This window comes from Microbacterium sp. CH1 (assembly GCF_001595495.1).
GTDB lineage: Bacteria > Actinomycetota > Actinomycetes > Actinomycetales > Microbacteriaceae > Microbacterium.
Genome location: NZ_LOSO01000019.1, coordinates 111,245 through 167,541, shown reverse-complemented (window position 1 = coordinate 167,541; position 56,297 = coordinate 111,245). Strand labels below are relative to the sequence as shown.

The 56,297-nt window shown below is 71.2% G+C and carries 52 protein-coding genes and 1 riboswitch (2 of these 53 running past the window's edge); of the genes, 34 read left to right on the top strand and 18 right to left on the bottom strand.

What is annotated here, in order from left to right:
• The 3 genes from AUV07_RS14385 to AUV07_RS14375 all read left to right on the top strand — a co-directional run.
• Positions 1 to 1,742, top strand: partial view of a M13 family metallopeptidase gene (locus AUV07_RS14385; protein ID WP_062637168.1) — the 3' portion only. Its footprint begins 244 nt before the window's first position; only the last 1,742 of its 1,986 coding nucleotides appear in the window; its start codon lies off the left edge, out of view; its stop codon occupies positions 1,740 to 1,742.
• A gap of 110 nt (positions 1,743 to 1,852) precedes the next feature.
• A complete protein-coding gene (locus tag AUV07_RS14380) occupies positions 1,853 to 2,818 on the top strand; it encodes a serine hydrolase (protein ID WP_062637166.1) in 966 nt (321 codons plus the stop codon).
• 369 nt (positions 2,819 to 3,187) lie between these two features.
• A complete protein-coding gene (locus AUV07_RS14375; RefSeq protein ID WP_062637164.1) occupies positions 3,188 to 3,586 on the top strand; it encodes a hypothetical protein in 399 nt (132 codons plus the stop codon).
• A gap of 90 nt (positions 3,587 to 3,676) precedes the next feature.
• On the opposite strand, the gene AUV07_RS14370 is transcribed toward AUV07_RS14375, so the two are convergent.
• Positions 3,677 to 5,116: an MFS transporter gene (locus tag AUV07_RS14370; protein WP_082802979.1), complete on the bottom strand. Its 1,440-nt coding sequence runs from the start codon at positions 5,114 to 5,116 to the stop codon at positions 3,677 to 3,679.
• 56 nt (positions 5,117 to 5,172) lie between these two features.
• Between AUV07_RS14370 and AUV07_RS14365 the strand changes: the two genes are divergently transcribed.
• Entirely contained in the window at positions 5,173 to 5,793 is a 621-nt protein-coding gene (locus tag AUV07_RS14365; protein ID WP_062637162.1) for a hypothetical protein, read from the top strand.
• 48 nt (positions 5,794 to 5,841) lie between these two features.
• A complete protein-coding gene (locus AUV07_RS14360; protein WP_062637160.1) occupies positions 5,842 to 6,531 on the top strand; it encodes a GNAT family N-acetyltransferase in 690 nt (229 codons plus the stop codon).
• Positions 6,532 to 6,543: 12 nt separating this feature from the next.
• On the opposite strand, the gene AUV07_RS14355 is transcribed toward AUV07_RS14360, so the two are convergent.
• Positions 6,544 to 8,013 carry a peptide MFS transporter gene (locus tag AUV07_RS14355; RefSeq protein WP_062637158.1) on the bottom strand — a complete coding sequence of 490 codons (1,470 nt, stop codon included), beginning with the start codon at positions 8,011 to 8,013 and terminating at the stop codon, positions 6,544 to 6,546.
• 116 nt (positions 8,014 to 8,129) lie between these two features.
• Here AUV07_RS14355 and AUV07_RS14350 point away from each other — a divergent pair, with 116 nt between their 5' ends.
• From AUV07_RS14350 to AUV07_RS14340, 3 genes are all read left to right on the top strand, one after another.
• Complete coding sequence (locus AUV07_RS14350; protein ID WP_025104883.1) at positions 8,130 to 9,515, top strand: glycine--tRNA ligase; 1,386 nt, start codon at positions 8,130 to 8,132, stop codon at positions 9,513 to 9,515.
• Between the two features lie 46 nt (positions 9,516 to 9,561).
• On the top strand, positions 9,562 to 10,254 hold the full coding sequence (locus tag AUV07_RS14345) for a hypothetical protein (protein ID WP_062637156.1): 693 nt from the start codon (positions 9,562 to 9,564) through the stop codon (positions 10,252 to 10,254).
• A 278-nt stretch (positions 10,255 to 10,532) separates the two neighbouring features.
• Positions 10,533 to 12,209 (top strand): ABC-F family ATP-binding cassette domain-containing protein, encoded by a 1,677-nt coding sequence (locus tag AUV07_RS14340; protein WP_062637154.1) that lies wholly within the window; start codon positions 10,533 to 10,535, stop codon positions 12,207 to 12,209.
• Positions 12,210 to 12,299: 90 nt separating this feature from the next.
• Here the strand turns inward: AUV07_RS14340 and AUV07_RS14335 are convergent, their stop codons facing one another.
• Genes AUV07_RS14335 through AUV07_RS14325 form a run of 3 tightly spaced genes read right to left on the bottom strand, consistent with a single transcriptional unit; the run spans position 12,300 to position 14,657 of the window.
• Positions 12,300 to 12,725, bottom strand: coding sequence for a DUF1801 domain-containing protein (locus AUV07_RS14335; RefSeq protein WP_062637152.1), 426 nt, complete (start codon positions 12,723 to 12,725; stop codon positions 12,300 to 12,302).
• Positions 12,725 to 13,315 (bottom strand): HhH-GPD-type base excision DNA repair protein, encoded by a 591-nt coding sequence (locus AUV07_RS14330; protein ID WP_062637150.1) that lies wholly within the window; start codon positions 13,313 to 13,315, stop codon positions 12,725 to 12,727. The genes AUV07_RS14335 and AUV07_RS14330 overlap by 1 nt, the downstream gene beginning before the upstream one ends.
• Before the next feature lie 25 nt (positions 13,316 to 13,340).
• Positions 13,341 to 14,657: a glutamyl-tRNA reductase gene (locus tag AUV07_RS14325; RefSeq protein WP_062637148.1), complete on the bottom strand. Its 1,317-nt coding sequence runs from the start codon at positions 14,655 to 14,657 to the stop codon at positions 13,341 to 13,343.
• 72 nt (positions 14,658 to 14,729) lie between these two features.
• On the opposite strand from AUV07_RS14325, the gene hemE reads away from it, so the two are divergent.
• From hemE to AUV07_RS14270, 11 genes are all read left to right on the top strand, one after another.
• Positions 14,730 to 15,752 carry a uroporphyrinogen decarboxylase gene (gene hemE / locus AUV07_RS14320; protein ID WP_062637146.1) on the top strand — a complete coding sequence of 341 codons (1,023 nt, stop codon included), beginning with the start codon at positions 14,730 to 14,732 and terminating at the stop codon, positions 15,750 to 15,752.
• 208 nt (positions 15,753 to 15,960) lie between these two features.
• Positions 15,961 to 17,469: a protoporphyrinogen/coproporphyrinogen oxidase gene (locus AUV07_RS14315; RefSeq protein WP_062637144.1), complete on the top strand. Its 1,509-nt coding sequence runs from the start codon at positions 15,961 to 15,963 to the stop codon at positions 17,467 to 17,469.
• A 169-nt stretch (positions 17,470 to 17,638) separates the two neighbouring features.
• Entirely contained in the window at positions 17,639 to 18,067 is a 429-nt protein-coding gene (locus tag AUV07_RS14310; protein WP_062637142.1) for a hypothetical protein, read from the top strand.
• A 1-nt stretch (position 18,068) separates the two neighbouring features.
• Positions 18,069 to 18,476: a phage holin family protein gene (locus tag AUV07_RS14305; RefSeq protein WP_025104873.1), complete on the top strand. Its 408-nt coding sequence runs from the start codon at positions 18,069 to 18,071 to the stop codon at positions 18,474 to 18,476.
• Positions 18,463 to 18,735 (top strand): hypothetical protein, encoded by a 273-nt coding sequence (locus tag AUV07_RS14300; RefSeq protein WP_062637140.1) that lies wholly within the window; start codon positions 18,463 to 18,465, stop codon positions 18,733 to 18,735. Before AUV07_RS14305 ends, AUV07_RS14300 begins: the two co-directional genes overlap by 14 nt.
• Before the next feature lie 79 nt (positions 18,736 to 18,814).
• Positions 18,815 to 19,492: a hydrogen peroxide-dependent heme synthase gene (gene hemQ, locus AUV07_RS14295; RefSeq protein ID WP_174235391.1), complete on the top strand. Its 678-nt coding sequence runs from the start codon at positions 18,815 to 18,817 to the stop codon at positions 19,490 to 19,492.
• Positions 19,493 to 19,497: 5 nt separating this feature from the next.
• Positions 19,498 to 20,499 carry a hydroxymethylbilane synthase gene (gene hemC, locus AUV07_RS14290; RefSeq protein WP_062637136.1) on the top strand — a complete coding sequence of 334 codons (1,002 nt, stop codon included), beginning with the start codon at positions 19,498 to 19,500 and terminating at the stop codon, positions 20,497 to 20,499.
• Positions 20,496 to 21,293 carry a uroporphyrinogen-III synthase gene (locus AUV07_RS14285; RefSeq protein ID WP_062637134.1) on the top strand — a complete coding sequence of 266 codons (798 nt, stop codon included), beginning with the start codon at positions 20,496 to 20,498 and terminating at the stop codon, positions 21,291 to 21,293. The genes hemC and AUV07_RS14285 overlap by 4 nt, the downstream gene beginning before the upstream one ends.
• Complete coding sequence (hemB, locus tag AUV07_RS14280; protein WP_062637133.1) at positions 21,290 to 22,267, top strand: porphobilinogen synthase; 978 nt, start codon at positions 21,290 to 21,292, stop codon at positions 22,265 to 22,267. Before AUV07_RS14285 ends, hemB begins: the two co-directional genes overlap by 4 nt.
• A 90-nt stretch (positions 22,268 to 22,357) precedes the next feature.
• On the top strand, positions 22,358 to 23,680 hold the full coding sequence (hemL, locus tag AUV07_RS14275) for a glutamate-1-semialdehyde 2,1-aminomutase (RefSeq protein WP_062637131.1): 1,323 nt from the start codon (positions 22,358 to 22,360) through the stop codon (positions 23,678 to 23,680).
• Between the two features lie 301 nt (positions 23,681 to 23,981).
• Entirely contained in the window at positions 23,982 to 24,431 is a 450-nt protein-coding gene (locus tag AUV07_RS14270) for a hypothetical protein (RefSeq protein WP_025104866.1), read from the top strand.
• Positions 24,432 to 24,486: 55 nt separating this feature from the next.
• On the opposite strand, the gene AUV07_RS17840 is transcribed toward AUV07_RS14270, so the two are convergent.
• The gene (locus AUV07_RS17840) at positions 24,487 to 26,442 is read right to left on the bottom strand and encodes an ATP-binding cassette domain-containing protein (RefSeq protein WP_197462154.1); all 1,956 of its coding nucleotides are present in this window, start codon (positions 26,440 to 26,442) and stop codon (positions 24,487 to 24,489) included.
• Positions 26,443 to 26,552: 110 nt separating this feature from the next.
• Here AUV07_RS17840 and AUV07_RS14255 point away from each other — a divergent pair, with 110 nt between their 5' ends.
• Positions 26,553 to 27,614, top strand: coding sequence for an enoyl-CoA hydratase/isomerase family protein (locus AUV07_RS14255; RefSeq protein WP_062637127.1), 1,062 nt, complete (start codon positions 26,553 to 26,555; stop codon positions 27,612 to 27,614).
• An 8-nt stretch (positions 27,615 to 27,622) separates the two neighbouring features.
• On the opposite strand, the gene AUV07_RS14250 is transcribed toward AUV07_RS14255, so the two are convergent.
• Positions 27,623 to 28,018, bottom strand: coding sequence for a GntR family transcriptional regulator (locus tag AUV07_RS14250; protein ID WP_062637122.1), 396 nt, complete (start codon positions 28,016 to 28,018; stop codon positions 27,623 to 27,625).
• Positions 28,015 to 29,034, bottom strand: coding sequence for a hypothetical protein (locus AUV07_RS14245; RefSeq protein ID WP_062637120.1), 1,020 nt, complete (start codon positions 29,032 to 29,034; stop codon positions 28,015 to 28,017). Before AUV07_RS14245 ends, AUV07_RS14250 begins: the two co-directional genes overlap by 4 nt.
• A gap of 203 nt (positions 29,035 to 29,237) precedes the next feature.
• Between AUV07_RS14245 and AUV07_RS14240 the strand changes: the two genes are divergently transcribed.
• Positions 29,238 to 30,965, top strand: coding sequence for an ABC transporter ATP-binding protein (locus tag AUV07_RS14240; RefSeq protein ID WP_062637118.1), 1,728 nt, complete (start codon positions 29,238 to 29,240; stop codon positions 30,963 to 30,965).
• Entirely contained in the window at positions 30,962 to 33,271 is a 2,310-nt protein-coding gene (locus AUV07_RS14235) for an ABC transporter ATP-binding protein (RefSeq protein WP_062637117.1), read from the top strand. Before AUV07_RS14240 ends, AUV07_RS14235 begins: the two co-directional genes overlap by 4 nt.
• Positions 33,272 to 33,321: 50 nt before the next feature.
• On the opposite strand, the gene AUV07_RS14230 is transcribed toward AUV07_RS14235, so the two are convergent.
• Positions 33,322 to 34,812 carry a D-alanyl-D-alanine carboxypeptidase family protein gene (locus AUV07_RS14230; protein ID WP_062637116.1) on the bottom strand — a complete coding sequence of 497 codons (1,491 nt, stop codon included), beginning with the start codon at positions 34,810 to 34,812 and terminating at the stop codon, positions 33,322 to 33,324.
• A 77-nt stretch (positions 34,813 to 34,889) separates the two neighbouring features.
• Positions 34,890 to 35,001: riboswitch (TPP riboswitch) on the top strand.
• Here AUV07_RS14230 and AUV07_RS14225 point away from each other — a divergent pair.
• The 5 genes from AUV07_RS14225 to AUV07_RS14205 all read left to right on the top strand — a co-directional run bounded on the left by AUV07_RS14225 (position 34,992) and on the right by AUV07_RS14205 (position 40,829).
• A complete protein-coding gene (locus tag AUV07_RS14225) occupies positions 34,992 to 35,633 on the top strand; it encodes an ECF transporter S component (protein ID WP_062637114.1) in 642 nt (213 codons plus the stop codon). Its footprint overlaps the riboswitch before it by 10 nt.
• Positions 35,633 to 37,087 (top strand): ABC transporter ATP-binding protein, encoded by a 1,455-nt coding sequence (locus AUV07_RS14220; RefSeq protein ID WP_197462153.1) that lies wholly within the window; start codon positions 35,633 to 35,635, stop codon positions 37,085 to 37,087. Before AUV07_RS14225 ends, AUV07_RS14220 begins: the two co-directional genes overlap by 1 nt.
• Positions 37,084 to 37,875, top strand: coding sequence for an energy-coupling factor transporter transmembrane component T family protein (locus AUV07_RS14215; protein WP_062637112.1), 792 nt, complete (start codon positions 37,084 to 37,086; stop codon positions 37,873 to 37,875). The genes AUV07_RS14220 and AUV07_RS14215 overlap by 4 nt, the downstream gene beginning before the upstream one ends.
• 101 nt (positions 37,876 to 37,976) lie before the next feature.
• Positions 37,977 to 39,347 carry a glutamate decarboxylase gene (locus AUV07_RS14210; RefSeq protein WP_062637110.1) on the top strand — a complete coding sequence of 457 codons (1,371 nt, stop codon included), beginning with the start codon at positions 37,977 to 37,979 and terminating at the stop codon, positions 39,345 to 39,347.
• Positions 39,348 to 39,356: 9 nt separating this feature from the next.
• A complete protein-coding gene (locus AUV07_RS14205; protein ID WP_082802978.1) occupies positions 39,357 to 40,829 on the top strand; it encodes an amino acid permease in 1,473 nt (490 codons plus the stop codon).
• Between the two features lie 7 nt (positions 40,830 to 40,836).
• On the opposite strand, the gene AUV07_RS14200 is transcribed toward AUV07_RS14205, so the two are convergent.
• Positions 40,837 to 41,562 carry an aminoglycoside 3'-phosphotransferase gene (locus AUV07_RS14200; RefSeq protein ID WP_062637108.1) on the bottom strand — a complete coding sequence of 242 codons (726 nt, stop codon included), beginning with the start codon at positions 41,560 to 41,562 and terminating at the stop codon, positions 40,837 to 40,839.
• A 133-nt stretch (positions 41,563 to 41,695) separates the two neighbouring features.
• Between AUV07_RS14200 and AUV07_RS14195 the strand changes: the two genes are divergently transcribed.
• On the top strand, positions 41,696 to 42,454 hold the full coding sequence (locus tag AUV07_RS14195; protein WP_062637106.1) for an SDR family NAD(P)-dependent oxidoreductase: 759 nt from the start codon (positions 41,696 to 41,698) through the stop codon (positions 42,452 to 42,454).
• A 79-nt stretch (positions 42,455 to 42,533) separates the two neighbouring features.
• Positions 42,534 to 43,367, top strand: coding sequence for an SDR family oxidoreductase (locus AUV07_RS14190; RefSeq protein ID WP_025104853.1), 834 nt, complete (start codon positions 42,534 to 42,536; stop codon positions 43,365 to 43,367).
• Between the two features lie 79 nt (positions 43,368 to 43,446).
• Here AUV07_RS14190 and AUV07_RS14185 read toward each other — a convergent pair whose 3' ends face one another.
• From AUV07_RS14185 to AUV07_RS14175, 3 genes are read right to left on the bottom strand one after another with little or no spacing between them, the layout of a single operon-like run.
• Positions 43,447 to 44,196: a sulfite exporter TauE/SafE family protein gene (locus AUV07_RS14185; protein WP_062637104.1), complete on the bottom strand. Its 750-nt coding sequence runs from the start codon at positions 44,194 to 44,196 to the stop codon at positions 43,447 to 43,449.
• Positions 44,193 to 44,894, bottom strand: a complete 702-nt coding sequence (locus AUV07_RS14180) for an ankyrin repeat domain-containing protein (RefSeq protein ID WP_062637102.1) — start codon at positions 44,892 to 44,894, stop codon at positions 44,193 to 44,195. Before AUV07_RS14180 ends, AUV07_RS14185 begins: the two co-directional genes overlap by 4 nt.
• Positions 44,895 to 44,931: 37 nt before the next feature.
• Positions 44,932 to 45,570, bottom strand: coding sequence for a bifunctional 4-hydroxy-2-oxoglutarate aldolase/2-dehydro-3-deoxy-phosphogluconate aldolase (locus AUV07_RS14175; protein ID WP_062637100.1), 639 nt, complete (start codon positions 45,568 to 45,570; stop codon positions 44,932 to 44,934).
• Between the two features lie 131 nt (positions 45,571 to 45,701).
• On the opposite strand from AUV07_RS14175, the gene rlmN reads away from it, so the two are divergent.
• Both rlmN and AUV07_RS14165 read left to right on the top strand, forming a co-directional pair.
• On the top strand, positions 45,702 to 46,991 hold the full coding sequence (rlmN, locus tag AUV07_RS14170) for a 23S rRNA (adenine(2503)-C(2))-methyltransferase RlmN (protein ID WP_231868281.1): 1,290 nt from the start codon (positions 45,702 to 45,704) through the stop codon (positions 46,989 to 46,991).
• 122 nt (positions 46,992 to 47,113) lie between these two features.
• Positions 47,114 to 48,604, top strand: coding sequence for a DUF4407 domain-containing protein (locus tag AUV07_RS14165; protein WP_062637098.1), 1,491 nt, complete (start codon positions 47,114 to 47,116; stop codon positions 48,602 to 48,604).
• On the opposite strand, the gene AUV07_RS14160 is transcribed toward AUV07_RS14165, so the two are convergent.
• Positions 48,592 to 48,906 carry a hypothetical protein gene (locus tag AUV07_RS14160; RefSeq protein ID WP_062637096.1) on the bottom strand — a complete coding sequence of 105 codons (315 nt, stop codon included), beginning with the start codon at positions 48,904 to 48,906 and terminating at the stop codon, positions 48,592 to 48,594. The genes AUV07_RS14165 and AUV07_RS14160 overlap by 13 nt on opposite strands.
• Positions 48,907 to 48,925: 19 nt before the next feature.
• Here AUV07_RS14160 and yczR point away from each other — a divergent pair, with 19 nt between their 5' ends.
• Genes yczR through AUV07_RS14145 form a run of 3 tightly spaced genes read left to right on the top strand, consistent with a single transcriptional unit; the run spans position 48,926 to position 51,992 of the window.
• Positions 48,926 to 50,419, top strand: a complete 1,494-nt coding sequence (gene yczR / locus AUV07_RS14155) for an aminotransferase-like domain-containing protein (protein ID WP_062637094.1) — start codon at positions 48,926 to 48,928, stop codon at positions 50,417 to 50,419.
• Between the two features lie 9 nt (positions 50,420 to 50,428).
• Positions 50,429 to 50,926 carry a hypothetical protein gene (locus AUV07_RS14150; RefSeq protein ID WP_062637092.1) on the top strand — a complete coding sequence of 166 codons (498 nt, stop codon included), beginning with the start codon at positions 50,429 to 50,431 and terminating at the stop codon, positions 50,924 to 50,926.
• A gap of 52 nt (positions 50,927 to 50,978) precedes the next feature.
• Positions 50,979 to 51,992: an aldo/keto reductase family protein gene (locus AUV07_RS14145; protein ID WP_062637090.1), complete on the top strand. Its 1,014-nt coding sequence runs from the start codon at positions 50,979 to 50,981 to the stop codon at positions 51,990 to 51,992.
• Positions 51,993 to 52,058: 66 nt separating this feature from the next.
• Here AUV07_RS14145 and AUV07_RS14140 read toward each other — a convergent pair whose 3' ends face one another.
• The 4 genes in view from AUV07_RS14140 to AUV07_RS14125 are tightly spaced (at most 60 nt apart) and all read right to left on the bottom strand, a layout consistent with a single transcriptional unit that may run on beyond the window.
• Positions 52,059 to 52,979 (bottom strand): carbohydrate ABC transporter permease, encoded by a 921-nt coding sequence (locus tag AUV07_RS14140; RefSeq protein WP_197462152.1) that lies wholly within the window; start codon positions 52,977 to 52,979, stop codon positions 52,059 to 52,061.
• Complete coding sequence (locus AUV07_RS14135) at positions 52,976 to 53,923, bottom strand: carbohydrate ABC transporter permease (RefSeq protein WP_062637089.1); 948 nt, start codon at positions 53,921 to 53,923, stop codon at positions 52,976 to 52,978. Before AUV07_RS14135 ends, AUV07_RS14140 begins: the two co-directional genes overlap by 4 nt.
• Positions 53,924 to 53,926: 3 nt before the next feature.
• Positions 53,927 to 55,240 carry an ABC transporter substrate-binding protein gene (locus AUV07_RS14130; RefSeq protein WP_062637087.1) on the bottom strand — a complete coding sequence of 438 codons (1,314 nt, stop codon included), beginning with the start codon at positions 55,238 to 55,240 and terminating at the stop codon, positions 53,927 to 53,929.
• A gap of 60 nt (positions 55,241 to 55,300) precedes the next feature.
• On the bottom strand, positions 55,301 to 56,297 hold the 3' portion of the coding sequence (locus tag AUV07_RS14125; RefSeq protein ID WP_062637085.1) for an aminotransferase class V-fold PLP-dependent enzyme. Its footprint extends 239 nt past the window's final position; 997 of the gene's 1,236 nt are visible here — the last part of the coding sequence; the start codon falls outside the window, past its right edge; the stop codon is at positions 55,301 to 55,303.

Here is a 56,297-nt window from a genome sequence, read left to right as displayed (position 1 = left end):
TCGCGAGCTTCATGGATACCGAGCGCATCGCCGCGGCCGGCGTGACCCCGCTGGCCCAGACCTTCGCCGAGATCGACGCGATCGACGGCGTCCCCGCGTTCCTGCGCACCGTGGGCGCGTACGACCGGGAGGGCCGCGCGGCGGTGATCGGTCTGTACGTCGACGGCGACCCCGGAAACCCGGAGCGCTACCTCCCGGTCCTGGTGCAGGCGGGACTCTCGCTTCCGGACGAGAGCTACTTCCGTCTCGACACGTTCGCCGAGACGCGGGCGGCGTACCGCGAGCACCTGGAACGCCTGCTCGACCTGGCCGGGGTCCCCGACGCGGCGGCGCAGGCCGAGCGGTCCATCGCGCTGGAGACCGAGCTCGCCGGGCACCACTGGGACAACGTGCGCAGCCGCGACGCCGTCGCCACCTACAACCTCAAGACCTGGGACGAGCTCCAGACCCTCGCCGGCGTCGACCTCACCCCGTGGCGCGAGGCCGTGACGCCGACCAATCCGCGGGCGTTCGACGAGGTCGTCGTCGCGCAGCCGAGCTTCTTCGAAGGACTCGGCGGTCTCCTCACGGCTGAGCGCCTGGACGACTGGAAGGCCTGGCTGCGTGCGAAGGTCGTGCACGCGGCGGCGCCCTACCTCACCGACGAGCTCGTGCAGGAGAACTTCTCGTTCTACGGCACCCAGCTCACCGGCGTGCCCACGATCCGCGAGCGCTGGAAGCGGGGCGTCTCGGTCACCGAGGGCGCGCTGGGTGAGGCGATCGGCAAGGTCTACGTCGAGCGGCACTACCCGCCGACGGCGAAGGCGGCGATGGACGAGCTCGTCGCCAACCTCGTCGAGGCCTACCGGCAGAGCATCGAGACGCTGGAGTGGATGACCGCCGAGACCCGGGAGCGGGCGCTCGCGAAGCTCGACGCCTTCACCCCGAAGATCGGGCACCCCGAGGTGTGGCGCGACTACTCGGCGCTCGAGATCGATCGCACCGACCTTCTCGGCAACGTCCGCCGCGCGGCGATCTTCGAGCATGACCGCAACATCGACAAGGTCGGCACGCCGATCGACCGCACCGAGTGGCACATGCCGCCGCAGATGGTGAACGCGTACTACAACCCCTCGATGAACGAGATCGTGTTCCCCGCGGCGATCCTCCAGTACCCGTTCTTCGACGCGGGGCGCGACGCCGCAGCGAACTACGGCGGGATCGGCGCGGTCATCGGGCACGAGATCGGGCACGGCTTCGACGATCAGGGCAGCCGATACGACGGTGAGGGCCGCCTGCAGGACTGGTGGACCGACGCCGACCGCGCCGCCTTCGAGGAGCGCACCAAGGAGCTGATCGCGCAGTACGACGCCCTCGTGCCGGAGGGTCTCGACGCCGAGCACCATGTGAACGGCGCCCTCACGATCGGTGAGAACATCGGCGATCTGGGCGGCCTCGGCATCGCGCTGAAGGCGTACGAGCTCTCGCTGCGCGCCGATCCGTCGGTGCCGGAGCCCGTCGAAGGGCCGGTCATCGACGGCTACACCGGGGTGCAGCGGCTGCTCCTGTCGTGGGCGCAGGTCTGGCAGCAGAAGAGCCGGGAGGCCGAGACCCTGCGTCTGCTGACGATCGATCCGCATTCGCCGAACGAGTTCCGGTGCAACCAGATCGTCCGGAACATCGACGCGTTCTACGAGGCATTCGGGGTCACCGAGAACGACGCCCTGTGGCTGCCGGAGTCGTCACGGGTGACCATCTGGTGACGAACCTCCGCACTCTGTGAGGCACGCTCCGGCGGTGGGGTTACGATAGCCCTGCCGCCGGGGCGCCCTTCCCGGATGTGCAGTATCCCTCCCCTCCTGAAGGACCACGCGTGGGTGCGACCGACCCTGGTGACGCGTTCCGGAACCCCTCGGCTCCCGGAGCGTCCGGGAGCGCGCCCGAGTCGTCCAGTGGTCGCCGTTCGCAGCGGCCGGGAGCCCGTCGGCTGCCCCGCCGCGTGGCCGTCGGCCGGCGGTCGTTCACGTCGACGCTGAAGGCTCTCGAAGGGCTCGCGAACTCCGGGGCGCAGGTGTCGGTGCACGTGGTCGACCTCGACTCCCACGTGCATGTCCTGGCGGGGGACGACCACGTCACGATGCCCGTCGCGGGGCTCGGCGTGGTCCCGCTGCTGATCGAGGTCGCGGCGGCGTTCGAGTCGGGCGCCCTCGACCCGCTGGAGATCGTCGAGCGCTCGAGCGTCGAGGCCGTCGAGAGCTCCGGCCTGTGGCGGCACCTGCGGGCCCCGGCACTGCCCTTGGAAGACCTCGCCGTGCTGGCCGCGACCGCGGGCGACCCGATCGCCGTGAACATCCTGCTGCAGAAGGTGGGACACGACCGGGTGCGCGAGCGCATCGAAGGACTGGGCTTGCGGCGCACCGCCCTGCTCGACCGGTTCCGTGATCGCCGCGGTCCCGACGACGCCCCGCAGGTCGCGGTGGGGTCGGCGCGCGAGCTCGCGGGTCTGTTCTCCGCCCTCGTCAACTCCCAGGTCGTGGACGCCGCCGTCAGCGCGCAGGTGTCGGAGTGGCTCAGCCTCAACCAGGACCTCAGCCTCGTGGCCGCCTCGACCGGACTCGACCCCTTCGCCCACGAGCACGACGCCCACGGCCTGCTCTTCGTGAACAAGACCGGCCGGGACCGGGGCGTGCGCGCCGAAGCCGGGGTCCTCGCGGGGCCACGGGCCGGTGTCGCCTACTCCCTGATCGTGTGCTTCGACGACCTGTCGATCAGCCACCGTCTCCGCGCGCACGACGCCTTCCGCGTGCTCGGCGTCGAGCTCATGGAGTACACGCACTGACCCGCGCGTGAACACAGGCATCCGCGCGGCATCAGGCTTCCACGGTGGCAATGAGCCTGACCTCCCGCGGTCGCCTGCCCTCGCGTGTTCCCCTGTTTCCACGCGCCCGGGATCCCGCACGCGAACTCAGGCATCGGCGTGGCATCAGGCTTCCTGCATGGAACGTGCCTGACCTCCCGCGGTCGCCTGACCTCGCGTGTTCTCCTGTTCCCACGTCCCCGGAATTCCGCGCGCGAACGCAGGCACCCGCGTGGCATCAGGCGTCGGGGGCGCACCCGGCCTGATGTCGCGCGAGCGCCTGCTGCCGCGCGAGCGCCTGATGTCGCGCGCTCGCCTGATGTCGCGCGACGCACGGGCTAGCATCGGGGCATGCCTCATGCCTGGACCCCGCACCGCCGCGACGACGGCGAGCTACTCGGCTGGATATATCCGGAGGGCGAGGACTGGATCGCCGTCGATGTCCTCGGGCGCAGAGTCTCCGGCCCGGGCGAGTGGCTCGACGCGGAGGCTGCGCTGGAGGACCACGGCATCGCCTGGCTGGCCGATCCGTGGATGCTCGAGGGAGAGGGTGACCGCCCGCTGCGGGTGCGCATCCTCGAAGTGACGCCGGACGAAGAGGGCGCACCGGGGCGCATCGTCGTGAAGGTCGACGACTTCGGGGACATGACCCGACCCGCGACCGCACAGTTCACCCTGCCGTGGCCGCTTCCTGCCCGGCTGCGGCCACCGCGTGCCGACGACCCGGATCCGCGCACGATCTCCCGCTGACCCTCCGCCGTAGGTCGCAGATCCGCCGTAGGTCGCACGTTCTCCGGGAATCTCTGCGACCTCGATGCGAATCAACGACCGCCGAACGGGTCAGCGCAGCGAAGGGTGCGGCTCCTCGGCGCGCCGTCGCGGAATGAACAGGGACAGGACCACGGCCACGATGCCGGCGGCGATCGCGAGCCAGAAGCACACCTCGAACGCGGCCCGCGTCGGCACGGCCACCCCGCCGATGTCCACGCTCATCGCCGCGAGCACCCCGCCCATCACGGCCGAAGCGGTCGAGGTGCCGACGGAGCGGAACAGCGCGTTCAGCCCGTTCGAGGCGCCGGTCTCGTTCGCCGGCACGGAGCGCATGATGATCATGGGCATCGCGGCGAAGGTGAACCCGATGCCGACGCCGATGAAGATGTTGGCGACGAAGATGTGCCACACCTCGGTCGACCACAGCAGCACGAAGACGTAGGCGAGCACGATCGCGATGGCCCCGACGGTGAAGAGCGGGCGCGGCCCCACGGTGCGCTCCAGCCACCCGGACAGCGGCGAGATCACCATCATGACCAGACCCGCCGGCATGATCACGAGCGACGCGGCCACCATGTCGAGCCCGAAGCCGGCGCCGCCCACCGCCGGCATCTCCAGCATCTGCGGGAACGTGACGTTCGAGGCGAACAGGGCGAAGCCCATGCCGATGGCGGCGATGTTCGTGAAGAGCACGGCGGGCCGGGCCGCGACCCGCAGGTCGAGCAGCGGATCGTCCGTGCGCAGCTGGTACCAGCCCCACAGCAGCAGCACCGCCACGCCGCCGATCACGCAGACGAGGGTGAGCGGCGCCGTCCAGCCCCACTCGGCGCCGCGCGACACGAACAGGAGCAGACCGGTGAGGCCGATGGCGAGTCCGATGGCGCCGAGCACGTCGAGGCGCCCGGGGGAGCGGAGCACGTCCTCCGGCACGACGGCGAGCACCAGCAGCAGCCCGAGCACTCCGAGGGTGGCGGCGAGCCAGAACAGCATGTGCCAGTCGGCGTTCTCGGCGAGCAGCGCGGCCACCGGCATGCCGATCGCTCCGCCGACCCCCATGGTCGCGCTCATCAGGGCGACCGCGGTGCCGAGACGCTCGGGCGGCAGCACGTCGCGCATGATCGCGATGCCGAGGGGGACGACGCCGGTCACGGCCCCCTGGAGCGCGCGGCCGATGATGACCCCGACGATCGAGCCGGACACCGCGGCGATGACCGAACCCACGATGAGGATCGCGAGGAGCGCGATGACGACCCGGCGCTTGCCGTACATGTCGCCGAGGCGGCCGGAGATCGGCGTCGCGACGGCGGCCACGAGCAGCGTGATCGTGACCACCCAGGTGGTGTCCTCGCGGGAGGCGTTCAGCAGCTGGGGCAGCTCGGCCTGCAGCGGCACGACGAGAGTGAACATGAACGAGGAGCACAGGCCCGCGAACGCCAGCACCGCGATGATCGCCCACCGCGGAGGGGTACGGGAGAGGCGTTTCCTGGCTCTGTCGTCGTTCGCACCCACCGGCTCAGGCTATCGGCGTTCCCGGAGGGGAGGGGCCGATGTGGTTGCATGGCCGGATGACCGACGACACCGCGCCCGCGCTGCACCCCGCCGACTCCGCGTACCACCGCCGGCTCCCGATCGGCGAGGTGCTCGACGCCTCGGCGCTCGCGGAGGGTCTGCCGTGGGCGTTCGAGAGCGTCACGATGCGGTCGCTCGAGCCGATGCTCGTGCCGGAGAAGCCCCGCGCCGGCGAGCACGATCCCGCCGCGTGCGGCCACTGCGGTCCGAGCGTGCACACCATCTGGCACGACGACCTCTGGCAGGTGCGTGCCGGGTGGGACGTCGGCGGGCTGCCCTTCATCGGCGGGGTCGCGCCGCGCGAGCACTGGCTCCTGGAGAACGCGCCGCAGGACGTGCTCGCCGCCCTCGGGCCGCTGATGCAGCGCGTGTCCGAGGCGGTCAAGAGCATCCCCGGCGTCGCCCGCTGTCACTTCGGGCGCTGGAACGACGGCTCCGCGCACATGCACATGTGGGCGCTGGCCCGACCGGCCGGGATGATGCAGGGCCGCGGCGCGGTGCTCGCGCTCTGGGACGGGATCCTGCCGCCGCTGCCGGCGGACATGGCCGAGGACCACCTCCGCATCGTCGCGGAGGCGCTCGCCGCGGGCGGGGGCGATGCCTTCCCGTACCGGTGAGCCGGAGTCGGTTTCCGCGAACGGGCGGAGGAGGGGCAGACTGGGATCGTGCGAACCATCCGCGATCTCGACACCGTTGAACTCATCCTCGACGCCCAGAGCCTGCTCGACTCCATCCGGGGCCCGCAGCGCGTGGTGGACGCCGGGACCCTCCGTGCCCTGCAGCAGTCGGGCAACTACGTCGTCGGCTTCTTCGACGGCGAGGGCGACGAGGAGCGCATGGTCGGCGCCTCGATCGCCTTCTTCGGCGAACCGGCCCGCCGCGCCATGCACTCGCACATCACGGCTCTGCTGCCCGAGTACCGGGGGCGCGGATGGGGCCGTGAGCTCAAGGAGCACCAGCGGCAGTGGGCGTTCTCCCGCGACGTCGGCCGCATCACCTGGACCTTCGACCCGCTGGTCGCCCGGAACGCGCACTTCTTCCTCACCGTCCTCGGGGCGCGCGCCACGGGCTACTCGGTGAACCGGTACGGCATCTTCGGCGGCGGCGACGCGGGCGACGAGAGCGACCGCCTCGACGTCGAGTGGGCGCTCGCGGACATCGCCAAGCCCCCGGCGGAGGACGCCGTCGTGGAGACGCTGGAGATCCCGGACGACATCGAGGGCATGCGGGAGTCCGACCCCGCGGCCGCGCACGAGTGGCGACTGCGCCTGCGCGCGCAGATGGAGGGCCTGCTCGGCAGCGGCCTCCACATCGCGGGCTTCGAGACCGGCCGGGGCTACCTCTTCGCCGCGTGATCGCCGGGGCCGTCACCGCACGCCCCGCATGAGCCGCAGCACCGGCTTCACGCTCAGCAGCAGGCCGATGCCGACGACGATCGCGATGCCGCCGAGGATCGAGAAGAACGGCACCTCGTTCTCGGGGTCGTAGAACCGCACCAGCTCTCCCGAGATCGCGGTTCCGAGCGCGATGGAGAGGAAGAACAGCGCGACCATCTGAGTCCGGAAGACGGACGGCGCCAGCTTGGTCGCCGCTGACAGACCCACCGGCGAGATCAGCAGCTCCGCGACGGTGAACACGAAGAGGATGCCGACGATCGCGAGCAGCGGCGTCGAGTTCGCCCCGCCGCCGGAGAACGGCAGGAACAGCAGGAATGCGGAGCCCATGGTGATCGCGGCCAGCCCGAACTTCACGGGGGTGGACGGCTGGCGCGTCCCCAGCTTCGTCCAGATCGCCGCGAAGACCCCGGACAGGATGATGATGAACACCGGGTTGATCGACTGCACCCACGACACCGGCATCTCCCACCCGAACAGGTCGCGGTCGAGCCGCTTGTCGGAGTAGATCGTCAGCACGGTGAACTGCTGCTGGTACAGCGACCAGAACGCGACGCTGGTGATGAAGAGCGGGACGAAGGCCCAGACGCGGGACCGTTCGGTGCTGTCGATCCGGCGGCTGCTGAGGATCACCGAGAAGTAGACGACCGTGGCGACGACGGTGACCCCGATCACCAGCGCCGCCAGGTTGTCGGCGCGGATGACGCCGGTGAGCACCAGCACGGCGATGAGCACGATCGCGGCACCCGCGAGGATTCCGACCAGAGCGTAGCGGGCGCGAGGAAGCGGGTTCGGCACCTCGCGGGCTGTGGCGGGCAGTGCCTTGCGGCCGAACGCGTACTGGATGAGGCCGAGGGTCATGCCGAGCGCCGCGAGCCCGAAGCCCCAGTGGAAGCCGAGCGTCGACTGCAGCAGGCCGGTCAGGAGCGGGCCGAGGAACGCTCCCAGGTTGATGCCCAGGTAGAAGAGCGAGAAGCCGGCGTCGCGCCGGGGATCATCGGCGCGGTAGAGGCTGCCCACCACCGAGGTGGCGTTCGCCTTGAGGCCGCCCGACCCGAGCGCCACGAGGACGAGGCCGACGCCGACGCCGACCGCACCGGGCACGAGGGCGAGCGCGAGGTGTCCCGCGACGATCACCATGGCGCTGACGAAGAGGACCCGTTCCGCGCCGAACAGGCGATCGGCGATCCAGGCCCCGAGGATGGTGGACAGATAGACCGAGCCGCCGTACGCGCCGACGATCCCGCCCGCGACCGCCTCCGGGATGCCGAGGCCGCCCTGGGTCGCCGAGAAGTACAGGTAGATGAGCAGGATGCCCTGCATGCCGTAGAAGCTGAAGCGCTCCCACATCTCCACGCCGAAGATGTGCACGAGCGACCACGGCTGTCCGAAGAAGCGGGTGTCCTCGTCGCGGGAGGCGGGCGGCTGCGCGGTGGTGCTCATGCGTGGGACGGTACTCCTCCCGCGGGTCCCGCGGCCAGGGGTTGCGCTCCGGCCCCGGATAGAATGGGGGTGCCCGTGCTCACGGGCATTCTCCGCATCCGACCATTGGAGCCACCGTGGCCGAACAGTCCCGCCTCGACAAGGTCATCGCCCTCGCCCGCCACCGCGGTTTCGTGTTCCAGGCGGGTGAGATCTACGGCGGTTCCCGGTCGGCCTGGGACTACGGACCCCTCGGCACCGAGCTGAAGGAGAACATCCGGCGGCAGTGGTGGCAGACCTTCGTGCGCGGCCGCGGCGACATGGTCGGTCTCGACTCCAGCATCATCCTGCCGAAGCGCGTGTGGGAGGCCTCGGGCCACGTCGCGACCTTCACCGACCCGCTCGTCGAGTGCCTGCAGTGCCACAAGCGCTTCCGCGCCGACAACCTCATCGAGGACTTCGAGGCGCGCAAGGGCCGCAAGGCCGAGAACGGTCTCGCCGACATCCCCTGCCCGAACTGCGGCACCAAGGGCCAGTACACCGAGCCGAAGGCCTTCTCCGGTCTGGTGAAGACCTACCTCGGCGTCGTTGACGACGAGTCCGGCCTCTACTACCTGCGCCCCGAGACCGCGCAGGGCATCTTCGTGAACTTCTCGAACGTGCTCACCGCGAGCCGCAAGAAGCCGCCGTTCGGCATCGGCCAGGTCGGCAAGGCGTTCCGCAACGAGATCACCCCCGGCAACTTCATCTTCCGCACCCGCGAGTTCGAGCAGATGGAGATCGAGTTCTTCACGCCGCCCGCCGAGGCGCCGCAGTGGTTCGACCACTGGGTCGAGGCGTGCTGGAACTGGTTCATCGACCTCGGCATCGACCCGGAGAACATGCGGCAGTTCGACGTGCCGGAGGAGGACCGCGCGCACTACTCGGCCGGCACCATCGACGTCGAGTACCGCTTCGGCTTCGCAGGCAAGGAGTGGGGCGAGCTCATGGGCGTCGCCAACCGCACCGACTACGACCTCTCCAGCCACAGCGAGGCCTCCGGCCAGAGCCTGACGTACTTCGACCAGGCCACGGGCGAGCGCTACACGCCGTACGTGATCGAGCCGTCGTTCGGTCTCACCCGCGCGATGATGGCCTTCCTCGTCGACGCGTACGTCGAGGAGCAGGTGCCCAACGCCAAGGGCGGCACCGACACCCGCACCGTGCTCAAGCTCGACCCGCGCCTGGCCCCGGTCAAGGCGGCCGTGCTCCCGCTGTCGCGCAACGAGAACCTGTCGCCGCTCGCCCGCGAGGTGGCCGACACACTCCGCGGCTCGTGGGCCGTCGACTTCGACGACGCCGGTGCGATCGGTCGTCGCTACCGCCGCCAGGACGAGATCGGCACGCCGTTCTGCGTCACGGTCGACTTCGACTCGCTCGACGACCGTGCCGTGACCGTGCGCGACCGCGACACGATGGCGCAGGAGCGCGTCCCGATCGACGAGCTGCACGCCTACCTGGCGGAGCGCCTCCGCGGCGCCTGACGTGACGGCACCGGGGGGAGCCGGCGCACGGGGAGAAGCCTCGCCCGTGCGTCCGGTCGCGGCCATCGTGCTCGGCGCGCTCGCCGTGTCGTGGATGATCCTCACGGTGCTCGACCTGCGGGAGAACGACGGCGCCGGGCCCATCATCGCGATGTTCGGCCTCCCAGCACTCGCCGCCGCGGTCATCATCCAGATCGTGATGACGCGGCTGGGGGACCGGAAACGCGTGCCGAAGGCCGTGTTCTGGTGGGTGCTCGCGGTGCTCCCGCTGGGGACCCTGGCGGGCTTCGTCGTCGCGATCCTCCGCGACCCGGACTACTTCGTCGCCGACGAAGGCCCCTGGATGCTCCTCTGGGTGCCGGTCTTCATCGTCGTGGGGCTGCTACTCGGCGCCCTCGTGTGGTTCTTCTTCGTGTTCCCGCTCGTATCGCTCGTGACGGTGATCCGCCTGATCGCGCGCGGGGAGGCGAAACCCGGCGCCCTCATCATGCCGATCGTGCTGCTGAGCCTCGGCGTGCTGAGCATCGTGGGCGGACTCTCGATCGACACGGACAGCAGCGGCCGCGCGTCGTGGGGATCGATCATCGCCGCGTTCCTCGGCCTCCCCGGGAACTACGAGGTGATCTGGGAGCCCGGCCTCTGGATCGTCCGCGGCATCGTCCTCGCGATCGTCCTCCTCTTCGCCGTCCCCGCCGCCCACTCCCGCCTCTCCTCCCTCTCCTCCCGCCCTCGCCGTTGACGCCGAGACCCCGGGTTCTCGCCGAGACCCCGGGGCGCGTGCGGGGGTACGTCGGGGTCTCGCCGGGAAGGCGGGGTCTGGCGGACGCGGAGTGACCCTGCTATGGTCGCTCCTCGTGGGTACTCTGATTCGCTAGAGCGGGACGCCGCGTCGAGAGCTCTTCTCCGCGGTGGGTCCTGAGCGACCGCGCCCGACTCCGGGTGCGGTCGAGGTTCCTGTTCCCCGCGTCATCGACGCAGATCCCGGCGGTGCGCGTGCGCCGCTGGAGAGGATCCCTCATGTTCCCTGTACTCTCGACCCCTTCCGACTCCTCGGCCCGCGCTCATCGCGAGTGCGCGCTGCAGGCTGCCTCCGTCCGGTTCGCCGACCGACTCGTCCTGGACCGGATCGACCTCGTCGTCGGCCCCGCCGACCGCCTCGCCGTCATCGGCGACAACGGCGCGGGGAAATCGACTCTGCTCGATCTGCTCGCCGGTGTTCTCGCGCCGACGTCCGGGGAGGTGCGGCTCGACCTTCCCGGCGGGATCGCGCATGCCCGGCAGAACCCGGTGTTCGCGGACGGAGCGACGGTGACTGACGCCATCGACGAGCTCCTCGGCGACCTCCGCGCGCTGGAGCACGACCTCGCCCGTGCCTACGACCTCCTCGCCGCGACACCTTCGGAGCGCGAGTCGGCGATGGCCGCCGTGGCCCTGTTGCAGGACCGTTTCGAGTCCCGCGGCGGGTACGAGGTCGACCGTCGCATCGACACCGCCCTGGAGCAGCTCGGGGTGGGCGGGCTGGACCGCGGGCGATCGGTGGCCGCGCTGTCGGGCGGAGAGCGGGCGCGGCTCGCTCTCGCGGTCGCCCTTTCTTCCGGAGCCGAGCTGCTGCTCCTCGACGAGCCCACGAACGACCTCGACGACCGGGCGCTGACCTGGCTCGAGGACCGTCTCGCGGCGCATCGGGGAGCGCTGGTAGTCGTGACGCACGACCGCGACTTCCTGGACCGTTTCGCGACGGCTGTCGTGCAGGTGGAGGACGGTCGGATCCGTCGCTACGGCGATGGTTACGTGGGGTTCCTGCGGGCGCGCGAGGCCGAACGCCGGGCGGCTGTCGCGCGCCACGAGGAGTGGAAGGCCGAGGTCGCCCGCACCGAGGCCCTGCTCGCCGCCAACGCGTTCCGGCTGCAGGCGATCCCGCGCAAGCTCGAGCTCGACGGCTTCGGTCATGGCGCGTTCCGGGCGCGGAGCCGCGACCACGGTGCCGTCGGGCGCATCCGCATGGCGAAGGAGAGGCTGTCGCGGCTCCGGGACAACCCGTGCCCGGCGCCGCCCGGGCCCCTGCGGTTCGTGGTCGCGGCAGAGGATCGCGCACCGCTCGACGACCCGCTCCTGACGCTCGAGGCCGTGTCCCTCCGCGAACCCGGACGACGGCTCGCCGTGTCGCCGTGGACGATCGAGGCCGGTTCGCGGTGGCTCGTGACCGGGCCGAACGGAGCCGGGAAGACGACACTCCTCCGTCTCCTCGCCGGCGAGCTCCTCCCCGCGTCCGGGACGCTCGTCCGCGGGGACGGGCTGCGGATCGCGTTCCTCCGGCAGGAGGTCGACACGCGCCAGCGGGGTTCCGCTGTCGAAGTCTTCGCGGCTCGGACCGGGACGCCGCCGGCGGATGCGCATGACGCTCTCCTGGCTCATGGACTCTTCCGCGGGTCGGAGGTGGACCGCGACGTGCGGGCTCTCTCCGTCGGGCAGCGTCGGCGGCTGGATCTCGCGGTCGCCTTGTCGTCGCCGTTCGATCTGCTGCTGCTCGATGAGCCGACGAACCACCTGGATCCCGAGCTCGTGGAACAGCTCGAGCCCGCTCTCGCGGACCACCCCGCCGCCGTCGTCACGGTGACGCACGATCGGCGGTGGCGTCGTCACGCGGCGGACGCACAGCGCGTGCAGGTTGACGAGGGGGTGGCCACCACCTGAGGCCCCGCCTTCCCGCCGAGACCCCGGGCTCCGCACGTCCGCACGCCGGGGTTTCGGCGGGAACCCGGGGTCTCGGCGATGGGACGAGAGCTACGACGTGACCGTCAACTGCATGCGCGCGTCGCCGCCGGACTCGACCCAGGCGCGCGAACCCTCGAGGATCCCGCGGAGCACATCGAGGTCGACCTCGTCGAGGTCCTTGAGGTAGAGGCAGCCCACCCCCGTCGTGTGCGGGCCGAGCGCGCCGAGAGCCTCCGCGTGGGCGTCCACCCCATCGAGGAGGTAGATCGTGGTCGCGGCCTTCCGGGGGGCGAAGCTCAGAATGCCGCTGTCGCCCTCCGTCCCGGTGGGATAGCGGTAGTGGCAGGAGCCGAACCCGATGATCGACCCCCAGGTCTGCGGCTCTCGCCCGGTGATGTCCTGCAGGAGAGCGGTCAGCGTCTCCGCATCACGGCGACGCACGGCCGGGGAGGAGCGGGCGATCAGCCCCGCGACGTCGTCCCCGGTCGGCTGCACTACTTCGCCGCCTTCGCCGCGGCCTTCATCGCCTTCTTGTACTCGCGCACCTTCGTCAGCGACTCCGGCGACACGATGTCGGCGACGCTGCGGTACGACCCGTCCTCGCCGTAGGGCGCCGAAGCCTCCCGCCAGCCCTCGCCGGTGAACCCGTACTGCTTGCCGAGGAGGGCGAGGAAGATCTTCGCTTTCTGCTCGCCGAAGCCGGGAAGGGCCTTGAGTCGTCTGAGCACCTCGGCACCGCTCGGCTGGGTCCCTGAGTCTGCCGACGGGCGCGTCCACAGGGCGGCGGCGTCCCCGTCCCAGTCGTCGACGAGCGCCTGGCACAGGGTCTGCACCCGCGTCGCCATGGAGCCGGGGAACCGGTGCACCGCGGGGGTCTGCCGGAAGGCCTCGAGGAACTCCTCCGGTGCCATGCCCGCGATCGCCGCAGCATCCGCCGCCCCCGTCCGCTGCTCGATCTTGAGCGGTCCGGTGAACGCGGTCTCCATGGGGATCTGCTGGTCCAGCAGCATGCCGATCAGCAGAGCCGTCGGGTTCTCGGTCAGCAGGGCGTCGGCGGCGGTGTCTCCGGTGATGTGAAGGGCCATGAGTCCAGTCTCCCACCCCGCCGGATCAGGCTGTGGCGGCGTCCTCGACCGCGTCCGCGGCAGGGGTGATCCCGTACAGCGTCGCGAGCGCGGCGGCGAACTCGTCCGCGCGGCCGGCGGCGGCGAGCTCATGAGCCCGCACGGTCGGCGTGTGCAGCAGCACGCCCGAGAGGTGCCGCAGCGCCTGCTCGACCTTGCCATCCTCGTCACCACGGGCGCGGGCGCGGTCGATCTCGCGCTCCAGCAGCTCGAAGATGTGCGAGCGGAAGGCCACGACCGACGGGGTCACGCTCTGGCGGGCGCCGACCACGTGGAAGGTCTCCGCGGCTTCGCGGACGACGCTCCGGGCGGCGTCCGTCGCCTGCAGCTCCTCCAGCGGGGCGTGCAGGCGGATGGTCTCCAGGTCGAGCAGCGCGACGCCCTCCAGCGCCGCCACGGCCGGGTCGACGTTCCGCGGCATGCCGAGGTCGACCACCAGCCGGCTCGGGACACCGGTGGTGCCGCTGGTCGCGACGACGGGGCAGCCCGCGGCGGCGAGGCCGACCGGCAACTGCAGGTGCTCCGGGCCGAGCACGGGCTCGGTCGCGGTGGTGCAGGTGATCAGCAACGTGGAGTGCGCCGCCGTGCGCGCGTACTCCTCGGCCGGCACCGGGCGGATGTCGTGCTTCGCCGCGAAGATCTCGGCGCGGCCGGAGGGAGAGTAGACGGAGATGTCGACGGCGCCGCGCTCGCGCAGGGTCGCGAGGGTGACGGCCGCGTAGGCGCCCGTGCCGACCAGCAGCACGCGCTCGGCGGACCAGTCGGCGATGCGGCTGTCGGCGAGTTCCAGTGCGAGGCGCACGAGCGAGCGCCCGGCGCGGCCGAGGGCGGTGACGTTCTTGACCTTGCGCTGCGCCTGGCTCGCGCGCTGGAACAGCCGCTCGAGCTCGGGGGAGGTGGTGCCGTCCTTCCGGGCGGACTTGAGGGCGCGGCGCACCTGGCCGGCGATCTCGCCCTCACCGGAGACGACGGACTCGAGGCCGGAGGCGACGGAGAACAGGTGCTCGGCGACGCGGCGACCGGAGTGAACGGCGTAGGCGCCGTCGAGGTCGGCAGCCGGGATTCCGGTCGCGGACTCGACGGCCTCGATGACGGCTTCCACGCCGATGGCGCCGGCCGCGGTCACGGGCTCGTCCATCTCCACGTACGCCTCGAAGCGGTTGCACGTCGCCAGGACCACGGCACCCTGCACGCACGGCGCCATGCCCACGATGGTGGGAGCGACGTCGTCGGGGGTGCGGCTCAGGCGTTCGAGCAGTTCGAAGGAGGCGGTCTTGTGACTCGCCGTCACACACAGCAGCACCCTTCGATTGTACCCGAGCATCCGAAGCCGGGACTCGGCTGCTCCCTATGCGCCGGATGGGAGGATGGACGCATGGCACTCTCCGACGCCCCGCTGCTGCGCGCCCTCACCGGCGACCGCCCCGCCACCGCTCCGGTCTGGTTCATGCGCCAGGCCGGCCGCTCGCTGCCCGAGTACCGGGAGTTGCGGGTCGGCACGAGGATGCTCGACGCCTGCCTCACCCCCGACCTCGCCGCCGAGATCACCCTCCAGCCGGTGCGACGGCACGGCGTCGACGCGGCGGTGTTCTTCAGCGACATCGTCATCCCGCTGCGTCTCGCCGGCGTGGAGGTCGAGATCGAGCCCGGCCGCGGCCCCGTGTTCGCGAACCCGGTGCGGACGGTCGCGGACGTCGACCGCATCACGGCCATCGACCCGGAGAGCCTGGACGGCAGTGCCATCGCGGAGGCCGTCGGCATCGTCGTCGCGGAGCTCGGCGACACTCCGGTCATCGGCTTCGCGGGGGCGCCCTTCACCCTCGCCGCGTACCTCGTCGAGGGCGGTCCGTCCAAGGAGCACCTGCGCGCCCGCGGCATGATGCACGCGGAACCCGAGGCCTGGCACCGTCTCGCGGGCTGGCTGGCGCAGATCTCGCGGCGGTTCCTGGAGACGCAGCGCGATGCCGGCGCCGCGGTCGTGCAGCTCTTCGACAGTTGGGCGGGCTCCCTCAGCCCCGCCGACTACCGCGCCTTCGTGGCGCCGCACTCCCGCACGGCTCTGGACGGCATCGGCATCCCGACGATCCACTTCGGCGTCGGCACCGGGCCCTTCCTCGGCGACATGCGGCTCGACGGCATCGCGGACGGCGTGGGGGTCGACTGGCGGCTGCCCCTCGACGAGGCCGCCGCGATCCTCGGCCCCGACGTGTCGGTGCAGGGCAACATCGACCCCGCGTTCCTCGGCGCGCCGTGGCCGGTGCTCGAGGCGCATGTCCGCGACGTGCTCGAGCGCGGTCGCGCGGCCCGCGGGCACATCCTCAACCTCGGCCACGGCGTGCCCCCGGAGACCGACCCCGACCAGCTCACGCGCATCGTGGAGCTCGTGCACGCCGGCTGACCTCCGTTCGAATCGCCTGCTTTGCTGCATCTGCGGCCCAGATGCAGCCATTCACGCGATTCGAAGCGCGCGCGCCAGCCACAGGTCCGACAGACCGAAGCCCCCCCCCGGCCTGACCTCCGTTCGAATCGCGCACCTGGCTGCATCTGCGGCGATTATCCGGCCAATCGGGCGATTCGAAGCACAGGGGCGGTGAAAGGATGGACGCATGAGCCCTGAGCGCCCCGCACCCGCCGAACCGGCCGACCTGGCCGCCCGTGCCGCACAGAAGCACGTCGTCGTGGTGGGAGGCGGCGTCGGCGGACTGGTGGCCGCCCGTGAGTGCGCGAAGGTCGGCATGCGGGTGACGCTGCTCGAGGGGTCCGAGGCCCTGGGCGGCGTGATCCGCAGGGTCGCCCTGGACGGGGTCGTCGTCGACGCCGGGGCGGAGAGCTACGCGACGAAGGGTGGGCATGTCCGCGCCCTCGTGGACGACCTCGGCCTCTCCGACCGCGTCGTGACGCCGCAGGCGGGAGGGGCGTGGCTCGCCGGAATCCCCGGCGGCGGCGCGGCACCACTCCCGGCCGGCGGCATCCTCGGCATCCCCGGCAATCCGTTCCAGGACGACGTCCGCCGCATCATCGGCTGGTCGGGCGCCTGGCGGGCCTATCTCGACCGGGTGCGACCGCCGCTCACGATCGGGCACCAGCTGAGCCTCGGCCGCCTCGTCGCCTCGCGCATGGGGGAGAAGGTGCGCGACCGCCTCGTCGCCCCCGTCACCACGGGCGTCTACTCGGCATCCCCGGACGACGTGGACATCGATGTCGCCGCCCCCGGGCTCAACGCCGCCCTCACCCGCGTCGGATCGCTGTCCGGAGCGGTGCTGGCCCTCCGCGGAGAGGGTGCGTCGCGCGGCACGAAGACCCCCGGTGCTGCCGTCGAGGGGCTCGTCGGCGGCATGAGCGTGCTCGTCGACGCCCTCGCGGCCGACCTCGACGAACTCGGTGCGACCGTCCGTACTCGCGTCCGGGCCCGTCGCCTCACCACCGACGGCACCACTTGGCGCGTCGTGGTCGAGGAGCCCGTCGCGGACCAGCCGATTGAGGGGGAGGAGACGACCCAGGAGGCGGAGCTCGTCGCCGATGCCGTGATCGTCGCGACCTCCGAGCACGGCGCGCGGGAGCTGCTCGCGGGCGCCGTACCCGCCCTCGCGGCCGCCGACGCCGCGCCCGCCCCCGAGATCGAGATCATCAGTCTGCTGCTCGACGCGCCCGCGCTGCGCACCCCGCCCCGCGGCACCGGCGTGCTCACCGTTCCGCACAGCCACACGGCGAAGGCGCTCACACACTCCACGGCGAAGTGGTCGTGGGTGCGGGAGGCCGCGGGCGACCGTGAAGTGGTCCGCGTCTCCTTCGGTGCACAGGGGGAACCGGCGGCCACCGCGGCGCTGGATGACGAGGCCGCGATCGACCTCGCCCGTCGGGAGGCCTCGGCGCTCCTGGGCATCCCGCTGTCGCCCGACCAGGTCGTGGCGGGTCATCGTGGGCGCTTCGTGCAGGCGCAGCCCGCGTCGATCATCGGCTCGGGGGAGCGGCGTGCCGCAGCCCGTCAGGCCGTGCAGGCCGTGCCGGGATTGGCCGCTGTGGGCGCCTGGCTCGCGGGCACGGGGCTCGCGCAGGTCGTGCCGGACGCTGCGGAGGAGGCGGACCGCCTGCGCCGCGCTCTCCTCTGGGACTGAGCGTCCGACGAGCACGCGCGAGTGCGCTCGACGCCTCCGTGTCAACCCTCTGATCGATTGATGCCGAAATCGGCATACGGCGTTACGCTGGGTACCTGATCGCGGTGGAGACGCGGGCGATCGGCGTCCCCCGGGACGGACCACAGCCGGAACAACGTGAGGAGACCCCATGAAGGGGAAGATCGGACTCGTCGTCGGACTCGGCGTCGGCTATGTGCTCGGCACCCGCGCAGGACGCGAGCGCTACGAGCAGATCAAGACGCAGTGGCTGAAGGTCTGGAACACCGACCCGGTGCAGGAGCGCGTCGACAAGGTCAAGGGCTTCGTCGGCGACAAGGCCGCCGCGGTCCCTGGTGCCGTCTGGACCGGTGCCGTGAAGATCGTCAAGTCCGTCACCGGCGACGGCACGCCCGGGCAGAAGCTCGATGCCGTCATCGCCTCCGGCAAGGACGCTGCGGAGGAGATCTCGGACGCCGCGGAGGACGCGGTCGACGAGGTCAAGGAGCGCGCCGCCGAGGCCCAGAAGCCCGCCGCGGCGAAGCCGGCCGCGACGAAGCCGGCCGCGACGAAGCCCGCCCCGCGGAAGTCCGACGACTGACATGCCCCGCGGATATCGGGATCGCGCCGACGACAGTCTGCTGACGCTGCTCGGCGACCTGCCGGAGCTCGTCACCAATCTCGTCAAGGCCGAGATCGACGCGGCCAAGGCGTGGGTGTCGCGCACCGCGAAGGACGCGGGGGTCGGCTCCGTCTGGTTCCTCGTCGCGCTGTTCTTCCTGTTCTGGGCCGTGCCCGTCATCCTCGTCTTCGCGATCGCGGGACTGTCGTCGTGGTGGCCGGTGTGGCTGTCCGCGCTGGCGGTGTTCGGCATCCTCATCATCGCCGTGCTGCTGTTCGCACTGCTCGGCATCCTGAAGTTCCGCAAGGTGCTCCGTCGCCAGAACCCGGCACAGGCCGTGGCCGAAGACATCCGAATCGTGAAGGAGGCCGGCGATGAGCACCCCTGAGTCGCTGCCGCGCACCGCGGTCCCCGCGGGAATCGTCGACCCCGTCGCCTCCGCGCGCGCCGAGCTGAAGGCGGCCCTCGCCGCCATCGAGATCAAGGGGAACATCCCGCGGCGCGTCGAGAAGGCGTCGGCGCGCGCCGCCGTCAAGGCGCGTGCTTTCGCGGACCGCAATCCGGCTGCCGCGATCGCCGCGACAGTCGGGATCGCTGCCGCCGTCGGCGGGGCCGTGTGGGCCATCGCCCGCGCCATCGCGCGCTGAGCCGCCTCCGCACCGCCCTCGGGCGGGGGCAGTATTCCCCTGATTAGCGGCGCCTCCGCAAAGGGGGCAGACTGGGATCATGTCCGACCTGCGCGAAGAGAACCCGTCCGGTTACACCCTCTGGGCCGTCTGGCGACGCAACCCCGACGCCCCCGTCACCGAGAACGATGCGACCGAGCTCGAGTCGATCGTCTCGCACGTCGAGGACTCCGGCGTCACCGTCCGCGGCTTCTACGATGTCTCCGGCCTCAAGGCCGACGCCGACCTCATGGTGTGGCTGCACGGCGCCACCGCCGAGGAGCTGCAGAAGGCCCTCCGCCGCCTGCGCCGCACCGAGATGCTGCGCTCGCTCCTCCCGGTGTGGAACGTCATGGGCGTCCACCGTGACGCGGAGTTCAACCGCGCGCACGTCCCCGGCTTCCTCCGCGGCATCGAGCCCAAGGACTGGCTCTGCCTCTACCCGTTCGTCCGCACGCCGGAGTGGTACCTCGCGCCGGAGAGCGAGCGTCGCGCGATGCTCGCCGATCACGGACGCAAGGGTGCGGCGTTCACCGGAGTCATCGCGAACACGGTGGCCTCCTTCGCCCTCGGCGACTACGAGTGGCTGCTGCCGCTGGAAGCCGACGAGCTGACCGACCTCGTCGACATGATGCGGGACCTCCGCTACACCGACGCCCGCATGTTCGTGAAGGAGGAGGTGCCCTTCTACACGGGGCGCCGCCTGCGCTTCGACGAGATCGCGGACGTGTTGCAGTAAGCGCCATGAGCACCCCCATCCGTCTCGGCACCCGTCGCAGCGCGCTCGCGCAGGCGCAGTCCGGTCACGTCGCCGCCGCGCTCGAGAAGGTCACCGGTCGCCGCGTCGAACTCGTCCCGATCACGAGCGAGGGCGACACCAATCGCGCCTCGCTGTCGGAGATCGGCGGCCTCGGCATCTTCGCCACCCGTCTCCGCGAAGCCCTCCTCGCCGGCGAGTGCGACTTCCTCGTGCACTCCCTCAAGGACCTCCCCACCGCGGTGCCGGAGTCGCTCGTCATCGCCGCGACGCCCCGACGGGAGGACGCCCGCGACGTGGTGCTCACCCGACACGGCATCCCGCTGCACGAGCTCCCGGCGGGGAGCGCCGTGGGTACCGGGTCGCCGCGACGTATCGCCCAGGTCCACCGCCGTGCGCCTCGCGCCCACGTCGTGGACATCCGCGGCAACGTCGACTCCCGCCTCGCGCGCGTCACCTCCGGAGAGCTGGACGCCGTGATCCTCGCCGCCGCCGGCCTCTCGCGACTCGGCACGGATTCCCCGTTGCAGCGCGAGGAGCTCGGCCTCGCGGAATGGCCGACCGCTCCCGGCCAGGGATCCCTGGCGGTCGAGACACGGGCGGACGCGCCGGAGGAACTGCGCACGGCGCTGTCGGCGCTGGATCATCGGGAGACACGGCTCGCGATCACCGTCGAGCGCGCCATCCTGGAGGGCCTCGACGCCGGTTGTCAAGCCCCCATGGCGGCGCACGCCGTCGTCCAGGGCTCCGAGATCCGCGTCAGGACGGTGGTCTACGCCCCGGACGGCGGTCGTCGGATCGGGCTGGACGTCACGGAAGCCCTGAACGGGGAGTATATTCATCGGAACGGCAGTGGCAATGGTGCGGATGCTGCCGATGGTGCAGACCCGATGCACGCAGCGCGTGAGTTCGGGCTCGCTGTTGCCCGTCGGCTGCTCGATCAAGGGGCGGCCGACCTCGTCCCTCAAGAGCAATCCGAATTGTCATGACCACTTCTGAAAGCAAGCAGGACCGACCGCTGGACGGCTGGCGCATCCTCGTGCCCCGTGGCGGCCCCTGGGGTGACAGCGTCGCCGCGAGCCTCCGCGCTCTCGGCGCCGTCCCCGTCGTCGCCCCGCTCATCAACTTCGCTCCGACCACGGATCAGGCGACCCTCGACCGTGCGCTGGAGCAGCTCGCGGCCGGCGAGTTCGACTGGCTGACCGTCACGAGCGCGACCACGGTGGACGTGCTGTTCGCGCACCGTGCCGTCGTGCCGAAGACCACGAAGATCGCGGCCGTGGGGGAGACGACGGCCGCGGCGCTGCAGGCCGTGGGCTACGAGGTGGCCCTGGTCCCCGAACAGGACAACTCCGCGCAGGGGATGGCGCAGCAGCTCATCGCTCTGGAGCACGAGCCGCGCCGCATCCTGGCGCTGCGCAGCGAGATCGCCAAGCCCGTCCTGAGCATCCTGCTGTCCGAGGCGGGACACGACGTGCACGGCGTCGTCGCCTATCGCACGGTCGGTGTGCCGGTGACGGAGCGCATCCGCCGCGACGTCGAGAACGGCCGGATCAACGCGATCCTCATCACCAGCGGTTCGGTGGCCGAGCAGGTGCGGAAGCAGTTCCCCGAGATCCCGGACGAGACGCTGCTCGCGGCGATCGGCCCGCGGACGGCCAAGGACGCCGAGCGCGCCGGCCTGCCCGTCTCGGTGGTCGCCGACCGGCAGACCATCGATGCGCTGATCGAGGCCGTGTCGCAGTTCACCCTTCCGCACGCGGCAGACGAGTTCGCGCCGTGAGCTTCCCCGACATCCGCCTGCGCCGACTGCGTCAGTCGCGCGCCGTCCGCGACCTCGTGCGCGAGACCTCTCTCGAGCCGCGTCAGCTCGTGCTCCCGCTCTTCGTCCGCGAAGGCATCAGCGAGCCGGTCGCCATCGGATCGATGCCCGGCGTCGCTCAGCACTCGATCGACTCGCTGCGTTCCGCGGCCGTGGAGGCTGCGGAGGCCGGGGTCGGCGGGGTCATGCTGTTCGGCGTTCCCGCGGTGCGCGACGCCCGGGGCTCCGGCGCGGACGACCCGCAGGGCATCCTGAACGTCGCCACCGAGGCGCTGGCGGCCGAGGTCGGCGACGCGCTCGTCGTGCAGACCGACCTCTGCCTCGACGAGTTCACCGATCACGGGCACTGCGGCGTCCTCGCCGCCGACGGCTCGGTGGACAACGACGCGACCCTGGAGCGATACGCCTCGATGGCCCTCGCCCAGGCGCGGGCGGGATCGCAGCTGCTGGGGCTGTCCGGGATGATGGACGGCCAGGTCGCCGTGATCCGTCAGGCGCTCGACGCCGAGGGCTTCACTGACACCCTGATCCTGGCGTATGCCGCGAAGTACGCGAGTGCGTTCTACGGCCCGTTCCGCGAAGCGGTGGACTCGCAGCTTCAGGGCGACCGCCGCACGTATCAGCTCGACCCCGGCAACCGTCGCGAGGGCGTGCGGGAGGCGCTGGTCGACGAGGACGAGGGCGCGGACATCGTCATGGTGAAGCCGGCGATGGCCTTCCTCGACGTGCTCCGCGAGGTCCGCGACGCCGTGACCGTCCCGGTCTGGGCATACCAGGTGTCGGGCGAGTACGCGATGATCGAGGCCGCCGCCGCGAACGGCTGGATCGATCGGCGCGCCGCGGTCCTCGAGTCGCTGCTGTCGATCCGCCGGGCGGGCGCTGACGCGGTGCTGACGTACTGGGCCACCGAAGCGGCCCGCTGGCTGCGCGGCTGAGCCTTCGTCGGCCGCGGCCTCGGAAGGGCAGGCGGCGGGTTAGCCTGGAAGGGATGCCGGGAGAGCGCCGTGCATCACGGAGGAGCCTCGATGACCGACCGCAATGACGACCTTTTCTCTGCCGCCCGTGCGGTGATCCCCGGCGGGGTGAACTCTCCGGTGCGGGCCTACGGGTCGGTCGGCGGGACGCCGCGCTTCCTCGCCTCGGCGCGCGGCGCCACCGTGACCGACGCCGCGGGTCGCGAGTACGTCGACCTCGTCGCGTCCTGGGGTCCCGCACTGCTCGGACACGCGCAGCCCGAGGTCGTCGCCGCCGTGCAGGAGGCCGCCACCCGGGGGCTCTCCTTCGGCGCGCCGACCGAGGGGGAGGTCGAGCTCGCCGCGCTCATCGCGGACCGCGTCCGCTTCGGCGAGATCCGTCCCGTGGAGCGCGTCCGTCTCGTCTCGACGGGCACCGAGGCCACCATGACCGCGATCCGCCTCGCCCGCGGCGCGACCGGCCGTGATCTGCTCGTGAAGTTCGCCGGCCACTATCACGGCCACTCCGACGGCCTGCTCGCCGAGGCGGGCTCCGGGGTCGCCACGCTCGCGCTGCCCGGTTCGGCCGGTGTGCCCGCGCCGATCGCCGCGCAGACCCTCGTGATCCGCTACAACGACCCCGAGGCGCTCGCCGCCGTCTTCGCCGAGCACGGTCCCCGCATCGCGGCCGTCATCGTGGAGGCCTCGGCCGCGAACATGGGCGTCGTGCCCCCGCTCCCGGGCTTCAACCGCCTCATCGCGGAGACCGCCCACGCGCACGGTGCTCTGATGATCCTCGACGAGGTCCTCACCGGCTTCCGGGTGCACCCCGCGGGCTTCTGGGGCCTTCAGGCGGAGGCCGGAGAGGACTACCTGCCCGACATCCTCACCTTCGGCAAGGTCGTCGGCGGCGGTATGCCGCTCGCGGCTCTCGGCGGTCGCGCCGAGGTCATGGACCTCCTGGCGCCCCTCGGTCCCGTCTACCAGGCGGGGACGCTCTCCGGGAACCCGCTGTCGGTGGCCGCGGGCCTGGCCACGCTCCGCCTCGCGACGCCGGAGGTCTACGCGACCGTCGACGCCGCAGCCGCTCGGGTCTCGTCGGCTCTCGACCGCGCGCTCGCCGAGGCCGGCGTGACCCACGCCCTCGCCTCCGCCGGCAACCTCTTCAGCGCTTCGTTCCGCGCCTCGGCCCCGCGTGACTACGCCGAGGCGCAGGCGCAGGAGTCGTTCCGGTACGCGGCGTTCTTCCACGCGATGCGCGAGCACGGCGTCGCGCTGCCGCCGAGCGTCTTCGAGGCCTGGTTCCTCACCGCCGCGCACGGCGAGGACGAGCTCCAGCGCATCGAGGCCGCCCTGCCGCACGCCGCCCAGGCCGCCCAGACCGCGCGCCCCTGACCGCTCCTCCCGCTGGTCGGTCGCGTGGCTCGTTCGCGTGAGAACAGGCAGCCGCGCGGGGATAGGAACCCTTGGACCCCGTTGCCTGATCTCCCGCGAACGCCTGCAGGCGCGAAGGCCGTCGGCATTAGGCCTTCGCGCGGAGTCAGGCTAACGCCCGCGGCAGCGCCTGTTCGTGCGTGGGAGCCTGTCCTCGCGAAGGAGTCGTGAGGGCAGGACTGAGGGATTCCGACAAGGGATCGTTGCGTTCCTGTGAGCAACTTCCAGCCAACGGGGAGGACGGCGCTGGCAGACTGGGGGCATGGTGACGTTGTTGCTGGACCAGACGCAACTCGAGGTCGTGCTCTCGCCCATCGAACGTGCCGCCACCTTCCACCGCGAGAACGTCCGCATCGTGCGCGACACGATCACCAAGGTCCAGCTGACAGACGACGCCTGGACCTGGCTCCGCGGCGTCCCGAATCCGGGTACCCACATCCCGGGTGTGCTGGCGGCCGGGAGCTGGAAGGCCGCGGGGAGCCTCGACTTCGTGCTGATCCGCCGTCGACGTCCGAGCGTGGTCGTCGATCTCGAGGGCGATCCGCAGTACAACCGCTTGATCCTGACCACACGGCACGGCCTGGCGCTGACGCAGGCGCTGCGCCTCCCGGTGTCCGAGGAGCCCACGACGGTCGAGGAGATCGTCGCCACGGCTCCGACCCCGGTGTCGAAGGGCAGTCGGCGCCCGGTCATCCGACCACGTCCGGCCTGATCCCCGATGCAGAACGCCCTCCCGGTGGACCGGGAGGGCGTTCTGCATCGGGAGCTCAGCCGCGGTGCTCGTCGTGGTGCTCGTCCCCACGGTCGTCCGCGGGGGCGTGCTGTTCCGCCGGGGTCTCCGTGTCGTCTGCGGACTCGTCGCTCCCGAACTCGTCCTGCGGAGCCCCGTCGCCGGACGACGTCTCCTCCGCCGGAGCGAGCGGGTAGTCGCGCGGTTCGTCCTCGTAGTAGGCGCGTGCGGCGGCGGCCAGCATCGAGCTCACAGCGGCCGACCGCGGGTCGTCGTCGTCGGACGCAGGAGAGGCGTCCTCGCCCTGCGCTGCGGCCTCGGCGGCGTCCTCGGACGGCGCGGTCTCATCGTCCGCCGACGAGGCGTCCAAGCCGGTGAAGAACTCCACGCCCGCGGGCTCCTCGTCACCGGAGGCGCTGTCGGATGCGTCGGTGCTCGTGCTGTCGGCCGGTGCGTCGGCAGCGGAGCCGACGGCCTCGGCGGGGGTCTCGTCGGTCGTCGACGGCGACTCGGTCTCGGACTCGGACTCGGACTCGGACTCGGTCTCGGACTCGGACTCGCCGGGAGCATCCGTCGCCGCCGGCTGCGCGGGCGACTCGGTCTCCGCGTCTGCGGACGCGGCGGCGAACAGGGCGGCGAAGGACCGCCGCGGAGACTCGGCGACGGGCGCGGGCGCACCGAAGAGGATGTCGTCGAACGACGGCGAGCCCTCGGCCTCCGCGTCGGTCTCCGCATCCGCGGGCTGCGCGTCTGAGGTCGCGTCGACCACGGGCAGGGTCCGGGTCGCGTCGTCATCGGCGGCGACGACGGGAAGGGCCCGGGTCGCATCCTCGTCCGCGGCGGCCTCCGCCTCGTCGGTCGGAGCGGTGTCGTCGTCCATCGACTCGGCGGAGACAGGGCCGGTTGTCTGAGGCGTCAGGTCGTCGGCGAGCGCGGCGGTGCCGCCGGCTGCGAGAGCCGCAGCCGCGGTGCCGGCGGCTTCATCCGTCGACGGGCCGTCCGTCGGAGACTCCTCTGCCGGAGCCTCGGCGGCGGTCGCGGACTCGGGATCCTCCTCGGCGGGAGCCTCCGTCTGATCGAGCGCCGGGGCGGTGTCGAAGCGGCCGCCCCGCATGAGGTCGATGAAGACGTCCTCCAGCGTCGGGCCGCGCTGCACGAGCGTGCTGAGAGCGATACCGGCGTCCGCAGCGACGGCGCCGACGCGGCTGGCGTCGGTCCCGCGCACGGTCAGCCCGGAGCGGAGCACCTCGATGTCGAACCCGGCGGCGACCAGCGCGGTCGTGAGACCGGGGCGATCGACGGAGTCGACGACCACGGATCCGCCGGCCGGATCGGCCAGCGTCTCGATGCCGCTCGACAGCACGAGGCGTCCCTTGGAGAGCACGAGCACGTGGTCGGCGACCTGCTCGATCTCGCTGAGCACGTGGGAGGAGACCAGCACCGTGCGCCCTTCGTCGGCGAGGCGACGCATCAGCAGCCGCATCCAGCGGATGCCCTCCGGGTCGAGGCCGTTCGCCGGCTCGTCGAAGACGAGGGCGCCGGGGTCGCCGAGGAGCGCGTGGGCGACGCTGAGGCGCTGGCGCATGCCGAGCGAGAACCCGCCGATGCGCGTGTCCGCCTCACCCTCCAGGCCGACGAGGGAGATCACCTCATCGACGCGGGCGAGGCGGATGCCGTTGGCCTTCGCGGCGATGGTGAGCTGACGGCTCGCCGTGCGGCGCGGCCGATAGGCCGTCTCCTCCAGCACGGCGCCGATGGTGCGCAGCGGCTGCCGCAGCTCGGCGTAGGCGGCCCCGCCGATCGTGGCGGTGCCGGACGTGGCGCGCACCTGGCCGAGCAGGATGCGCAGGGTCGTCGTCTTGCCGGCACCGTTGGGGCCGAGGAAGGCGGTGACGGCGCCGGGCTCGACACGGGCGGAGAAATCCGAGACGGCCGTCACCTCGTTGAAGCGCTTCGTCACATTCGTGAACTCGAGCACCTGTCCTTCGGGCATCCGGGACCTCTCGTTGCGATGAACAGTTCCTCCTATCCTGCCGGAAAACCGCCCCGGAACCCGCATTTCGTGCGGAATCCGGCCGCACGCGACGGGGTAGCCTGGCACCCGTGACCGATACCCCCGCCGCGCCCCGTGTCCTCATCCGCACCGAAGGAGCGCTCGGGCGGCTCACGCTCAACCGCCCTGAGGCAATCAATGCGCTCGACGAGGACATGATCGCCACCATCACGGAGGCCCTGGTGGCCTGGCGTGACGACTCCGACGTGCAGATCGTCCTCATCGATGGCGCCGGGGAGCGCGGTATGTGCGCGGGCGGCGACGTGCGTCGCCTGCACGGCCAGATCACTTCCGGCCATCCGGAGCAGTCTGCGGAGTTCTTCCGAGGCGAGTACGCGATGAACGCCATGATCGCGGAGTACCCGAAGCCCGTGGTCGCGCTCGCCGACGGGATCACGATGGGCGGCGGTATCGGTCTGGCGGGGCATGCCGCGATCCGTGTGGTCACCGAACGCTCGAAGCTCGCCATGCCGGAGACCCGGATCGGCTTCACGCCCGACGTCGGCGGCACCTGGCTGCTGGGGCGGGCGCCCGGACGGCTCGGCGAGTACCTCGGCCTCACCGGGGCCACGATGAACGGTGCCGACGCCGTGTACGCGGGCTTCGCGGATCACTTCGTCCCCTCCGACCGCCTGGATGCGCTGCGCGAGGCTCTGGCCTACCGCGCCGACCCGACGAGTCCCAGCGAGATCGTCCTGCTCTTCGACGAGACGCCGGAGCCGTCCTCGCTTCCCGCCGCGCGGGAGTGGATCGACGAGGCGTTCGCCGCCCCGACCGTGCCCGAGATCCTGGAGCGGCTCCGCGCGCTCGGCACCGAGGAAGCGGCGGCCGTCGCCGACCTGCTCGACGATCTGGCTCCGACGGGCCTCGTCGTGACGCTCGACGCGGTGCGGGAGGCCCGGGAGATGATCGGGCTCCGCGCCGCGCTGGAGGGCGAGTACCGCCGGGTGCTCTGGTTCGTGAACGAACACCCCGACCTGGTGGAGGGCATCCGCGCGCAGCTCGTCGACAAGGATCGCAACCCGCGGTGGCAGCCGGCCTCCCTCGCCGAACTCGGCCCCGACGCCGGGGCGCCCGCCCGCGACTACGTGCCGCAGCCCGCGCTGTTCTGACGCGCGCCTCAGTTCTCTTCGGGGACGACGGCGGCGCGGCGACGGGACTCCCAGGTCGTCCGGAGCACATCGGTGACGTCGCCGGGTTCGAGACCGGCGTCCTGTGCGGCGTCGACCAGCTCGCGGATCCTCCGGATGACCGCCCCGGGGAGCACGGCGGCGGAGTCGGCGACGCGCGTGCCTGCCGCGGTGCGCGACACGACCAGACCGTCGGCTTCGAGCATCTTGTAGGCGCGCGCCGCCGTGCCTGGTGCGACCCCGAGGTCGCCGGCCGTCTGCCGGACCGACGGCAGGCGTTCGCCGGCACCGAGCTGCCCGGAGACGATGAGCCCGCGGAACTGCCGATAGATGTCCCGGGCCGGGAGCGCATCGTCGGGGCCGGACAGCGGGGAGCGCGGCGTCATCGCGCCCCCTCCGGCTGCCGCATCGCCGCCGTCGCGGGGTCTGCCGACCGGCGGGAGCCGCCCCGCAGAGCCAGCGCCGAGAGGACCAGAAGGGCCACGGCGACGACCTCCAGCACAGGGGCCGCGGCGCCGGCCGCGCGGGCGATGTCGGCGTAGCGCCAGACGATCTCGAACGTGCCCTCGCCCTCGATCGTGAGAGGGCCGATCCGTCCCGCGCTCCCGATGAACCGCCAGGCGGCGGCCAGCGCGAGCAGGAGGCCTCCGGTCGCGACCTGGGCGAGTCCCGCGGCGATCCGGCGGCGCTCGTGGTGCTCCGCGGGAACGGTCTCCGGCCGGAGGAACGGACGCGTGGCATTCGCCCACAGCGCCCATAACACCGCCCCGGCGAGGAGCGCGCAGCAGAGCAGCACCGCGACGCCGTACGCCCACCCGTAGAACCACAGCCGCACCGGGTCGACGTCGGTGTTCGGCGCGGGGATCTCCAGGAACACGAAGGGCCCGCCGTCGATGTTCGACGACGCACAGCCGGCGGCGATCGTCGTGAGGACGAGTCCGAGGAGCGCGAGGCCTGCCGCGGCGGTCCCCCCGCGAGGACTGAAGGAGAGCCAGGTCCGCCGGGTCCCGGTGGTCACCGGCTCTGTCGCATGGCGTGCACCTCCGACGCTGACCGCGAGTGCCAGGGCGGCGGCGACGGCGGCGGTGGCGAACACGGGGGCGGCGTAGCGCCACCAGGACACCTCACCGTTCAGCGATAGCACGTACCGCGCGAGCACCTCCACCGTCACCCCCGTCCCGAGGACCACCAGGGCGCCGACGGCGAGGAGGCGCCGCTCGGGGGAGTAGCGCGCGCTCACGGCGGCGGCCTCGTCGCGCGTCAGTCGGGTCGCCGTCGCCGCACGCGTGCGCCACCAGGGCGTGAGGGCGAGCAGCGCAGCGATGACGAGGCCGACGACGAGGAAGACGGCCGGCGAGGAGAGGACGGCGCCGATGATGTCCGGCGGGGTGGGGTTCGACATGGCGGACTCCGTTCTTTGTGCCATATGTCTATCACAACTTGTGTCAGCCAAGTGATACATACGGTGGTTCGCTGTGAGCGAAGGTCCTCCCGGAGGGGGATCCGAATGTCGCCGCTTCGTGGCACCCTGTCGTATGGCCGGTCATCGGTCGGCATCCGTCTGCCGGGAGACCCGCCACCTCCTCCTTCCGAGAAAGTCCGCCTGTGCTGGGAAAACTCCTCCTCCGATATCTGTCACGCTACAAGTGGCTCCTCGTCGCCGTGCTGGTCTTCCAGTTCGCCAGCGCGGCCGCCACGCTCTACCTGCCGCGCCTCAATGCCGACATCATCGACAACGGCGTCGCACAGGGCGACACCGCGTACATCTGGCGCACCGGCCTGTTCATGTTGGCCGTGTCGTTCGGCCAGATCGTGGCCTCGGTCATCGCGACCTTCTTCGCCGCCCGCGCCGCGATGGGCGCCGGCCGTGACATCCGCGCCGACGTGTTCGGCAAGGTCAGCGGCTTCTCCGAGCGCGAGGTCTCGCAGTTCGGCGCCGGATCCCTCATCACCCGCAACACGAACGACGTGCAGCAGGTGCAGATGCTGGCGATGATGGGCGCGACCATGCTCGTCACCGCGCCGCTGCTCGCGATCGGCGGCATCATCTTCGCCGTGCAGACCAACGCGGGGCTGAGCTGGCTGATCGCCGTCTCCGTCCCGGTGCTGCTCCTTCTCGCGGCACTCGTCATCGGCCGGATGGTGCCGCTCTTCCGCAGCTACCAGGGCAAGCTCGACAACGTGAACCGCATCATGCGCGAGCAGCTCACGGGCGTGCGGGTCGTGCGGGCCTTCGTCCGGGAGCGCATCGAGGAGGAGCGCTTCCGCGGCGCGAACACCGACATCATGGTCGTCGGCCGCAAGGTCGGCTCGCTGTTCGTGCTGCTGTTCCCGCTGTTCATGCTCATCCTCAACGTGACCGTGGTCGCCGTCATCTGGTTCGGCGGCATCGAGGTCAACAACGGCACCGTGCAGGTGGGCACTCTGTTCGCCTTCATGCAGTACATCGGCCAGATCATGGGCGGCGTCATCATGGCGAGCTTCATGGCGATGATGATCCCGCGCGCCGCGGTCTCCGCCGAGCGCATCGGCGAGGTGCTGAACACGGAGTCCACCATGACCCGCCCGGTGGACGGCGTCACCGCTTTCCCGACCCCGGGTGCCGTTGCGTTCGATGACGTGGAGTTCACGTACCCCGGCGCCGACGCCCCCGTCCTCGCCGGCATCAGCTTCGCCGCGGAGCCGGGGGAGACCGTCGCGATCGTCGGCTCCACCGGGTCGGGCAAGACCACGCTCGTCTCGCTCATCCCGCGCCTGTTCGACGTGTCCGGCGGGTCCGTGCACGTCGGCGGCGTAGACGTCCGCGAGGCCGACGTCGAGGCGCTGTGGGACAGCATCGGTCTGGTGCCGCAGCGTCCCTTCCTCTTCACCGGCACCGTCGCGTCCAACCTGCGCTACGGCCGCGAGGACGCCACCGACGAGGAACTCTGGCACGCGCTGGAGATCGCCCAGGGTCGCGACTTCGTGGAGGAGATGCCGGACGGTCTCGACTCCCGCATCGCCCAGGGCGGCACGAACGTGTCCGGCGGTCAGCGCCAGCGCCTGGCGATCGCGCGGGCCATCGTGCACCGGCCGCAGGTGCTCGTGTTCGACGACTCCTTCTCCGCGCTCGACCTCACCACGGATGCCCGGCTGCGGCAGGCGCTGTGGCGCGAGCTTCCGCACGTGACGAAGATCGTGGTCGCGCAGCGCGTCTCCACGATCACCGACGCGGACCGCATCGTGGTCCTCGAGGGCGGCACCATGGTCGGCGTCGGAACCCATGAGGAGCTGCTGGAGACCAGCGAGACCTATCGCGAGATCGTCGAGTCGCAGCTGGGGGTGGACGCATGAGCGAGCAGGACCCTTCGACAGACTCAGGGACCCAGGGGACGGACCCTTCGACACGCTCAGGGACCCAGGGTCGGCGCCGTCGCGGACGGGGTAAGGCGCCGGCGCCCACGGTCGAGCGGGAGCTCACCGCCGAGGAGCAGTACGAGGCGGAGCTCGCCGAGCAGGCGCGGCAGAACTCCGGCGACTGGGACAGCGTCGCGCCGGGCAAGGCCGACAACTTCGGCCCGAGTTTCGCGCGGATGATCGGGCTGCTCAAGCCCTCCGCAGTGTGGTTCGTCTTCGTGTCGATCCTCGGTGCGATCGGGGTCGTGCTGACCGTCGCCGCCCCGAAGGTGCTCGCCGAGGCGACGAACATCGTCTATCGCGGCTTCATCTCGATCCAGCTCGGTCAGCCCACCGGCGACTTCCCCGGGTTCCCGGCCGGGACCCCGCAGGACGTCGTCGTCGACGCGCTGCGGGACGCCGGGCAGAACGACTTCGCCAACCAGGTGGGCGCGCTCGGCGACTTCCGGGTCGGCGACGGCATCGACTTCGACGCGCTGCGCTGGGTGATCGCCGCTGTTCTCGCGATCTACGTCGTGGCCGCGTTCCTCAGCTGGCTGCAGGGATACGTCATCAACGTCATCATGGTGCGCACCATGTGGCGGCTGCGCGAGGCCGTCGAGGCGAAGATCAACCGGCTCCCGCTGGCGTACTTCGACAAGGTGCAGCGCGGCGAGCTGATCTCGCGGGTGACGAACGACATCGACAACATCACCCAGACCATGCAGCAGTCGCTGTCGGGAGCACTGACCGCCGTGCTGACGGTGATCGGCGTGCTCGTGATGATGTTCTCGATCTCGTGGCAGCTCGCCCTCGTCGCCCTCGTGGCGCTTCCGCTCATGGGCGTGATCTTCGGCGTCATCGGACCGCGGTCGCAGAAGGCCTTCGGCACGCAGTGGCGCAAGGTCGGCCGGCTCAACGCCCGGGTCGAGGAGGCCTTCTCCGGCCACGCGCTGGTCAAGGTGTTCGGCCGCGAGCAGGACGCGCTGGACAAGTTCAAGGCCGAGAACGAGGAGCTCTTCCAGGCGAGCTTCAAGGCGCAGTTCCTCTCGGGCATCATCATGCCCGCGATGACCTTCGTCGGCAGCCTCACCTACGTCGGCATCGCGGTGCTCGGCGGGCTCATGGTCGCGAGCGGGCAGCTGCGGCTCGGCGACGTGCAGGCGTTCATCCAGTACTCGCAGCAGTTCACGCAGCCGCTGTCCGAGCTGGGCGGCATGGCGGCGGTCGTGCAGTCCGGCACCGCCTCGGCGGAGCGGGTGTTCGACCTGCTCGACGCCGATGAGCAGGAGGCCGACGACCCTGACGCTCCTGCTCTCCGCGAAGGGGAGGGGGTGATCGAGTTCGAGAACGTGTCCTTCTCCTACTCGCCGGAGCGTCCGCTCATCACCGATCTGTCGTTCCGGGTCGAGCCGGGGCAGACCGTCGCGATCGTCGGGCCCACGGGTGCCGGCAAGACGACGCTCGTGAACCTCATCATGCGGTTCTACGAACTCAGCGGCGGACGGATCACGCTGGACGGTCAGGACATCTCGACCATCACGCGCGACGACCTCCGGTCCCGCACCGGCATGGTGCTCCAGGACCCCTGGCTGTTCGCCGGGAGCATCCGCGAGAACATCCGCTACGGACGCTCGACCGCGACGGACGAGGAGGTGCTGGCCGCCGCGCGGGCGACCTACGTCGACCGCTTCGTGCACGCGCTTCCGGACGGGTACGACACCGTGCTCGACGAGGACGCGTCGAACGTCTCGGCCGGTGAGCGGCAGCTCATCACGATCGCCCGGGCGTTCGTGGCGCAGCCGTCGATCCTCATCCTGGACGAGGCCACCTCGGCGGTCGACACCCGCACCGAGCTGCTGCTGCAGAACGCCATGGCCGCTCTCCGGCAGGGACGCACCTCGTTCGTCATCGCGCACCGGCTGTCGACCATCCGCGACGCGGACCTCATCCTCGTGATGGAGCACGGCGACATCGTCGAGAAGGGCACGCACGACGAGCTCATCGCCGCGCAGGGCGCGTACTGGCGGCTGTACCAGTCGCAGTTCGAGCAGGCGGCGACCGACCTCGATGCGGAAGCGGCCCTGACCGGGTCGTCTCCGGTCGTGGTGACGGGAGAGGCCGACGCCGAGGCCCGCGCGGAGGAGCAGGCCGCCGATGCCGTGGCGGGTGCCGCCGTCGGCGCCCAGCTTCCCGGGGCGGAGGCGGCCGCCGCGCAGGCGCTCCTCGACGACGGGGCGGACGGCGCGACGCCTCGTCCCTGATCGTCATCGCCCTGACGCCCCGCTCCGGACTCGGAGCGGGGCGTCAGTCGTCAGGAGCGGTCCGCGTCGATGCCGAACAGCTCGAGGGGATGGGTGAGGCGCCACCACGGGCTCGGGCCGTCCACGTCTTCGGCGAGGACGAGTGCGGTCTCGGTGGTGTCGACGGGGCCGGCCGTGGTGAGGGTGCCGACGTCGCCGTCCGCCTCGCGCTGCTCGCCGAGATCGAACACAGCCGTCGCGGTCGCGCTCGCCCCGTTCCACAGCACCACATCCGCGTCCGCACCGGTCACGACGTCGACCTCCTCGCCCCAGGCGGTGCGGACACGTCCGACCACCGTCCCCGCCGGAACGGCCGGGCCCTGCGCCTGCAGCGCCGCCTCGGTCTGCGCGAACAGCGCGCGCGTGAGGGCGAGGCGCGCCTCGTCGTCCTCCTGGTTCAGTGCCGCGGCGTAGAGACGGACCGTCGAATCCCCCACGGAGACGTCCTTGGCCGTCAGCAGGTTCCAGCCGACGAGCGTGCCGGTCTTGATGCCGACGACCCCGGGGTCCGCGAGCATGCCGTTCGTGTTCTCCACCGTTCCCGCCCCCGGCAGCTCGACCGACCGGGTGCCCACGATCTCCGCGAACACGGGGTTCTGCATCGCCAGCTCGCCGAGAGCCACGAGCGCCTCCGGGGTGGCGACGTTGCGCGCGTCGAATCCGGACGGCGTGACCACGGTGATGCCGGAGAGCCCGCGCTCGCCGAGCCAGACCTCGGCGGCGGCCGCGAACTCGCGGTTGGATCCCCAGATCTCGGAGGCGAGTCGATCGATGTAGTTGTTGGCCGAGCCGAGCAGCGTGCCCTGCAGGAGCTGATACTCGGTGAGCACTCCGCCCACGGGCACATCCAGTGCGGACTGGTTGGAGATCCGGTAGTCCCAGTAGCGGATGCTGTCGGCGTAGGTGAAGGAGAACTCGGGGCCCTGCTCTCCGGGCGCGAGCGGCAGGCGGTCGAGCACCATGAGCGCGCTGACGACCTTGGTGATGCTCGCGATGCTGACCGGGGCGGTCGTGGACGCGGCCGTCGTCATCCCCGCGATGCCCACGGCGCCGTCGCCCACCTCCGGCCACGCGAGGGCAGCGGTGGGGGCGGCCACCGGGGTGACCTCCACGGCCTGGACGGTGGGGGCGACCTCGTGCAACGGCCAGAGCAGCGTGCTTCCGGCGTAGGAGGCGACGAGCCCGGCGAGCACCCCGAGCGGGACGAGCAGCCCGGGGCCGGCGATCGCCGGGCGCAGCGTCGCGTCGCGCAGCAGACCGGGGGCGGCCTCGGCGTCCGGAATGGCGTCGAACTCCGGCGTCGAGGAGCCGGCCTCGACCACGCCCGTGTCGACCCAGGTCAGCGCGGTCGCCGGTGTCGAGGCGTCGGCCCACGCGACGGTCTCCGTCGTGCTCGCGGGCACCGGGTCGACGGTCTGCGAGGACGCGGGGGCGGAGTCTTCGGGCCGCGCGTCGACGCCGACGCCGCCGGACGCCTCTTCAGGGGGATCGGAAGCGGTCACTCGCTTACGGTACCGAATGCCGCCAGGAATCCGCCGTGCACGGCTCGGGACGCGCGGGCGGAAGACGCTAGGATCGACAGCACAACCACGGGAGTCCGGCGAGCCGGGCTGAGAGGGAGCGAATCGCGCTTCGACCGTCGAACCTGATCTGGGTCATGCCAGCGCAGGGAGGAGTTCACATGAGTACGTCCACGTCCGCATCCTCGTCCACGAAGACGACCGGCGCTCCGGCACGCAGCTATCTGCGGTGGCGCATCGTCGACATCGTCGTCGCCAGCGTGCTCGGCGTCGCCGCCGGCCTGATCTTCCTGGCCTGGAACGTCGGGTACCTCGGCCCCAAGGCCCTGCTCGAGCCGCTGCTCCCCGGGCTCCAGGGGCTCCTGGACGGACCGTGGCTGTTCGCCGGAGTGCTCGGCGGCCTCATCATCCGCAAGGCCGGTGCGGCGATCTACGTCGAACTGCTGGCCGCCGTCGTCTCGGCGCTCATCGGCAACCAGTGGGGTGGCTTCCTCACGCTCGAAGCGGGCCTCGTGCAGGGTCTCGGCGCCGAGCTCGTCTTCCTGCTGTTCTTCTACCGTCGCTGGTCGCTGCCCGTCGCGATCCTCGCTGGTGCCGGCGCTGCGCTCGCGGGAGGCATCAACAACCTCATCCTCTGGTACGCCGGCTCCGGTCCCGCGTTCACCGTGATCTACCTCGTGAGCACCGTGCTCTCCGGCGCCGTCATCGCCGGTGCCCTGTCGTGGGTGCTCGCCCGCGGCATCGCCGCGACGGGAGCGCTGGACCGCTTCGGGTCCGGGCGCGAGGCGCGCGTGCGCGTCTGATGGCGGCGCAGGTCGCTCCCGCGGTCGTCGAGGCGCGCGGCTGGGGCTGGCGGCATGCAAGCCGCCGGGCGTGGGCGCTGCGCGACGTCTCGTTCCGCATCGAGCCCGGCGAGCGGGTTCTCGTGCTCGGCGCCTCCGGGGCGGGCAAGTCGACCCTGCTGCACGGCCTCGCGGGCGTGCTCGGCGGCGAGGAGGAGGGCGAGAGCGCGGGGGAGCTCCTCGTCGACGACGCTCCGGCGGTGGCGACTCGCGGGCGCGCCGGTCTCGTCCTCCAGGACCCCGATTCCCAGGTGATCCTCGCCCGCGCAGGCGACGACGTCGCGTTCGGGTGCGAGAACCTCGGCGTGCCGCGTGCGGAGATCTGGCCGCGTGTCGAGGCGGCGCTCGCTGCCGTCGGCCTCGACGTGCCGCTCGATCATCCCACCAAGGCGCTGTCGGGCGGCCAGAAGCAACGTCTCGCCCTCGCCGGCATGCTCGCGATGCGCCCCGGCCTCGTCCTCCTCGACGAGCCGACGGCGAACCTCGATCCGGACGGGGTGCGCGAGGTCAGGGAGGCGGTGGAGCGGATGCTCGCCGCGCACCCCGCCACCCTCGTGGTCGTGGAGCATCGACTCGAGGTGTGGTTGCCGCTCCTCACCCGGGTCATCGTGCTCGGTGCCGGCGGGGTGGTCGCGGACGGCCCTCCCGCCGCGGTGCTCGGTGCGCAGGGAGAGCGCCTGGCGGCGGACGGCGTCTGGGTGCCCGGGCGTCCTCCCGTCGAGCCCCCGGCACCGCGGGCGGTGCCCGGCGAGGTGCTGCTATCGGCCCGAGCACTCGCCGTGGCGCGGGTGAAGGGGCGTCCGGTGGCCCGAGGCATCGACCTCGACGTGCGGGCGGGCGAGGCCCTCGCGATCACCGGGCCGAACGGCGCGGGCAAGTCCACGCTGGGTCTGACCCTCGCGGGCCTGCTCCCGCCCGCGGAGGGGGCCGTGACCGCGGCGCCGATGCTCGCGCAGGGTGCCGATCCCGCGCCGATCCGCTGGGCGTCCCGCGACCTCCTGACCCGGATCGGCATGGTCTTCCAGGAGCCGGAGCACCAGCTCCTCGCCACCACCGTGCGGGACGAGCTCGCCATCGGCCCGCGCGCGCTGGGCGTCCCTGAGGACGAGGTCGAGGCGCGCGTCGACGAACTGCTCGCCCGCCTGCGCCTGTCCGCGCTGGGAGCCGCGAACCCGTACACGCTCTCGGGTGGGGAGAAGCGCCGTCTCACCGTCGCGGCCGCGATCGCCACGCGACCCCGGGTGCTGATCCTCGACGAGCCGACGTTCGGACAGGACGCCCGCACCTGGGCCGAGCTCGTCGCGATGCTCGCCACCCTGCGGGATGAGGGCTCCGCGATCGTCACCGTCACGCACGACCTCGACGTGGCGCGCGCCCTGCACGCCACCCGCTTCCCCCTGGGGGCGCCGGCATGACGGATCCCGCCGACACCCGCGCCCGCGCCGGCGTCGTGGCCCGGATCAACCCGGTCGCGAAGCTCGGCGTGAGCGCGCTCATCGCCGTGCCGTTGATCCTCACGCTGGATCCGGTGTCGGCGGCGGTCGCCCTGGTGCTCGAAGCGGTGCTGTTCCTGTTCGCCGGCATCGGGTGGCGGGAGTTCTGGGTGCGCACCTGGCCGGTCTGGCTCGCGGCGCCGCTGACGGGGCTCACCATCGCCCTGTACGGCGAGACGAGCGGCACGGTCTACGTCGACTGGTTCGTGCTGCGCATCAGCGAGGGGTCGCTCGCGCTCGCCGTCGCCACGATGCTCCGGGTGCTCGCGATCGCCCTGCCCTCGGTGGTGCTCTTCATCACGGTCGATCCGACCGATCTCGCCGACGGCCTCGGGCAGATCCTGCGCCTGCCCGCCCGATTCGTGCTCGGCGCGCTCGCCGGACTGCGCATGGTGGGGCTGTTCCTCGATGACTGGCGGGCTCTGGAACTGGCGCGTCGAGCCCGCGGCGTGGCCGACCGCGGCCGCATCCGACGCTTCCTCGGCATGGCCTTCGCCCTGCTCGTCCTGTCCATCCGCCGCGGCGCGAAGCTCGCGACCGCGATGGAGGCGCGGGGCTTCGGCGCCCCCGGTCGTCGCACCTGGGCGCGCGAGTCCCGCTTCGGCGCCCCCGAGTGGGCCCTCCTCGCCGTCGGGGCCGCGATCTCCGGGATCGCGATCGCCGCGGCGGTCGCCACGGGCGCCTGGAACTTCATCCTCGGGCCGTCCTGACCCTCACCCTTTTCGGACGAGGACCCCTGGAGGTGGCTCGGCGGCCGGTCTAGCGTCCGCAGGAGACAGTGCCAATCGACACCGACCGAAAGGGACGTCCCATGAGCATCTCCTCCGCCGACGACCAGCCGCTCTTCACGCGGCCGGGTGAGGCCACCGTCGCACCGCGACACGTCATCCCGGATTCCGAGTCGCTTCCCGCGACGGCGAAGCAGATCGTCGAGGACGAGACCATCCTCGACGGCAACGCGCGCCTCAACCTCGCCACCTTCGTCAGCACCTGGATGGACGACGAGGCGAAGCAGGTCTACATGGCCTCCTTCGACAAGAACATGATCGACAAGGACGAGTATCCGCAGACCGCCGCCATCGAGGACAACTGCTGGCACATGCTCGCGAACCTGTGGAAGGCGCCGGACGCCGCTCGCAGCATCGGCACGTCGACCATCGGCTCCTCCGAGGCGTGCATGCTCGGCGGTCTGGCGTTCAAGCGTCGCTGGCAGCAGGCGCGCCGTGCCGCCGGCAAGGACGCCTCCACGCCGAACCTCGTGATGTCGAGCGCGGTGCAGGTGTGCTGGGAGAAGTTCTGCAACTACTTCGACGTGGAACCGCGCTACGTGCCCATCAGTGAGGAACACAAGACGCTCGACGGCCACGACCTCGAGAAGTACGTGGACGAGAACACGATCGGGGTGGTCGCCATCATGGGCGTCACCTACACCGGCATGTACGAGCCGGTGGCCGAGATCGCCGCGGCGCTCGACGCGATCCAGGAGAAGACGGGTCTCGACATCCCGATCCACGTGGACGGCGCCTCGGGCGCGATGATCGCCCCGTTCCTCCAGCCCGACCTGGTCTGGGACTTCCGGCTGGAGCGCGTGCATTCCATCAGCACCTCGGGTCACAAGTACGGTCTCGTCTACCCGGGTCTCGGATGGGTGGTCTGGCGCGACGCGCAATGGCTGCCGGAGGACCTGGTGTTCAAGGTGAGCTATCTCGGCGGGGAGATGCCGACCTTCGCCCTGAACTTCTCCCGCCCTGGCGCTCAGGTGCTGCTGCAGTACTACCTGTTCCTCCGCCTCGGGTTCGAGGGCTACCGGGCCGTGCAGCAGGCCTCGCAGGACGTGGCGAAGTTCCTCTCCGCGGGCATCGCGAAGCTCGATGCGTTCGAGCTGTGGAACGACGGCAGCGACATCCCCGTCTTCGCCTGGCGCCTGAAGGACGGGCACACCGACAAGTGGACGCTGTACCACCTCCAGGACCGCCTCCGGATGCGCGGCTGGCTCGTGCCCGCCTATCCCATGCCCGCGGACCTCGAAGACCTCACGGTGCAGCGGATCGTCGTGCGCAACGGGCTCAGCATGGACCTGGCCGCCGAACTGCTCGACGCCATCACCGCCGAGGTGGCCCACCTCGACGCGCTCACGGCTCCCATGCCGTCCGACCACCCCGACTCGGCGTTCCACCACTAGGGGGCCGACATGTCCGCCTCGCAGTCCGGTGCCGCCGGCGCCGCCTCCACGCCGCGTGTCTCCCGTCCCGCCGTCGCCGTCCTCGGCGTCGGGCAGCTCGCCCTCCTCACCCTCGTGGTCGTGGCGAGCCTGCGCTCGCTGCCGGCGATGGCGATCTACGGCCTGGGCAGCGTCACGCTCTACATCATCCCGGCGATCCTCTTCCTCATCCCCACGGCTCTCGTCGCGGCCGAACTCGCGACGGGGTGGAAGGGCGGCGTGTACGTCTGGGTGCGCGAGGCCCTCGGCAACCGCTGGGGGTTCACCGCGGTGTGGCTGCAGTGGATCCAGAACGTGGTCTGGTTCCCGACGCAGCTCGCGTTCGTGGCCGGCGCCCTCGCCTTCGTCTTCCTCGACCCCTCGCTGTCCAGCTCCGGGTTCTTCACCGCGGTCGTCATCATCGTCTTCTACTGGGGCTCCACCCTGGTCACCCTCCGCGGCGGCGACCTCTTCGCGAAGCTCGGCTCGTGGGGCGGCATCATCGGCACGCTGTTCCCGGCGGTGCTGCTCATCGTGTTCGGTGCGGTGTGGGTGTTCAGCGGAGAGAAGAGCCAGGTGCCGCTGGATGCCTCGGCGATGATCCCGCCGTTCACGGGGCTGGCCTCCATCGTGCTGATCGTGTCGAACGTGCTCGCCTACGCCGGTATGGAGGTGAATGCGGTCCACGTGAACCAGATGAAGGATCCCGGCAAGGGCTACCCGCGCTCCGTGTTCCTCGCCGCCGGCCTCATCCTGCTCGTCTTCATCCTGCCCACCATCGCGATCGCGGTCGCGGTGCCGGAGAAGGAACTCGGGCTGACGAACGGCATCATGCTCGCGTTCGGGGAGTACTTCGACCACTGGGACATGGGGTGGGCGACGGCCGTCGTGTCCGCGCTCATCGCCGCCGGGGCCCTCGCCTCGGTCGTAACCTGGGTCGCCGGTCCGTCCAAGGGTGTGCTGGCGGCGGCGGAGACAGGGCTGCTCCCGCCGCTGCTGCAGAAGCGCAACAAGGCCGGGGTCCAGTCGGGCATCCTGATGCTCCAGGGCACGATCGTCACGATCCTCGCGGCGATCTTCATCATCGTGCCGAACGTCAGTGCAGCCTTCGTCGCCCTCATCGACATGGCCGCCGCGCTCTACCTCATCATGTACATGCTCATGTTCGCCTCGGCGATGGTGCTGCGGCGGAAGGCGCCCGACGTTCGCCGGGCCTATCGCGTGAAGGCCCTGCCGTTCGTCGCCGGGGTCGGTTTCGCCGCCTGCCTCGCCGCGTTCGTGCTCGCCTTCATCCCGCCTCAGGGGTTCACCGCCTTCCCGGCCGCCGCGTACCCGTGGATCGTCGGTCTGGTGATCGTCGTGCTCGGCGCGCCGCCGCTGCTGTTCTACGCGCTGCGCAAACCGTCGTGGGACCGGCGCCCGGCCGACGGGAGCCTCCTCAGCGACGCGCATCCCGAGGCGTGAGCGCGGCTCAGGTCTCGTTCCAGAGCCGTCGGTAGTACTCCAGTCTCGGGGGATCGGGGTCGACACCGTAGGCCGCGATGAGCGTGTCCTCCCACCCGGGACCGAAGTTCCACAGCGTGCTCATGGCGGCCACGGCGATGTCGGCCCACCGGTCGGCGACGCCGAGCGCGGCGAGGTCGACGTGGGCCACCGGACGGCCGTCGTCGTCGAGCAGGGTGTTGGGGAGGCACGCGTCGCCGTGGCAGACCACGAGCCGGTCGATCGACGGGGGCTCGTGCAGGTCCGTCGGCACCGTCGTGCCGCGGGCGGCGGCGTTCGCGATGCGCTCCGCCGGGCTCCACGTCCACGGGCACTCCGCGACGGGGAGGGCGTCGTGCAGCAGGCGCAGGCCGAGCCCGACCGCGCGCACGGCGACCTCCGGAGAGGCGGCCCACCGCGGATCCACGGCACTGCTGCCGGGGAGGGCCGCCGTCACGAGCCATTCGTGCGCCTCGTCCTGGCCCTGGGAGAGCACCTCGGGCACCGTGGTCCAGGTGCGGGCCCAGCGCATCCGCTCGGCCTCGTCGCGCATGTTCGCCTCGGGATCGTGGGGACCCCATTTGATGTAGCGGCCGTCGTCGGTGCGGAAGGTCAGGCCGCCGATCGCGTTGCGCCACGCGGGGGTCAGCGCGGCCCCGGCGGCGAGTTCGCGGACCCGGGCGGGGACCTCGACGGAGGCGGCGGGGATGCTCACCTCTCCATCCTGCCGGAACCTCGGTGTCGTAGGCTCGGGTCGACGCGGCGGGCCTGCGGTGACACCAAGAACCGCATAGGCTGGGACTGCGTTCCATGCATGTCGCACGACGACGTTCGAAGGAGAACATCAGATGCAGATCAGCGGACAGGGTGCCCTCGTCACCGGCGGCGCCTCCGGACTCGGGCTGGCCACCGCCCGTCGGCTCACGGCCGCAGGCGCGCACGTCACGATCATCGACCTCGCCTCGTCGAAGGGGGAGGAGATCGCCGCAGAGCTCGGCGGTCTCTTCGTGCCCGCCGATGTGACGAGCGTCGACGAGGTCAAGGCCGCCGTCGCCGCGGCACAGGCCGCCGCGCCGCTGCGGGTGGTCGTGAACTGCGCCGGCATCGCCCCGCCCGCCAAGGTGCTCGACCGGGACGGCACGCCCGCCGTCCTCGCCGACTTCGAGCGCATCGTGCGCATCAACCTCGTCGGCACGTTCAACGTGATCTCCCAGGCCGCCGCCGTCATCGCCGCGAACGAGCTGCACGACGAGGAACGGGGGGTCATCGTCAACACCGCGAGCGTCGCCGCGTTCGACGGACAGATCGGGCAGCCGGCGTACTCGGCGTCCAAGGGCGGCGTGCACGCCATGACCCTCCCGATCGCCCGCGAACTCGCCCGTCACGCCATCCGCGTGTGCACGATCGCCCCCGGCATCATGGAGACCCCGATGCTCATGGGCCTGCCGCAGGAGGCGCAGGACTCGCTCGGACAGCAGGTGCCGTTCCCCGCTCGCCTCGGACGCCCCGACGAGTACGCCGCCCTCGTGCAGCAGATCGTCGAGAACGGCTACCTCAACGGCGAGACCATCCGCCTCGACGGCGCCATCCGCATGGCCCCGCGGTGACCCCTCCCCGGTTCGAATCGCCTGAATGACCCGATTCGACCCGGAAATCCAGCCAATCAAGCGATTCGAAACGAGAACCATGAGCACACTCGCCGGAAAGACCATCCTCATGTCGGGCGGCAGCCGCGGGATCGGCCTCGCGATCGCCCTGCGCGCGGCCGCGGACGGCGCGAACATCGCGATGCTCGCCAAGACCGACTCCCCGCACCCGAAGCTCGAGGGCACCGTGCACAGCGCGGCCGAGCAGATCCGCGCCGCCGGCGGCCAGGCGCTGCCGATCGTGGGTGACGTGCGGGACGACGACCACATCACCGAAGCCGTCATGAAGACGCAGGGCGAGTTCGGCGGGATCGACATCGTCCTCAACAACGCCAGCGTCATCGACCTCTCCCGGTCGCTCGACCTCTCCGCGAAGAAGTACGACCTCATGCAGGACGTGAACGTCCGCGGCACCTTCATGCTCTCCCGGGCCGCGGTGCCCATCCTCAAGGACGCCGAGAACCCGCACATCCTCTCGCTCTCGCCGCCCCTGAACCCCACCCCGAAGTGGCTCGGTGCGCACACCGGGTACACGCTGGCGAAGTACGGGATGACGATGGTCACGCTCGGACTCGCGGCGGAGTTCGCGGCCGACGGCATCGCCGCCAACACGCTGTGGCCGCGCACGACGATCGCGACGGCCGCGGTGCAGAACCTCCTCGGCGGCGACAAGGTGATGGCCGCGAGTCGGACCGCCGACATCTACGCCGACGCCGCCTACGCCGTGCTCACCCAGCCGGCGCGCACCTACACGGGACAGTCGCTGATCGTGGAGGACGTGCTCGAGGCGAACGGCGTCACCGACTTCTCCGGTTACGCCGCGGTGCCGGGGACTCCGGACAGCGCGCTGTTCCCGGACATCTTCCTGGACTGATGCGCTTCGACAGGCTCAGCGACCCAGCTCTGGGGCCCTGAGCCTGTCGAAGCGTTGGGTCCCTGAGCCTGTCGAAGGGCTAGAGCAGCAGGTACACGGCGCCGAGGACCGTCAGCACGATCACGATGCGGTCGAAGAGCCGCTGGTCCAGGCGCCGCGCCACCCGCAGCCCGAGCAGTGCACCGAGCACCACGAGCGGCGCGAGGATCGCATCGGTGAGCAGCACGGGCCCGGTGAACAGTCCGATCCCGGCGAGGAACGGCACCTTGATCACGTTGATGATCGCGAAGAACCAGGCGGAGGTGCCGAGGAACACCTGGACGGGCGTCCGCGTGGCGAGGAAGTACATCGACATGACCGGCCCGCCCGCGTTCGCCACCATGGTCGTGAAACCGCCGAGCGTGCCGTAGACGCCGGCCAGCAGCGCGCCGCCCCGGGCCGCGGCCTCCTGCTCCGCCCGCGCCTGCCGCCACCGCCGCCACAGCGTCACGGCGATCATGAGCAGCAGGATCACGCCGATGGCGCGGCGGACGACCCCGTCTCCGGTCAGGGCGAGGAAGGCGAAGCCGAGGAGGAGTCCGGCCACGACCGCCGGTGCGAGGCGCAGCAGCGTCGGCCAATGCGCGTGCCGTCGGTAGGCGAGCAGTGCGAACACGTCGCCCACCATCAGCAGCAGGAGCGTCGCGGCCGTGGAGGTGCGTGCGGGGAGGACCGCGGCGAACAGGGCGATCGCGAGGATGCTGCCGCCCGGAAGAGCGGTCTTCGAGATCCCGATGACGACCGCGGCCACGCCCAGCGCGGCCCAGGCCCAGGGATCGAGCGCTGTCACCGCCGGAGCTCGGCGGCGATGGCGTCGTACCCGCGGTCGGTCGCGAGGTCCAGCGGCAGCACGCCGTTGCCGTCGCGGATGGTCGCATCGGCGCCGCCGTCGAGGAGAGCGCGCACCACCTCGACGTAGCGGGCGGACCCGTCGCCGAGCACGATCGCCTCGTGCAGGGCGGTCCAGCCGAGGTTGTTGATGTGATCCGGATCGACCCCCGCCTCCAGCAGGATCTCGACCGTCGGCAGCAGGCCGCGCTCGGACGCGGGGATCAGCGCGGTGCCGCCGAAGCGGTTCGTGCTGCGGAGGTCGGCGCCGTGCGCCAGGGTCATCCGCAGGATCTCGTCATGCCCGCGGGCGCCGGCGTAGAGGTAGGCGGAGTCCTGGATGTCGTCCTTCGCGTTCACGTCGGCGCCGGCCTCGATCAGGAGCCGTGCCGCGTCGACGTGGTTCGCCTTGGTGGCCGCGATCAGGGGAGTCATGCCGCCGTCGCCACGGGCTTCGATGTCGGCGCCCGCGTCGAGCGCGCGGCGGACGGCGTCAGCGTCGCCCGCGGCGGCCGCGGCGAGCAGGTCGGACGTGGCGTCGGTCATGGGAGCCTCCGGAGTCGGTGCCGTGTGGGGCGACGAGGGTGCAGCCGTGCAGGCCGAGGCGAGGAGCAGCGCCCCCGCGAGCACGACGACCGCCTCACTCCGTCGCATCCGCATGCATCCGGTATACCAAATGCTCCCGAAGGGAGGCGGCTCAGCTCCGCGTGGCAGCGAGGGCGGCGGCGAAGCGCGCGGCCCGCTGCTCGATGTCCGCCCAGTCGGCATTCGCGATCGCTGCGCCGTTCGCGAGGTCGCCACCGGCCCCCACGGCGACCGCGCCCGCCGCGAACCAGTCGGCGAGGTTGTCGGGCTTCACGCCGCCCGTGGGCATCAGCGGGGCGTCCGGGAAGGGCCCGCGCAGCGCACCGAGGTAAGAGGGGCCGCCGAGGGAGGCGGGGAAGATCTTCACGACGTCGACGCCGAGCTCGAGGGCGCCCATGACCTCGGTCGGGGTCATCGCGCCGGTCATCACGACGCGGCCGGTGTCGAGCATGGCGCGCGTGAGGTCGGGGAGGGTGCCAGGGCTGACGAGGAACGCGGCACCCGCGTCGGCGGCCTGGGTCGCCTGTTCCGCCGTCGTGACGGTGCCGGCGCCGATGTACGCGGCGTCACCGTGACGGGTGATGAGCTCGCGGATCACGGCCGGCGCGTCGGGGGTCGAGAAGGTCACCTCGATGCCGGAGACCCCGCCGCGGATGATCGCCTCGGACGCCTCCAGGGCCAGCTCCGGCGACGGGGCGCGGAGGACGGCGAGGATACCGGTGGTGCGGGCACGGGTGAGGCGGTCGGACATGGCGCTCCTTGATCGAGGGGATGCGCCCATTCTCGCGTACGAGAAATTGTCATTACAAGCGGTGGGAGGGCCGCTCGACGGCAGCCCCCGCGCCCAGCCGCCTTCCACCCGCATCCCGGTACCCTGGAGGGATGGCCGAGAACCCCCGCACACCCGAGACGCGCCCCGCGACTGCGCCCGCGTCGTCCCGTTCGGGGGCGATCCGCGAGACCCGCGCCCCGCAGGTGCGCCCCGCGACCGAGGGGTGGACCCAGAAGAAGGACGCCGAGGGGCGCCCCCTGCTGCAGTTCGCGAGCCCGAAGCGCGGCAAGCCGCCGGTCCACCTCGCCGACCTCACCCCGGCCGAGCGCATCGAGAAGGTGAAGGAGCTCGGACTCCCCGGCTTCCGCGCCAAGCAGCTCGCCACGCACTACTTCCGCCACTACACGTCCGACCCCGCGGAGATGACGGACCTCCCCGCCGGCATCCGCGACGAGCTCGTCGCCGGCATGCTCCCGCCCCTCATGACCGAGGTGCGGCGGCTGGAGACCGACCGCGGCGACACCATCAAGTTCCTCTGGCGTCTGCACGACGGCGCGCTCGTCGAGTCGGTCCTCATGCGCTACCCCGGCCGCATCACGCTGTGCGTGTCGAGCCAGGCCGGCTGCGGCATGAACTGCCCATTCTGTGCCACGGGCCAGGCGGGGCTGACGCGCAACATGTCCACCGCCGAGATCATCGAGCAGATCGTCCGGGCCAACCGGGCCATCGCGAACGGCGAGCTGGGCGGCAAGAAGCGCGACGACCACAGCATGGAGCGCGTCTCCAACATCGTCTTCATGGGCATGGGGGAGCCGCTCGCGAACTACAAGCGCGTCATGGATGCGGTGCGCACCATGGTCGCCCCGCAGCCCGACGGTCTCGGCATGAGCGCCCGCGGTATCACCGTGTCGACCGTGGGGCTCGTGCCCGCGATCAGGAAGCTCGCCGACGAGAACATCCCCGTCACGTTCGCCCTGTCGCTGCACGCCCCCGACGACCACCTGCGCGACGAGCTCATCCCCGTGAACTCGCGGTGGAAGGTCGACGAGGCGCTCGACGCGGCCTACGACTACTACGCCAAGACCGGGCGCCGCGTGTCCATCGAGTACGCCCTCATCAAGGACATGAACGACCACGCCTGGCGGGCCGACCTGCTGGCGGAGAAGCTCAAGCAACGCGGTCGCGGGTGGGTGCACGTGAACCCGATCCCGCTGAATCCGACGCCGGGCTCGATCTGGACCTCGTCGGAGAAGGACGTCACGGACGAGTTCGTGCGACGGCTGAACGACGCCGGCATCCCGACGACCCTCCGCGACACTCGCGGCAAGGAGATCGACGGCGCCTGCGGACAGCTCGTCGCGACGACCGAGGATGAGGCTGCCGCCGCCGCGATGGCCTGACCCCGGTTCGAATCGCTCACCTGGCTCCAAATCCGGCCCGGATGCCGCCATTCGCGCGACTCGAAGGCCCGTCCAAGGGATCTTCCACGGTATGCACAGGCGGAGTTTCGTAGATTATCGGGATGCCCTATTCCGCCCACCGCCCGGGTCGTTTCGACTCGCAGGGTCGGATCATCCTCGACGGCGACCCGAACGCCGAGACGGATGACCTCGACTTCCTGCGCGAGTACGAGCCGACCGGCGACACGTCCGCGCAGTCCGACGTCGCGTCCGACGACCCGACGCCCGAGCCGGTGACGGCGCCCGACGCCCCGGTCGACGCGGAGCCCGTCCCCGACCGGAAGGCGCGTCCGCCGCGCGTCCGGAAGCCGCGTCGTCGTCGCACCGCCGCCGAGCGCCTCCGTGCTCTCGCGATCCTCGGCGGGGCGGAGGGCGAGATCCTCGACCGCGTCCCCGGCGAGACCCCGCGTTTCGTGCAGATGTTCTTCGTGCTCGCCGGCACCGCCCTCGTCAGCGCGATCTCCATGCTCTTCGCCCTCACGACGGGAGTGCGCGCGGCGGTCTGGCTCGCCATCCCGCTCGCGATCGTGTGGGCGCTCATCATCTTCAACCTCGACCGCTTCCTCACCTCGACCATGACGTCGACCCGCAACGTCTGGAAGCTCATCGGCCTCGCGATCCCCCGCGTCATCATGGCCGCGATCATCGGTTTCGTCGTCGCGGAGCCGCTCGTTCTGCAGATCTTCCACAACGACATCTCGCGCGAGGTCGCCGCGACCAACATCGTCCAGGCCCAGGCCGACCAGGAGGCGCTCGAGACCGGCCCGGAGAAGAAGGCGCTGGATGCGGCATCCGAGCGTGTCGCGGCGCTCGAGAACCAGGCGGCGACGGGCATCGTCGCCGGGACCGAGTCGTCGTCGGCGACCGAGTCCGCCGCCCAGTCCACGGTCGACGACCTGACGGCCAAGCTCACGGAGCAGCAGGCCGTGATCGACCAGGCGCGGATTCTGTACCAGTGCGAGCTCACGGGCGAGGGTGCGGGAACCGTCCCCGGCTGCACCGGCGTGAACGGCGAGGGCGCGAGCTCTCAGGCCGCCCAGGCCCAGCTCGCCGAGGCCCAGCAGACCTACGACGCGCTCGCGGCCCAGCTCCGGACCGCGAACGAGGAACTCGCCGCTGCCGGAAGCGCAGCCAAGGAGAACACCACGGCCTCGGAGTCGCAGAACCGTCAGCAGGCGAAGGACGAACTCCCCGCCGCGCGCGACACGTACGAGCAGGCGCTCGCGGCCTACAACGCCCGCGCGGACTCCGTGGCGCAGGGCAACGCCGGGGCGGTGGGGCTGCTGAGCCAGATCAGTGGCCTGAACCGCCTGAGTGAGAAGGAGCCCGCGATCCTCTGGGCGCACATCCTCATCGCGGCGCTGTTCTTCATGATCGAGCTGCTGCCGGTGCTGGTGAAGGTGCTCACGAGCTACGGCGACCCGAGCCTCTATGAGAAGGCGCTGGCCATCCGCAAGCAGGTCGCCCTGGACAGGGTCACGGCGGAGGGCTTCCGTGACCGCGCCGACATCGTCACCACTCCCGTCTCCGGCGCCGGGGCTCAGGCCACCTGACTCGTTTCGAATCGCTCACTGTGCTCCATCTCGGCCGGATTCGGGACAAAGTGGGCGATTCGAACGCGGGAGAGATTCCCGGCCCGAGACGCCAGCGCGAGAGAACGGATCAAGGCGACCGTGGACGGGGAGCTCGGCCACGGGGTGCCGGTCACGGCGGCCTCGATGCGGGAGAGCGGCTCACGGAGGGCCGGGTCGTGCGTGCGGGCGTCGTCCTGGAGCCATGCGAGAAGCTCGCCGATGGTCCAATCCCGCTGAATTGGACCGAGATCGAGCCCGAAGCTGGTCGTGAGAACTGTCATTGGTCCAGAATCGGCTCTCATGGACACCCTCGACAGGGCCAATGCGACGCCGGTGGCCCACGGATCGGCCCCCGGCCCCCTCGTGCAGGGCGGTGAGGTCGCCGCGGGCGCTCTCGCCGCACGCCTCGGCCGCTGGGCCCACGGCGACGGCACCCTCTCCACCCGCCTCGCCGCGGCGATCGCCGCCCTGATCAGCGGTGGTGAGCTGCGTCCCGCCGACCGCCTGCCTGCCGAACGCGCCCTCTCCGCGGCGGTCGCGGTCTCGCGGGGCACGGTCGTGTCGGCCTATGCGTCCCTCGCCGAGCAGGGCCTCGTCGAGCGCCGGCAGGGGAGCGGGACCACAGTCGCGGGGGCGAGGACGACCCCCGCGGCGGACCGCCGTCCCGGCCGCGGCGAGGCCCTGTTCTCGGCTCTCCCCAACGCGATCGATCTGCTCCGCACGGTGCCGCAGATCCCGGACCTCGGTGTGCAGCTCATCCGCGACCACCAGCCGCGGCTCGACCTCGCCCTGCTCCCGGAGACCGACCCCGCGGGGCTCCCCGTGCTCCGCGAACTCATCGCCGGCATGTACCGCGCCGAGGGGACGCCGACCACACCCGAGCAGATCCTCGTGACCCACGGCGCGCAGCAGGCCATCAGCCTCGTCGTCAACGCGCTCGTCGAGCCGGGTGACGTCGTGCTCGCGGAGGAGATCACCTGGCCGGGCGTGACCGACTCCGTGGGGCTGCGCGGCGGCACCGTGCACGGCGTGCCGATGGGCGCGGACGGCCTCGACGTCGACGCGCTGGAGCAGGCGATGGCCCGGCTGCGTCCCGTGCTCGTCGCGCTCAACCCGCACCACCAGAACCCGACGGGGACGCGACTGCCCGCGGCGGCGCGCCACCGGGTGGCCGAGCTCGCGGCGCAGTACGGGGTCCCCGTGATCGAGGACCGCGTCGTCGCCGGCATCTCGTTCGACGGGGTCGTGCCGCCCACGCTCGCCTCGGAGCGGCCGGATGCCCCGGTGCTCGTCGTCGAATCCGTGTCGAAGTGGGCCTGGGCCGGGCTGCGGATCGGGTGGCTGCGGGCCGACCCGGTGCTGGTCCGGCGGCTCCGCGGCGCCCGGCAGCTCGCCGACCAGTCCACGAGCGTGCCCGGCCAGCTCCTCGCACTCGACCTCATCGCGCACGCGACGGCGCTCCGCCGCGCCACCAGCCGCGTGCACCAGCAGCGGCTCCTCCTGCTGCAGGAGCTGATGGCCGCGCACCTCCCCGACTGGACCTCCGACGCCCCTCGGGGCGGACTCGCGCTGTGGGCGGCGCTGCCTCAGGGCTCCGCATCGGCTCTCGCGCGCGTCGCCGCGGCGCATGGCGTCTCGATCGCGGGCACCGGGGCCTTCGCGGTCTCAGCCGCCGCGCCGGACGACCACGTGCGCCTGCCGTTCACCGCGCCGGACGACGTGCTCACCGAAGGGGTGCGACGGCTGGGCGACGCCTGGCGTGAGTACCGGGAGACTCTCAGCAGCCCTGCCTAGGGTGACCGCATGACACCGGTGCCGCGTCCCACCCTCTGGATCTGCGTCGCGGGCGTGCTCGCCGTCACCGCGTACGCCGCCCTCGCCGCGGTGCAGATCCTCGTGCTGAACCCGCTCGCCGCGGCTCCGGGCGACCTCTCGCTCGACGAGGTCCGGGCCGCGATGTCGAACGCCGGGGAGAGCCTCATGGCGCCGACCGTCCTCGGGATCCTCGGTGCGGGTGTGTGCCTGGGAATCGGGACGGCCGTCGTCTGCCTCCTCACGCGGGCTCCGGCGGTGGTGGCCGGCATGACCTTCCTCGCGCTGCTCATGGGCGGGGCTCCGGCCTACTTCGTCGCGTCGTTCGGCCCGGGCATGGGGCTTGCCGACACCTTCGGCATCAGCGGCGCCGATGCCTCCCCGTGGGCCCTGCCCCTATACGCGGTCAGTGCGCTCGCCGCGGTCGGGGTGCTGGTCGGGGCGGCGCTCACGTCCCGCCGCCGCGGACCGGCGCCCGCCACGGCCTGACGATCACCGTCGATCCGGCCCGCCGGTCCGCCGGCGGGACTAGCGTTGGTCCATGGTCAACTATCGCTATCTCGGCAACAGCGGTCTCAAGGTCTCGGAGATCACGTACGGCAACTGGGTCACGCATGCCTCGCAGGTCGAGGACGACGCCGCGGTCAAGACCGTGCACGCCGCCCTGGACGCCGGCATCACCACGTTCGACACCGCGGACACCTACGCCAACACGGCCGCGGAGGTCGTGCTCGGCAAGGCGCTGGAGGGCCAGCGTCGCGAGAGCCTCGAGATCTTCACCAAGGTCTACTTCCCGACCGGCCCCAAGGGTCCGAACGACACCGGCCTGAGCCGGAAGCACATCATGGAGTCGATCAACGGCTCGCTGCAGCGCCTCGGCACCGACTACGTCGATCTCTACCAGGCGCACCGCTTCGACTACGAGACCCCGCTCGAGGAGACGTTCCAGGCCTTCGCCGACATCGTCCGGCAGGGCAAGGCGCTCTACATCGGCGTCTCGGAGTGGACCGCGGAGCAGCTCCGCGAAGGGCACGCCCTGGCGAAGCAGCTCGGCATCCAGCTCATCTCCAACCAGCCGCAGTACTCCATGCTGTGGCGGGTCATCGAGGGCAAGGTGGTCCCGGCGTCGGAGGAGCTCGGCATCTCGCAGATCGTCTGGTCGCCGATGGCGCAGGGCGTGCTGAGCGGCAAGTACCTCCCTGGCCAGCCGGTGCCGGAGGGGTCGCGGGCCACGGATCAGAACTCGGGCGCAGGCTTCATCAAGAGCTTCCTGCAGGACGACATCCTCACCGCGGTGCAGCGCCTCAAGCCGATCGCGGAGCAGGCGGGGCTGTCGATGCCGCAGCTCGCGATCGCGTGGGTGCTGCAGAACCCGAACGTCGCGGCGGCCCTCGTCGGCGCCTCCCGTCCGGAGCAGCTCGCCGACACGGTCAAGGCCTCCGGCGTGACGCTCGACGCCGACACCATGACCGCGATCGACGAGGCTCTCGGTGACACGGTCAACCGCGACGCCGAGCACACGTACTCGGTGTCGCCGAAGTCCCGGCTCGTCTAGGCCTTCGAATCGCGCAAATGGTCCCATTCCGTCAAGGAATGGGACCATTTGCGCGATTCGGGCGGGTTACTCCTTGACGGCCCCGGCCGTGAGGCCCTGGACGATCCAGCGGCTGGCGAGGGCGAACATCACCATCGTCGGGAGGATCGTCAGCACGGCCGCGGCACTCATGGAGCCCCAGTCGATGTTGAACGTCGAGATGAAGCCGTTGAGCGCCGAGGGCACGGTGCGGTTCGCATCGGTGTTCATCAGCACGACCGACAGGAACAGCTCGTTCCAGCAGTTCACGAAGTTGAAGATGAACGCGGCGATGATGCCAGGGGTCATCACCGGCACGAGCACCCGGAACAGGGCGCCCAGGCGGGAGCAGCCGTCGATCATCGCCGCCTCCTCCAGCGCGTCGGGGACGTTCTCGAAGAAGCCCCGCAGCATGACCGTGGAGAACGGGATGCAGATCGCGATGTAGACGAGGATGAGGCCGGGCTTGGTGTCGACGAGTCCCAGATCGGTCATCATCGAGTACAGCGGTCCGAGGGCGATGAACGCCGGGATCATCTGCGTCAGCAGGAACGCGATGAGCACCGTGCCCTTGCCGCGGAACTCGAACCGCGCCAGCACGTAGGCGCTGAGCAGGGCGATGAGCGTCGCCACCGCGCCCGCCGACACCGCCACGATGGCAGAATTCGCCAGGAACGTCCCGAACGAGCTCTTCTCGAACAGGCTCGTGAAGTTGTCCAGCGAGGGCTCGCTCGGCCAGTACTCGATCGGGAAGCGGTTGATGGTCCCGGGCGACTTGAACGCGGTGAGCGTGATCCAGTACAGCGGGAACAGCGTGATGAGCAGCCACAGGCCCAGGCCGACGACACGCACCACGCCGCCCACCGTGACGCGGGGCTTGGGACGCGGGGCGGCCTTCGGGTCGGGCACCGTGATGCGCCGGGTCTCCGTGACCGAGGAGCCGGTCCGGACGGATGAGGTGATGGTCATCGCTGCACTCTCCGCATCGCCATCAGGTAGAACGCGCAGAACACCATGAGGAAGGCCACGACGATGAGCCCGATGGCGCTCGCGATGCCGTAGTTGCCCTGCTGCGTGTAGTTGATCATCCACGTCGTGATGATGTGGGTCTGGTTGGCGGGGCCGCCGTTCGTCATCGCGTAGATGATGTCGGGGAAGTTGAAGATCCAGATCACGCGCAGCAGGATCGTGAGCAGCAGCGTCATCGAGATGTACGGGATGATGATCGAGAACAGCTGCCGCACCTTGCCGGCGCCGTCGAGGCTCGCCGCCTCCAGCATCTCGTCCGGCACCGACTGGAGTGCCGCGAGGATCATGATCGCGAAGAAGGTCACGCCGTACCAGATGTTCGCGACGATCACGGCGAACATCGCGAGCTTCGGGTCGGCCAGCCACGGCAGCGGGGCGTCGATCAGTCCCGCCTTCATGAGCAGATCGTTGACGACGCCGAACTCGGCGTTGAACATCCAGCGGAACAGCATGCCGATGAGGAAGCCGGACACCGCCCACGGGAAGAACACCAGCGCCTGGTAGAGGCCGCGGAAGCGGAACCGCTTGCGCAGGGCGAGCGCGATGAGGAACCCGATCACGAGCTGCGGCACGAGCGAGCCGACCACCCAGAGCACGGAGTTCCACGCCACGGTCGGGAACGCCGGGTCCCGGAAGACGGCGAGGAAGTTGTCGAAACCCACGAACGGCGTCGACGTGAGATCCCACAGGTTCCAGTCGTGGAAGGCCATGCGGGCGCCCTGCAGCATCGGCCAGTAGGTGAACCAGCAGACGAAGAAGATCGCCGGCGCGAGGAACGCCAGCAGCGTGAGCGCGGTGCGGCCCCGGAACGGGCGTCGACGCGATGCCGGGGAGGCCCCGCCGGCGGTGCCGGCGGAGCCCCCTTCACGGATGGTGCGGGCCACGGATCAACCCTTCTCCGCGGCGTACTTCTCGGTCCAGAACGCGTCCCACGAGGCGAGGAGGTCCTTGGTGGACATGGTGCCCAGCAGCACGCTCTGCACGTCCTGGTCGGACTTCTGGATCCACTCGGTCCACCAGCTCACGCCGCGCGGCTGACGCACGTTGACGTAGGTCTCCGGGTCCTCGGTCATGGTGACGTAGCTGGTCCAGGGGCCGGTGGAGTAGAACTCGTCGTCCGCGGCGGCCGCGATGATCGGAACGAGGCTGTTCGCCTGCGCGAACTCGGTGGCGGGCTCGGCGGACGACAGGAACTCGACGAGCTTCACCGCGGCCTCCTTGTGCTCGCTGTTCTCCGCGACACCCCAGCCGGCGACGGCGAGGGGCTGTGCGGCCTTGCCGGACGGGCCGACGAGCAGCGGCGCGGTGTCCCACTGGTCCTCGGTCAGCGAGGAGTCCTGCACCGTCGCGATGACCTCCGGGTCCTGCAGGAGGAAGGCCGTGGTGCCGTTGGTGAACCCGGCGACCATCTCGGGGTAGCCCCACGAGACGGCGGACGGCGGCGAGGCCTCGGTGAACAGGTCGAAGTAGTCGTCGACGGCCTCCTGTGCTTCGGGGGCGGCGAAGATCGTCGAGCCGTCCTCCATGAGGAACGCGTCCTCCGTGTCGAGGCCATCGATCGTGTAGGCCTCGATCGCCGCGACGACGTTGCTGTTCGCGTTCTGACCGCCACGGAACGCGTACCCATAGATGTTGTTCGACGGGTCCTGGATCGCCGACGCCTGCTCCAGCAGGTCCTTCCAGCTGTGCGGCGGGCCGTCGAAGCCGGCCTGCTCGACGAGGTCGGTGCGGTAGAACAGCGACAGGCCGTAGAAGCCGTAGGGGACGAAGTAGCTCTTGCCGTCCTCCGCGACCGAGGCCGACTGCGCGTTCTCGGTGAGGGCGTCCCAGCCGTCCCACTTCTTCAGATCGGGACCGAGGTCGTAGAGCCAGCCGTTGTTCGCGAACGGCCCGACGGTGATGTCGCGCACCTCGAGCACGTCGACGCCCTTGCCGGACTGCAGCATCTGCTGGATCTTCTGGTCGGCCTGCTCGGTGGGCGGGGAGACCAGGGTGACGGCGATGTCGGGGTTGTCCTTCTCGAACTCGTCGAGCAGTCCGCGGAGCAGCTCGGTGCGCGCCGGGTTCGTCAGGCTCTCGACCATCTGGAGGGTGACGCTGCCGTCGCCGCCGGACGAGCCGGAGCCTCCGGAGCAGCCGGTGAGTGCGAGGACGGCGACGGTGCCGACTCCGGCTGCGGTCGTCAAGATCTTGTTCTTCACGATGTGCCTCTCGGTGGGGGTGGGTGGTGTTCGGGTGGGTCGTGCGGGAGGTGATGCGGGTCAGGGGAGGATGAGGGCGTCAGCGGGGCGGATGCCGGCGCGGCGCAGGATCGCGGGGACGCAGCGCTCGACGAACGCCTCGATGTCGGACGCCTCCGTGTACAGGTGCGCGGAGAGGCGGAAGTAGCCGACGCCGCGGAAGCTGGTGAACGCGGTCTCCACGCCGACCTCGTCGAGGAGGTCCATGCGCAGCGCGTCGGCCTCCTCGCGCGTCGCGCCGAGGCCGAGCGGCAGCCGGATGAGTCGCATGGACGGCACCGGGGAGGGAAGCGGGGTCAGCGGGTCCTCGTCGCTGAAGGGGCGCAGGGCTTCGGCGATGAGATCGGCGCCGGCGTCCGCCCGCGCCGCCATGGCGTCGCGGGCGGCCGTCCATCCGAATTCGGCCTCGATGAACTCGATCGCGGTGGGGGTGGCGAGGTACGTCGTCGCGTCGATCGTGCCCTGGGTGTCGAAGCGCTCGGGGTACGGCTCGCGCGCGGCCCAGGAGTCGATCAGCGGCCAGAGCTCGTCGCGGTCGGGGGCGGTGGTGACGAGGAGGGCGGAGCCGCGCGGGGCGCAGGGCCACTTGTGCAGATTCCCGAACCACCAGTCGCCGCCGGCGACGGCCGCCGCGTCCGGGATGAGGCCGGGAGCGTGGGCGCCGTCGACGAGCGTGCGCACACCGCGTGCGGCCGCGAGGTCGGCGATGCGACGGGTGGGCAGCAGGCGGGCCGTGGGCGAGGTGATCTGGTCGACGACGAGCAGCCGCGTGCGCGGGGAGAGGGCGTCGGCGAAGAGCTGCACGATCTCGTCGTCATCCGCGAGCAGGGGAAGCGCGACCGTGCGGACGGCGGCGCCGAACCGGCGGGCGAGACGCTCGGCGCCCATGGTGATGGCCCCGTAGCCCTGGTCGGTCACGAGGATCTCGTCGCCCCTGTCGAGCTGGAGGGCGTTGTAGACGACGGTGGCCGCGGCGGAGGCGTTGGGCACGAACACGCTGTCCTCCGGGCGGGCGCCG

Excerpts from the sequence above, each read along its gene's own strand:
- AUV07_RS14375 (WP_062637164.1), top strand. The coding sequence starts at position 3,188 with ATGCCTCATGCCTGGACCCCGCACCGCCGCGACGACGGCGAGCTACTC.
- AUV07_RS14365 (WP_062637162.1), top strand. The coding sequence starts at position 5,173 with ATGACCGACGACACCGCGCCCGCGCTGCACCCCGCCGACTCCGCGTAC.
- AUV07_RS14355 (WP_062637158.1), bottom strand. The coding sequence starts at position 8,013 with ATGAGCACCACCGCGCAGCCGCCCGCCTCCCGCGACGAGGACACCCGC.
- AUV07_RS14340 (WP_062637154.1), top strand. The coding sequence starts at position 10,533 with ATGTTCCCTGTACTCTCGACCCCTTCCGACTCCTCGGCCCGCGCTCAT.
- AUV07_RS14330 (WP_062637150.1), bottom strand. The coding sequence starts at position 13,315 with ATGGCCCTTCACATCACCGGAGACACCGCCGCCGACGCCCTGCTGACC.
- hemE (WP_062637146.1), top strand. The coding sequence starts at position 14,730 with ATGGCACTCTCCGACGCCCCGCTGCTGCGCGCCCTCACCGGCGACCGC.
- AUV07_RS14315 (WP_062637144.1), top strand. The coding sequence starts at position 15,961 with ATGAGCCCTGAGCGCCCCGCACCCGCCGAACCGGCCGACCTGGCCGCC.
- AUV07_RS14310 (WP_062637142.1), top strand. The coding sequence starts at position 17,639 with ATGAAGGGGAAGATCGGACTCGTCGTCGGACTCGGCGTCGGCTATGTG.
- AUV07_RS14305 (WP_025104873.1), top strand. The coding sequence starts at position 18,069 with ATGCCCCGCGGATATCGGGATCGCGCCGACGACAGTCTGCTGACGCTG.
- AUV07_RS14300 (WP_062637140.1), top strand. The coding sequence starts at position 18,463 with ATGAGCACCCCTGAGTCGCTGCCGCGCACCGCGGTCCCCGCGGGAATC.
- hemQ (WP_174235391.1), top strand. The coding sequence starts at position 18,815 with ATGTCCGACCTGCGCGAAGAGAACCCGTCCGGTTACACCCTCTGGGCC.
- hemC (WP_062637136.1), top strand. The coding sequence starts at position 19,498 with ATGAGCACCCCCATCCGTCTCGGCACCCGTCGCAGCGCGCTCGCGCAG.
- AUV07_RS14285 (WP_062637134.1), top strand. The coding sequence starts at position 20,496 with ATGACCACTTCTGAAAGCAAGCAGGACCGACCGCTGGACGGCTGGCGC.
- hemL (WP_062637131.1), top strand. The coding sequence starts at position 22,358 with ATGACCGACCGCAATGACGACCTTTTCTCTGCCGCCCGTGCGGTGATC.
- AUV07_RS14270 (WP_025104866.1), top strand. The coding sequence starts at position 23,982 with ATGGTGACGTTGTTGCTGGACCAGACGCAACTCGAGGTCGTGCTCTCG.
- AUV07_RS17840 (WP_197462154.1), bottom strand. The coding sequence starts at position 26,442 with ATGCCCGAAGGACAGGTGCTCGAGTTCACGAATGTGACGAAGCGCTTC.
- AUV07_RS14250 (WP_062637122.1), bottom strand. The coding sequence starts at position 28,018 with ATGACGCCGCGCTCCCCGCTGTCCGGCCCCGACGATGCGCTCCCGGCC.
- AUV07_RS14245 (WP_062637120.1), bottom strand. The coding sequence starts at position 29,034 with ATGTCGAACCCCACCCCGCCGGACATCATCGGCGCCGTCCTCTCCTCG.
- AUV07_RS14235 (WP_062637117.1), top strand. The coding sequence starts at position 30,962 with ATGAGCGAGCAGGACCCTTCGACAGACTCAGGGACCCAGGGGACGGAC.
- AUV07_RS14225 (WP_062637114.1), top strand. The coding sequence starts at position 34,992 with ATGAGTACGTCCACGTCCGCATCCTCGTCCACGAAGACGACCGGCGCT.
- AUV07_RS14220 (WP_197462153.1), top strand. The coding sequence starts at position 35,633 with ATGGCGGCGCAGGTCGCTCCCGCGGTCGTCGAGGCGCGCGGCTGGGGC.
- AUV07_RS14215 (WP_062637112.1), top strand. The coding sequence starts at position 37,084 with ATGACGGATCCCGCCGACACCCGCGCCCGCGCCGGCGTCGTGGCCCGG.
- AUV07_RS14210 (WP_062637110.1), top strand. The coding sequence starts at position 37,977 with ATGAGCATCTCCTCCGCCGACGACCAGCCGCTCTTCACGCGGCCGGGT.
- AUV07_RS14205 (WP_082802978.1), top strand. The coding sequence starts at position 39,357 with ATGTCCGCCTCGCAGTCCGGTGCCGCCGGCGCCGCCTCCACGCCGCGT.
- AUV07_RS14195 (WP_062637106.1), top strand. The coding sequence starts at position 41,696 with ATGCAGATCAGCGGACAGGGTGCCCTCGTCACCGGCGGCGCCTCCGGA.
- AUV07_RS14190 (WP_025104853.1), top strand. The coding sequence starts at position 42,534 with ATGAGCACACTCGCCGGAAAGACCATCCTCATGTCGGGCGGCAGCCGC.
- AUV07_RS14180 (WP_062637102.1), bottom strand. The coding sequence starts at position 44,894 with ATGCGGATGCGACGGAGTGAGGCGGTCGTCGTGCTCGCGGGGGCGCTG.
- AUV07_RS14175 (WP_062637100.1), bottom strand. The coding sequence starts at position 45,570 with ATGTCCGACCGCCTCACCCGTGCCCGCACCACCGGTATCCTCGCCGTC.
- rlmN (WP_231868281.1), top strand. The coding sequence starts at position 45,702 with ATGGCCGAGAACCCCCGCACACCCGAGACGCGCCCCGCGACTGCGCCC.
- AUV07_RS14165 (WP_062637098.1), top strand. The coding sequence starts at position 47,114 with ATGCCCTATTCCGCCCACCGCCCGGGTCGTTTCGACTCGCAGGGTCGG.
- AUV07_RS14160 (WP_062637096.1), bottom strand. The coding sequence starts at position 48,906 with ATGACAGTTCTCACGACCAGCTTCGGGCTCGATCTCGGTCCAATTCAG.
- yczR (WP_062637094.1), top strand. The coding sequence starts at position 48,926 with ATGGACACCCTCGACAGGGCCAATGCGACGCCGGTGGCCCACGGATCG.
- AUV07_RS14150 (WP_062637092.1), top strand. The coding sequence starts at position 50,429 with ATGACACCGGTGCCGCGTCCCACCCTCTGGATCTGCGTCGCGGGCGTG.
- AUV07_RS14145 (WP_062637090.1), top strand. The coding sequence starts at position 50,979 with ATGGTCAACTATCGCTATCTCGGCAACAGCGGTCTCAAGGTCTCGGAG.
- AUV07_RS14140 (WP_197462152.1), bottom strand. The coding sequence starts at position 52,979 with ATGACCATCACCTCATCCGTCCGGACCGGCTCCTCGGTCACGGAGACC.